Annotated in this window: 55 protein-coding genes (2 of these 55 only partly in view); 26 read left to right on the top strand and 29 right to left on the bottom strand. The window is 55.2% G+C overall.

The genetic code is table 11. The annotated features are described in order from the left end of the window. The 3 genes from H7A51_15900 to H7A51_15890 all read right to left on the bottom strand — a co-directional run. Positions 1-679, bottom strand: partial view of a tyrosine-type recombinase/integrase gene (locus H7A51_15900; protein ID MCP5537703.1) — the 5' portion only. Its footprint begins 644 nt before the window's first position; the window shows 679 of its 1,323 coding nt (coding positions 1-679); its start codon is at positions 677-679; the stop codon falls past the left edge of the window. Between the two features lie 368 nt (positions 680-1,047). Further along, a complete protein-coding gene (locus H7A51_15895; GenBank protein ID MCP5537702.1) occupies positions 1,048-1,713 on the bottom strand; it encodes a hypothetical protein in 666 nt (221 codons plus the stop codon). Positions 1,714-1,932: 219 nt separating this feature from the next. Continuing rightward, entirely contained in the window at positions 1,933-2,121 is a 189-nt protein-coding gene (locus tag H7A51_15890) for a hypothetical protein (protein ID MCP5537701.1), read from the bottom strand. A 434-nt stretch (positions 2,122-2,555) separates the two neighbouring features. Between H7A51_15890 and H7A51_15885 the strand changes: the two genes are divergently transcribed. Genes H7A51_15885 through H7A51_15875 form a run of 3 tightly spaced genes read left to right on the top strand, consistent with a single transcriptional unit; the run spans position 2,556 to position 7,264 of the window. Continuing rightward, positions 2,556-3,419: a hypothetical protein gene (locus H7A51_15885; protein ID MCP5537700.1), complete on the top strand. Its 864-nt coding sequence runs from the start codon at positions 2,556-2,558 to the stop codon at positions 3,417-3,419. Beyond that, on the top strand, positions 3,419-5,620 hold the full coding sequence (locus tag H7A51_15880) for a family 16 glycosylhydrolase (protein MCP5537699.1): 2,202 nt from the start codon (positions 3,419-3,421) through the stop codon (positions 5,618-5,620). Before H7A51_15885 ends, H7A51_15880 begins: the two co-directional genes overlap by 1 nt. A 33-nt stretch (positions 5,621-5,653) precedes the next feature. Further along, the gene (locus H7A51_15875) at positions 5,654-7,264 is read left to right on the top strand and encodes a proline dehydrogenase (protein MCP5537698.1); all 1,611 of its coding nucleotides are present in this window, start codon (positions 5,654-5,656) and stop codon (positions 7,262-7,264) included. Between the two features lie 75 nt (positions 7,265-7,339). On the opposite strand, the gene H7A51_15870 is transcribed toward H7A51_15875, so the two are convergent. The 4 genes from H7A51_15870 to H7A51_15855 all read right to left on the bottom strand — a co-directional run bounded on the left by H7A51_15870 (position 7,340) and on the right by H7A51_15855 (position 9,691). Continuing rightward, positions 7,340-7,612 (bottom strand): helix-turn-helix domain-containing protein, encoded by a 273-nt coding sequence (locus H7A51_15870; protein ID MCP5537697.1) that lies wholly within the window; start codon positions 7,610-7,612, stop codon positions 7,340-7,342. A 70-nt stretch (positions 7,613-7,682) separates the two neighbouring features. Next, positions 7,683-7,967: a hypothetical protein gene (locus tag H7A51_15865; GenBank protein ID MCP5537696.1), complete on the bottom strand. Its 285-nt coding sequence runs from the start codon at positions 7,965-7,967 to the stop codon at positions 7,683-7,685. Positions 7,968-7,971: 4 nt separating this feature from the next. Beyond that, positions 7,972-8,397, bottom strand: a complete 426-nt coding sequence (locus H7A51_15860) for an RNA polymerase sigma factor (GenBank protein ID MCP5537695.1) — start codon at positions 8,395-8,397, stop codon at positions 7,972-7,974. A 214-nt stretch (positions 8,398-8,611) separates the two neighbouring features. Next, positions 8,612-9,691 (bottom strand): hypothetical protein, encoded by a 1,080-nt coding sequence (locus H7A51_15855; protein MCP5537694.1) that lies wholly within the window; start codon positions 9,689-9,691, stop codon positions 8,612-8,614. A gap of 111 nt (positions 9,692-9,802) precedes the next feature. Between H7A51_15855 and H7A51_15850 the strand changes: the two genes are divergently transcribed. Further along, complete coding sequence (locus H7A51_15850) at positions 9,803-10,051, top strand: hypothetical protein (GenBank protein ID MCP5537693.1); 249 nt, start codon at positions 9,803-9,805, stop codon at positions 10,049-10,051. A 76-nt stretch (positions 10,052-10,127) separates the two neighbouring features. Here the strand turns inward: H7A51_15850 and H7A51_15845 are convergent, their stop codons facing one another. The 4 genes from H7A51_15845 to H7A51_15830 all read right to left on the bottom strand — a co-directional run bounded on the left by H7A51_15845 (position 10,128) and on the right by H7A51_15830 (position 14,923). Further along, entirely contained in the window at positions 10,128-11,627 is a 1,500-nt protein-coding gene (locus H7A51_15845; GenBank protein MCP5537692.1) for a 2-isopropylmalate synthase, read from the bottom strand. Positions 11,628-11,757: 130 nt separating this feature from the next. After that, the gene (gene leuD, locus H7A51_15840) at positions 11,758-12,354 is read right to left on the bottom strand and encodes a 3-isopropylmalate dehydratase small subunit (GenBank protein ID MCP5537691.1); all 597 of its coding nucleotides are present in this window, start codon (positions 12,352-12,354) and stop codon (positions 11,758-11,760) included. A 37-nt stretch (positions 12,355-12,391) separates the two neighbouring features. After that, positions 12,392-13,813, bottom strand: coding sequence for a 3-isopropylmalate dehydratase large subunit (gene leuC, locus H7A51_15835; GenBank protein ID MCP5537690.1), 1,422 nt, complete (start codon positions 13,811-13,813; stop codon positions 12,392-12,394). A gap of 132 nt (positions 13,814-13,945) precedes the next feature. Further along, complete coding sequence (locus tag H7A51_15830; GenBank protein ID MCP5537689.1) at positions 13,946-14,923, bottom strand: hypothetical protein; 978 nt, start codon at positions 14,921-14,923, stop codon at positions 13,946-13,948. Positions 14,924-15,096: 173 nt separating this feature from the next. Here H7A51_15830 and H7A51_15825 point away from each other — a divergent pair, with 173 nt between their 5' ends. Next, positions 15,097-15,822: an outer membrane lipoprotein-sorting protein gene (locus H7A51_15825; GenBank protein ID MCP5537688.1), complete on the top strand. Its 726-nt coding sequence runs from the start codon at positions 15,097-15,099 to the stop codon at positions 15,820-15,822. Between the two features lie 24 nt (positions 15,823-15,846). Then, complete coding sequence (locus H7A51_15820) at positions 15,847-16,746, top strand: endo alpha-1,4 polygalactosaminidase (GenBank protein ID MCP5537687.1); 900 nt, start codon at positions 15,847-15,849, stop codon at positions 16,744-16,746. A gap of 92 nt (positions 16,747-16,838) precedes the next feature. On the opposite strand, the gene moaA is transcribed toward H7A51_15820, so the two are convergent. Genes moaA through H7A51_15790 form a run of 6 tightly spaced genes read right to left on the bottom strand, consistent with a single transcriptional unit; the run spans position 16,839 to position 22,195 of the window. After that, a complete protein-coding gene (gene moaA, locus H7A51_15815) occupies positions 16,839-17,843 on the bottom strand; it encodes a GTP 3',8-cyclase MoaA (GenBank protein MCP5537686.1) in 1,005 nt (334 codons plus the stop codon). Between the two features lie 44 nt (positions 17,844-17,887). Continuing rightward, positions 17,888-18,220 (bottom strand): hypothetical protein, encoded by a 333-nt coding sequence (locus tag H7A51_15810; protein ID MCP5537685.1) that lies wholly within the window; start codon positions 18,218-18,220, stop codon positions 17,888-17,890. Then, positions 18,217-18,582 (bottom strand): 4Fe-4S binding protein, encoded by a 366-nt coding sequence (locus H7A51_15805; GenBank protein MCP5537684.1) that lies wholly within the window; start codon positions 18,580-18,582, stop codon positions 18,217-18,219. Before H7A51_15805 ends, H7A51_15810 begins: the two co-directional genes overlap by 4 nt. A 15-nt stretch (positions 18,583-18,597) precedes the next feature. Beyond that, positions 18,598-19,416: a hypothetical protein gene (locus H7A51_15800; protein ID MCP5537683.1), complete on the bottom strand. Its 819-nt coding sequence runs from the start codon at positions 19,414-19,416 to the stop codon at positions 18,598-18,600. A 34-nt stretch (positions 19,417-19,450) separates the two neighbouring features. Next, entirely contained in the window at positions 19,451-21,871 is a 2,421-nt protein-coding gene (locus tag H7A51_15795) for a molybdopterin-dependent oxidoreductase (GenBank protein ID MCP5537682.1), read from the bottom strand. 27 nt (positions 21,872-21,898) lie between these two features. Beyond that, positions 21,899-22,195, bottom strand: coding sequence for a hypothetical protein (locus tag H7A51_15790; protein MCP5537681.1), 297 nt, complete (start codon positions 22,193-22,195; stop codon positions 21,899-21,901). 162 nt (positions 22,196-22,357) lie between these two features. Between H7A51_15790 and H7A51_15785 the strand changes: the two genes are divergently transcribed. The 8 genes from H7A51_15785 (at position 22,358) to H7A51_15750 (ending at position 29,524) form a co-directional block, all read left to right on the top strand. Then, entirely contained in the window at positions 22,358-23,002 is a 645-nt protein-coding gene (locus H7A51_15785; protein ID MCP5537680.1) for a hypothetical protein, read from the top strand. Between the two features lie 12 nt (positions 23,003-23,014). Then, positions 23,015-23,980, top strand: coding sequence for a 4Fe-4S dicluster domain-containing protein (locus tag H7A51_15780; protein ID MCP5537679.1), 966 nt, complete (start codon positions 23,015-23,017; stop codon positions 23,978-23,980). 4 nt (positions 23,981-23,984) lie between these two features. After that, positions 23,985-25,262 carry a polysulfide reductase NrfD gene (gene nrfD / locus H7A51_15775; GenBank protein ID MCP5537678.1) on the top strand — a complete coding sequence of 426 codons (1,278 nt, stop codon included), beginning with the start codon at positions 23,985-23,987 and terminating at the stop codon, positions 25,260-25,262. A gap of 47 nt (positions 25,263-25,309) precedes the next feature. Then, positions 25,310-26,569 carry a molybdopterin molybdotransferase MoeA gene (locus H7A51_15770; protein ID MCP5537677.1) on the top strand — a complete coding sequence of 420 codons (1,260 nt, stop codon included), beginning with the start codon at positions 25,310-25,312 and terminating at the stop codon, positions 26,567-26,569. A gap of 107 nt (positions 26,570-26,676) precedes the next feature. After that, positions 26,677-27,156: a cyclic pyranopterin monophosphate synthase MoaC gene (gene moaC / locus H7A51_15765; protein MCP5537676.1), complete on the top strand. Its 480-nt coding sequence runs from the start codon at positions 26,677-26,679 to the stop codon at positions 27,154-27,156. Positions 27,157-27,170: 14 nt separating this feature from the next. Continuing rightward, positions 27,171-27,992, top strand: a complete 822-nt coding sequence (locus H7A51_15760) for an NTP transferase domain-containing protein (protein ID MCP5537675.1) — start codon at positions 27,171-27,173, stop codon at positions 27,990-27,992. A gap of 41 nt (positions 27,993-28,033) precedes the next feature. Beyond that, complete coding sequence (locus H7A51_15755) at positions 28,034-28,471, top strand: molybdenum cofactor biosynthesis protein MoaE (protein ID MCP5537674.1); 438 nt, start codon at positions 28,034-28,036, stop codon at positions 28,469-28,471. A 147-nt stretch (positions 28,472-28,618) separates the two neighbouring features. Then, on the top strand, positions 28,619-29,524 hold the full coding sequence (locus tag H7A51_15750; GenBank protein MCP5537673.1) for a hypothetical protein: 906 nt from the start codon (positions 28,619-28,621) through the stop codon (positions 29,522-29,524). 91 nt (positions 29,525-29,615) lie between these two features. Here H7A51_15750 and H7A51_15745 read toward each other — a convergent pair whose 3' ends face one another. From H7A51_15745 to H7A51_15730, 4 genes are read right to left on the bottom strand one after another with little or no spacing between them, the layout of a single operon-like run. After that, on the bottom strand, positions 29,616-30,836 hold the full coding sequence (locus H7A51_15745; GenBank protein ID MCP5537672.1) for a translation initiation inhibitor: 1,221 nt from the start codon (positions 30,834-30,836) through the stop codon (positions 29,616-29,618). A gap of 60 nt (positions 30,837-30,896) precedes the next feature. Beyond that, on the bottom strand, positions 30,897-33,134 hold the full coding sequence (locus H7A51_15740) for a pre-peptidase C-terminal domain-containing protein (protein ID MCP5537671.1): 2,238 nt from the start codon (positions 33,132-33,134) through the stop codon (positions 30,897-30,899). A gap of 13 nt (positions 33,135-33,147) precedes the next feature. Beyond that, positions 33,148-34,491 (bottom strand): DUF1501 domain-containing protein, encoded by a 1,344-nt coding sequence (locus H7A51_15735; protein MCP5537670.1) that lies wholly within the window; start codon positions 34,489-34,491, stop codon positions 33,148-33,150. A 26-nt stretch (positions 34,492-34,517) separates the two neighbouring features. Beyond that, the gene (locus H7A51_15730; protein MCP5537669.1) at positions 34,518-36,200 is read right to left on the bottom strand and encodes a DUF1553 domain-containing protein; all 1,683 of its coding nucleotides are present in this window, start codon (positions 36,198-36,200) and stop codon (positions 34,518-34,520) included. A gap of 217 nt (positions 36,201-36,417) precedes the next feature. Here H7A51_15730 and H7A51_15725 point away from each other — a divergent pair, with 217 nt between their 5' ends. From H7A51_15725 to H7A51_15710, 4 genes are all read left to right on the top strand, one after another. Further along, positions 36,418-38,994: a c-type cytochrome gene (locus H7A51_15725; GenBank protein ID MCP5537668.1), complete on the top strand. Its 2,577-nt coding sequence runs from the start codon at positions 36,418-36,420 to the stop codon at positions 38,992-38,994. Between the two features lie 226 nt (positions 38,995-39,220). Then, on the top strand, positions 39,221-39,496 hold the full coding sequence (locus H7A51_15720) for an RNA-binding protein (GenBank protein MCP5537667.1): 276 nt from the start codon (positions 39,221-39,223) through the stop codon (positions 39,494-39,496). 186 nt (positions 39,497-39,682) lie between these two features. Continuing rightward, the gene (locus tag H7A51_15715) at positions 39,683-40,117 is read left to right on the top strand and encodes a hypothetical protein (GenBank protein MCP5537666.1); all 435 of its coding nucleotides are present in this window, start codon (positions 39,683-39,685) and stop codon (positions 40,115-40,117) included. A 60-nt stretch (positions 40,118-40,177) separates the two neighbouring features. After that, positions 40,178-40,927: an acetylglucosamine-6-sulfatase gene (locus tag H7A51_15710; protein MCP5537665.1), complete on the top strand. Its 750-nt coding sequence runs from the start codon at positions 40,178-40,180 to the stop codon at positions 40,925-40,927. A gap of 105 nt (positions 40,928-41,032) precedes the next feature. Here H7A51_15710 and H7A51_15705 read toward each other — a convergent pair whose 3' ends face one another. Further along, positions 41,033-42,193, bottom strand: coding sequence for a substrate-binding domain-containing protein (locus H7A51_15705; GenBank protein MCP5537664.1), 1,161 nt, complete (start codon positions 42,191-42,193; stop codon positions 41,033-41,035). Between the two features lie 132 nt (positions 42,194-42,325). Here H7A51_15705 and H7A51_15700 point away from each other — a divergent pair, with 132 nt between their 5' ends. The 5 genes from H7A51_15700 (at position 42,326) to H7A51_15680 (ending at position 48,236) form a co-directional block, all read left to right on the top strand. Then, positions 42,326-43,270, top strand: coding sequence for a DUF1080 domain-containing protein (locus tag H7A51_15700; GenBank protein MCP5537663.1), 945 nt, complete (start codon positions 42,326-42,328; stop codon positions 43,268-43,270). A gap of 51 nt (positions 43,271-43,321) precedes the next feature. Beyond that, entirely contained in the window at positions 43,322-45,070 is a 1,749-nt protein-coding gene (locus H7A51_15695) for a divalent metal cation transporter (GenBank protein MCP5537662.1), read from the top strand. Between the two features lie 29 nt (positions 45,071-45,099). Continuing rightward, complete coding sequence (locus tag H7A51_15690) at positions 45,100-46,143, top strand: Gfo/Idh/MocA family oxidoreductase (protein MCP5537661.1); 1,044 nt, start codon at positions 45,100-45,102, stop codon at positions 46,141-46,143. A 109-nt stretch (positions 46,144-46,252) separates the two neighbouring features. Further along, on the top strand, positions 46,253-47,113 hold the full coding sequence (locus H7A51_15685; GenBank protein MCP5537660.1) for a sugar phosphate isomerase/epimerase: 861 nt from the start codon (positions 46,253-46,255) through the stop codon (positions 47,111-47,113). A 22-nt stretch (positions 47,114-47,135) separates the two neighbouring features. Then, positions 47,136-48,236, top strand: a complete 1,101-nt coding sequence (locus tag H7A51_15680; protein MCP5537659.1) for a TlpA family protein disulfide reductase — start codon at positions 47,136-47,138, stop codon at positions 48,234-48,236. 64 nt (positions 48,237-48,300) lie between these two features. On the opposite strand, the gene H7A51_15675 is transcribed toward H7A51_15680, so the two are convergent. Next, entirely contained in the window at positions 48,301-48,774 is a 474-nt protein-coding gene (locus H7A51_15675) for a Dam family site-specific DNA-(adenine-N6)-methyltransferase (protein ID MCP5537658.1), read from the bottom strand. A gap of 356 nt (positions 48,775-49,130) precedes the next feature. Here H7A51_15675 and H7A51_15670 point away from each other — a divergent pair, with 356 nt between their 5' ends. Then, positions 49,131-49,274: a hypothetical protein gene (locus tag H7A51_15670; GenBank protein ID MCP5537657.1), complete on the top strand. Its 144-nt coding sequence runs from the start codon at positions 49,131-49,133 to the stop codon at positions 49,272-49,274. Between the two features lie 6 nt (positions 49,275-49,280). Here H7A51_15670 and H7A51_15665 read toward each other — a convergent pair whose 3' ends face one another. Beyond that, complete coding sequence (locus H7A51_15665; protein MCP5537656.1) at positions 49,281-50,819, bottom strand: YifB family Mg chelatase-like AAA ATPase; 1,539 nt, start codon at positions 50,817-50,819, stop codon at positions 49,281-49,283. Positions 50,820-51,326: 507 nt separating this feature from the next. Between H7A51_15665 and H7A51_15660 the strand changes: the two genes are divergently transcribed. Beyond that, positions 51,327-52,193 carry an RNA polymerase sigma factor RpoD/SigA gene (locus H7A51_15660; GenBank protein MCP5537655.1) on the top strand — a complete coding sequence of 289 codons (867 nt, stop codon included), beginning with the start codon at positions 51,327-51,329 and terminating at the stop codon, positions 52,191-52,193. A 202-nt stretch (positions 52,194-52,395) separates the two neighbouring features. Here H7A51_15660 and H7A51_15655 read toward each other — a convergent pair whose 3' ends face one another. The 5 genes from H7A51_15655 to H7A51_15635 form a co-directional block, all read right to left on the bottom strand. Then, positions 52,396-53,352 carry a thioredoxin family protein gene (locus H7A51_15655; protein ID MCP5537654.1) on the bottom strand — a complete coding sequence of 319 codons (957 nt, stop codon included), beginning with the start codon at positions 53,350-53,352 and terminating at the stop codon, positions 52,396-52,398. 80 nt (positions 53,353-53,432) lie between these two features. Next, a complete protein-coding gene (locus tag H7A51_15650) occupies positions 53,433-54,710 on the bottom strand; it encodes a valine--pyruvate transaminase (protein ID MCP5537653.1) in 1,278 nt (425 codons plus the stop codon). A gap of 147 nt (positions 54,711-54,857) precedes the next feature. After that, positions 54,858-55,397, bottom strand: coding sequence for a hypothetical protein (locus H7A51_15645; GenBank protein ID MCP5537652.1), 540 nt, complete (start codon positions 55,395-55,397; stop codon positions 54,858-54,860). A gap of 33 nt (positions 55,398-55,430) precedes the next feature. Further along, positions 55,431-56,306 carry an NAD(P)-dependent oxidoreductase gene (locus tag H7A51_15640; GenBank protein ID MCP5537651.1) on the bottom strand — a complete coding sequence of 292 codons (876 nt, stop codon included), beginning with the start codon at positions 56,304-56,306 and terminating at the stop codon, positions 55,431-55,433. A gap of 25 nt (positions 56,307-56,331) precedes the next feature. Next, positions 56,332-56,652: a hypothetical protein gene (locus tag H7A51_15635; GenBank protein ID MCP5537650.1), complete on the bottom strand. Its 321-nt coding sequence runs from the start codon at positions 56,650-56,652 to the stop codon at positions 56,332-56,334. A 112-nt stretch (positions 56,653-56,764) separates the two neighbouring features. Here H7A51_15635 and H7A51_15630 point away from each other — a divergent pair, with 112 nt between their 5' ends. Beyond that, a protein-coding gene (locus H7A51_15630; GenBank protein MCP5537649.1) for an NTP transferase domain-containing protein crosses the window boundary here: on the top strand, positions 56,765-57,671 show its 5' portion. Its footprint extends 173 nt past the window's final position; 907 of the gene's 1,080 nt are visible here — the first part of the coding sequence; it begins with the start codon at positions 56,765-56,767; its stop codon lies off the right edge, out of view.

Here is a 57,671-nt window from a genome sequence, read left to right as displayed (position 1 = left end):
TGAGAAATGGTAATAGTTTCTTTGAAAAGAATCCCTTGGCATTCCTGATGAGGCTATTGGTTGTCACTGTTGCCTTGCGCTTTGCAGAAGCATCTTTGCCTGATTTGCTGATGTATGCTTGTCGCCATCCCTGAACTTTCAGTGGAGTTATTTCGCTCAAGGGGGTATCGTCGATAGCCTGTTTCCAGTCTTTATTGCCTGTGTAGCTACCTAACTGGTGTTTTTTATCACTTCGCACCTCCATGATGTCCGCAACGATTTTACGGAGCGCTCTGGTGTAGCCTTCAAAGGTGCGTTCTCGCACAGTGGCGTATTTCTTAGAGACTTGGATCAAGTCGCTCACAGTCGCCTCCTTAGGTTTTTGAAATGTCAGAGATGAAGGCGATTTATATTTGGTGTTCGTCTCATCCCATCCGTTCTCAGTCAGATACTTGTAAATATCAGCGGCCTTACTCGCGGCTTCATTTCTATTTGCTGTCTCCAGGGCAAATCTAACACGACGTGCTTTGTACACGATGCGAACGCTGTAGTCCGCATTCACTTTTCCATTCGCGCTCTTCGTGCGCTCCACTCTTTCACGCCAGTAAATGACACTGGTTCTGGATACGCCCTTGTAAGAATGATGGGCAGATGATGGGCAGTTTCGTGGCACCTGCGATGTCTTGGATTGTCCGTTCATGTCGGTAATAATTATACTCCGAAACGGCTGTAACCTCAGCAAAATAAGGGCTTGTGGGGCGTTTCGCTAGACGTGACGAGACAAACTGAGACATTCAATGACAGTGCATTTCACCGACTGTAAATCTGCTCTCGTATGAGTACGCTGGTTCGAATCCAGCCCTGCCCACCACTTTAACAATCAAGGAGTTACGCCAGTTCGTGACTCCTTTTTTGTTGTCTGCGAATAAGGCAAGATGACCATAAGATGACCACTTTTTTTGTCAGAATTTGTCCTGATTTGGCGCTCTGAAAGTTTTATATTTACTCAGACGGTTTTGATAAGGTGATGCTAATCAAAATACCATTTGTTACAGATTTAGCCTATAGCTAGAACGGCCAAATTCTGTTCCAAACATGTGTAACCCATTTATATTCACCCAGCTTGAGGCCAAGCGTAAAGGCTGTAAAGAGGGCGATAAGCGGCCATTTCCAGAACGAGAGAGGTGCATGTTCCCTCAGCCAATTCAGAGTGATTTTGTCAGGGTATTGTAGTTTGGGTTTTTCCTCTGGGTAGCTATTAGGTTGGGTGACAGTGTGACTCGTGTTGCTGGAGGCTTTTGGTTCCGCCCTTTCGTGAAGAAGTTGAAGATTATTGTCATGGTGTTTTGGCGGTTCAGGCTTTCGTTTAAGGTGCAGCTCCCGCTCAAATATAGCACCTATTTTTTTACACAGGTCAACATTCGGAGCCCCAATATAAAGGTTGAGTTCGTTTTCCCCTCTCCAGTTTTCAAGCTGAATGAATACGTGGTCAATTAGTTCTTTCCTGTCGTTTTTACGGACTTCATAGCGGTATAGGTTGATTGTTACTCCTTTTAGACCAGATTCGAAAGAGAGGATATTTGTCAAATTGGTGCTAGGAATAAGTGTATCAGCCGAAACTCCATCCTGATCCTCAGAACGGGTTTTGATTTTAGCTGTCCAACCTTTTCCACTTAATGATGTGCGTGTCACATCATAAGCCTTTTTAAGGCTTCCCATGGGTAGATTAGACAAAGTGAATGTTGTGTTGACAGATATATTACTCATAACGAAATCATGTGCAGGGAGTTTAATTGTTTGTAAGCTCCAAGTGCCTTCATGATACCGCTGGTGAGAGTATATGCGATTTCTAAATGTTGGGTAAGGAGAAGATTCCCAGGAACAAAGATCCAGAACAACATTGGGAGTTAATCCTTAGAAAGCTTCTAACAATAGTTATTAAGGCATTTGAAATCAAATGCCATTTGCCACGATTTGATCAATATCGTGTTCACGGAAGCGAACAGTGTCCCTCAAATACACCTTCTTCAAAATGCCTTCCTTAGTCATGCGATCCACGGTGCGAGTCGAAACGGACAAGCGCTTTGCAACCATTTGCTTGGTGATCAGTCTCTCGCCGGTTTTGATTGGAAGTTCTTGCATGATTTATAGAAGGCTTAAGTTCAAACATCGTTCACCGCGTGTGCGATTTAAGATGCTGGCAATGTGTCTGCTGAAAAGAGTCCTCCGGTTACGAATTTAAACCGTAAATCTGTGCAAAATTCTACATTACCTGATTTGGCTGTATCGAAGCTAAACATATATTGTTCGGTGAAGTTGTTTGCGCTGATTTTAAGCAATCTAACATGATGTCTATTTGTAATTCTCCATAAGCGCGTTACATGGGTTTATGTTTACATCTAGCAAAATACTGGATGGACACTGACTATGTAAAAATGTAAGAGTCGACTTGTGTCTAAATCTTTGAATTTCATATGTTCTTTGTTGCTGATAGATATATACTGGGGCAGCCTGATTAGAGGGATGGCGCGCAATGATTTTCGATTGAAGAGACTAAAAATGCAATGACCAGCCACATGAATGAACACGAATCAAGTGAAATAGATCCCTTAGGAAAGAGTGATCGTGACCGATCTAACTTTGTTCGGGCATTAGTCCATCGCCATATTGAGCCAACTTGTAAGTATGCAGGACTACTCTCTCCTCCTCCAAGGAGCATTGTGCAGTTTTGGGATGACCTTGATCGACTACCCCATGATGTTAGGGGTTGTATGGAGTCATGGAGAAAACTTGAGCAGGCTGGATTTGACCTGCAGATTTATGATGACAGCTCCGCGAGGGAATTTATTCGGATACATTTGGGTTCGAGGTATGAAAAGGCATATGACAAGTGCTATCACCCTTCGATGAAGTCAGATTATTTTCGTTACGCCTTCATCTTTGTGAAAGGGGGGTTCTATGTTGACGCAGATGATGTCTATCACGAAAAATCAATCGATCATCTCTTCACTGATGGACGATTGAAGCTCCAGCCTTTTTGCTATGACCTTGCGACAAATCAAATGGTTCCACCTTCAGCATTCGTCAAACCAGGGGCAAGCGAATTAAGTTGGATTTTTTATTTCAATACCACCCCTCTAATCGCAGCTCGCAATCATCCTATTGTAGAGCGTGTATTACAAAATGCTACGATGGCCCTTGAGCAAGAATCGAAAAGCGAGTTGCCTGAAGTCCAGGCAACTACTGGGCCCGGAATCCTAACTCAATCCATATGCGAAGTGCTCAATAATCATAGCAGTCCAGAAGATGTGTTTCTAATCCTGCATGATTGGGAGAGAATTTCCACCAGTAAGTGGCCACTCAGTTACAGGAATGATACGAGAAACTGGAGGCTATCAAATCAACAAGAGTATCGAGCCTCCAGTGGTGAGGAAGAGTAATGAACTTGGCACGTCCTCCACAAACAGTTGTCAGACTTTTGTTCCGTTTCTGGCAGTCACTTCGGAGGCTTTTGCCGAAGAGCAAATGCCTCACATTCGGTGTCCAAGATGGTGAAAAAAGTACAGGCATTGAAAAAATCTATGTCATCAACCTAGACCGAGAACCAGGTCGCTGGTCTGCGATGAAGAAGGAGCTAAAACACATATCCGATTCATCGGGAGTTGAAATCTTGAGTCTGACTGAGCGGCATGTCGCTGTTGATGCGCAGAAATTTTCGCAAACCCCACCAAAGGATGCGGACGTTGATCCATTTTATACGCTTGGAGATCAGCTATTCGTAGAACCTCAACCACTGACTCTACCTAACCGCCTCGAGCTGACTGCTCCAATTCGGATGAGTCGAGCAGAGGTTGCAATCGCACGATCACATATTGATGTTTGGAGAAAGATTGCAGCAGGCACTCATGAATTCGTACTTATTCTCGAAGATGACGTATGGTTTCGTGCCAGGTTTACAAAATGTCTGGATCAGGCGTGGACTGAACTCATGGCCGAGAGAGACAAGAGGGGTAACTTTGACGTTCTGTATGTGTCGTATCTCGAAGTGAAGCACGGTGCCCCAAAATCCTTTCTTTCAAGTAATGTATTCCGCCCGGTGCGTGGGCTCTGGCATCTTTCAGGATATGTTCTTTCCCGTGACGGTGCCAGGAAACTCCTGCGGTTGCTTCCTTGTCGTGGCCCTATAGATCTTTGGATTAATCAGCAATTTGAGGTTCTGGACGTATGTGCGCTTAAGCGGTCACTTATTAGTCAACGGCGCGATGCAAAATCTACCAACTCATATTCAATACTTCCTGCTTTAACTACAATTGGTGCGATCACGAGTGAAGGTGCATCCTTGTTCAACGCCCAACCAGTTGAGGGTCCTGTGTTTGTATTTGGAACAGAAGGCTCCGGCATATCATCGCTCGCAATGGCTCTGTCCATGTTAGGGTATAGATGCTGCAGTGATCTCCGGACAATACCAACTTCCGAGCTAGAAGGGCTTCTTGAGGGAAGGGAGGATCGGGTTTTTGATGCCTATGCAAACATAGGGTCTTTGGTCACTTGTGTCGGTGAGCTCCGAAATGTCTACCCGAAGGCAAAGTTTATTCTTACCTTAGCCAATGGAATGACTTTGGATGATATTTCTCCCAGTGTTGAACATGACCTCAGCGGTGCAGATTACGCTGTAATTCATCCTGATGAGCAGAATAGATGGCGCGTAATATGCGAACACCTCAGATGTGCGCCGCCTACCTGTTCATTTCCTGTTCTGAATGACGTTGGGCAAAGACTGATTCTCGAAGATTCGAATAAAGCGGATAAGCCCAAAAAACTCAAATGCCCTAAGCGTGATACTTCCCCATGGGTAGTAGAATCAAATGAGCGGTGGCAAGGTATAAGTGCGGTCTCGACAGATGATGAACAGTTGGACGCTAATAATTACACCAGAATCAATGATGATTTAGCATGTTTTGATGCGAAACGCTGGCACCTGAGAAATGATACATTCACAGATAATTTGGCATTGTTTCGTCCCTCAAACGTCACATTCAGGCCTGGAATTGGTGCTGCGCTTTTAGTTAAAGGTGAGCCCCTGGGCGTTCGTGATTACTCAGCCGCTTCATTATGCAGTCGTGAACGATATTTGTTTGGGAGATTTGAAGCAACCTTACAAGCATCAAATGTGCCTGGGGTTGTCACGGGGTTCTTTCTACACCGCAACTCTCCAAGACAGGAAATAGATATCGAGATCGCGGGTAATCGTCCAAATCACCTGTTAGTCAATGTATTCTACAACCCGGGGGGCGAAGGGGCAAACTATGACTACGGTTATAGAGGTGCACCAAGTTATATTGAGTTAGGGTTTGACGCATCCAGAGCAAGTCATCGTTTTGCCATTGAATGGAGTCCGAATGAGATTCGCTGGTTTGTAGACGATAAACTTGTTCATAGGCGTGTAATCTGGGACCCTACACCAATCCCTCATCTCCCAATGAAACTTCATGTTAACTGTTGGCCTTCTCGCTCCGTCAAACTTGCCGGGCGGATCAATAAACGGCGGTTTCCTGCGACTACGACAGTAGGATCGATCCGTCTTGAGGCGAACGCTGTTAATCATGAACCCAAGTTTGCTGATCGGCATCGGGTGAGTTAGGCTGGGCAATTATATTTCAAATCAGATAACAATATGAAAATTCTATCATACAACCCAGGTCACGATGGTGCGTTCGCATATCTAGAGGATGGGCATTTAGTGGCATCTATTGAGGCTGAGAAACATTCTCATTATCGCCACTCTCCTCTGTCCGTTCCTGATGTGTTCAGTGTTCTCGGTGAACTCAAAGAGGTGCCTGATGTAATTTGTAGAGGAGGTTGGTGGCCTAGCGACGCACTACTATCCGAGCAGCACTTGTTAGCTGGATACCACGGAATCCAAAAAAGCGACATTATTGTTGGCCAAAAACGCCTATTGGGGAAAAAGGTTGAATACTTCTCATCATCCCATGAGCGTTCTCACCTTCTCTGTGCTTTTGGCATGTCGAATCTTCCCAAAGGTACCCCATGTTATGTATTACTTTGGGAGGGGGTGATCGGCTCATTCTATAAAATAGATGCCGGGTTGAACGTGACTAAGGTAGCTGATGTTATGCCGGAACCAGGTCATCGATACGCACTACTGTATGGTCTGGCTGACCCAAATTTTGATACTAGCAGTGCAGAGTTTTCCCGATTCTCTGATGCAGGTAAACTGATGGCTTTGGCTTCATTTTCAAAAAGAAGTAAACCCTCTGATGAAGAGCGGAAAATAATCGAGTTTCTCATGCAGGACTGTCAGCACCTCAAGCCGCATGAGTGTGAGGTATTAAAAAATTACCGCCACTATAACGTAGGGTTGGATGACCTGGAGTTCCGAAATTTCGCAGGGATTATGAGTGATAGAATATTCGATCGTTTTTATCAATTTGCCAAGGCGAACATGGAAAGAGGGATGCCGTTGTTGATTACGGGGGGGTGCGGCTTAAATTGTGACTGGAACACGAAGTGGAGAGAGAGCAACCTTTTTTCGGAAGTGTTCGTGCCGCCTGTCGCCAATGATTCAGGTTCGGCGATAGGAACGGCAATAGATGCACAGTTTTATTTCACTGGGAACCCCAAGATAGACTGGGATGTATACTCTGGTCTTGAGTTTATAGCTGATGGCGAGTTCGATGCCTCTTTGTTTGATCAGTATGAAACGGATTATACAATGCTTGCAGATATGTTGGCCAGCAACCTGATCCTTGGGTGGGTAAATGGAAAATATGAGATCGGACCGCGCGCTCTAGGAAATCGTTCGATTCTTGCTGCGCCATTTAAGGATAATACGAGAGTAAGGTTGAATGAGATTAAGCAGCGCGAACAGTTTCGTCCGATTGCCCCCGTCTGCCTCGAAGAAGATGCTGAAAGGTGGTTTGGTTGCAATCACTCGAGCCCTTTTATGCTATATACACAGCAGGTTACCACAGATGAGCTTGCTGCGGTGACACATGTGAATGGGTCGGCGCGGATTCAAACCGTGACATCTAAGACTAACAATATATTGTATAAGTTACTTAGCTCGTTCAAGGCACGCACTGGTTACGGTGTTCTATGCAATACATCACTGAATTTCAACGGAAGAGGATTTATCAATAACATAGCTGATCTATCGACGTATACGATAGATCACAATTTAGACGGCTTTGTGGTAAGTGGGCGAAGCTATATGCTGAAGTCATCAGCAAATTACCAGACGTATTTAAATTTAAGAAAGCGTTGATCAAGAAACAGATACTAGTGCGCTAATTGTCCCATTCCTAGGCAATTTGAGCATGAAAGAAGTAGGAGTGGGTTGTTAGCCCTGAAGCTTTGTCTCCTTCAAAACCTCCATCTTATCAAATCGATACCGCCCACCGATGAGGTGGGCTGGGATACGGCGATCAGAAATCATCTGGTCAAGAGTACGGCGTCCGCAACCGAGCCAGGCAGCGGCTTCTGCAACGGTTAGGAGTCGATCACCCTTAGCAATCTCCTCTGCGAGCACCGATAGCTCGGATGCGTGCTCAGCGAACCCAGCATCTTCCAGTTTCCCGGAAAGCTTGAGCAGTTCGATGGAGATTCGATTCATAACGCAGGGAGTGCCCCTGATGAATAGAGCCCACACGCTGAAGATTTAAACCGTGAATCTACACAAATGTCTACATCCCCAGATCGAGGTCGTTCTTCTGTTCAAGACGTTGTTTCTCGGCAATTAAGCGCAGCCTTTCAGATTCCCTGATCTGTTCCTGGGCTAGTTCTTGCTCAGCGGCTGGAAGCGCAGCCTCTAGCAATTCATGCTCGGCTAGCGCTTGCTGATAGAGTTCAGCAATTTCCGGCTCGTTTTCCACACGATCCATGACCTCGTTATACTGCCCCTGATCAGCTTCACCAGTAATGGCAAGCTCGATCAGGAAACCGATTTCTAATTCTTCGGGATTGTCCATGTTGTTAGTGGGGAAAGAGTTCGTTGGCTAAGTCGGGGTCGACTTGGTAGAGGGCTTTTCTTAATTCTCCTGTAAGGGTGTTCGAGACGATTTTCTTGATGGTTTTCCAGGCATTTTGAGCTGAGCAACCTAGCTCTGATCCGATTTGCTCATACGTCCATTTCTCGACATAGTATTTTTGTAGCAAACTACGCTCTAGAGTAGATAGATTGGCATAAGCGGATTGAAAGGACTGCCTGACGAGGGGCTCTTGATAGATGTCGTCCTCATCAGGAGTCTCAGGGAGATGTTCGGGAATTTCCACCTCGTTGCGGCGGGTGCGGTCACGAAACCGCTTGTTGGCGTTGTTGCGAACAATGGTGAAGGCGTAAGCCTTGGGGGTGCGAACGGAGTCGGGATTCTTTTCGAGAGTTTGAAACAGCGCAGTCAAGCCCTCCTGCACAGCATCCTCAGCATCATGACTGGATCGTATAATCGGACAGACCTTTTATGAAGAATCCAGCGTCCTTGCTGCCTTGTCATCGGTGACGATGGCGATGAGGTTGGGCATCCGGGAGGCATGCGCCGGGAGAAGCAGGCAGACAAGGATCAGGGCGGTGGAGAAAAGTCTGGAGTTGAAAAACGGGGGCGGTGGCGGAGGGGTGTTAGTTTTTCGGGGCGATCTCCAGAAGGAAGGTGGCTGTTCCCTTTTTTCCTTTGGGTGGTGTGCCACAGGGGGCGAAGAGGTGTGTCGGGATGCCGTTCTTGCCAATAAGTAAGGCTGGACGCTGGAGTACCCAGGGACTCCAGCCCCGCGCCGGGTTGGGCCATTTGGGCATGTAGTGATCCACCGCCTCGTAGGCGCGGACGGGTTCAGTCTTGAAATTAATACCGTCGTCGGATTGGTAGATCATCCCTCCCCCGTGGCCTTTGCCATGGCAATCGGTGACAAGCAGGTTCACTTTGCCGTTCAGGTGGAAGGCGAAGCCGTCCTCGATGGTGCCGACGTTATCAGTGAGGGCTGTTTTCTCGAATTTGTAGGGCCCCTCCACCTTGTCCGCGATGGCGAGGCCCATACGGCGGAGGCCGGGCTTGTCCGCACCGATGGCCTTGTAGTAGAGGAAGAAGCGCCCGTCCGGCATGGACAGCAGTGTCGGGTTGTTGACACCGACACTGCTGTTGTGGCTCCAGACATCGGGGCTCTTCGGGGTATCGAGAACCAGGCCGTTTGGGGTGGCGGGTTTCCATGGGCCATCGAGCTTGTCAGCGAGCAGCATGCCGATTTTCTGGTTGGCGGGAAACTTGGCTCCATGCTTCTCTTTACCGGCATTGGAGATGTAAACCATGGCATAGCGGCCGTCGGGAATCCTGACCACGGTGACATTGTGGGGTCCATTCTTCTGCCAGGAACCTTCGGATTTGTCCGCCTTGAGAACGGTGTCTAGGTAGGTGTAAGGACCTTCCGCCTTGGCGGCCGTGTAGTGGGCGATTTCCCCCGCGCTATGCCACCCTCTGGAAAAGGCGATGGAGGTGGGGAAGCGGGCGACAAAAAGGTGAACCTTGCCCTGTTCATCAAGAATGGGAGCGTTGCACCAGACGTGCCATTCATCCTCCTGGAGGACAAAGCCTTTGGGCCGAAGCGATTCGCGGAAGTTTGCGACGGTGAGTTTCGATGGGGCTTCTGCAAACGAAAGTGTAGTGGTTATCAGCGAAGCGGCGGCAAGGGACAGGATGGATTTGAGCATTATGATGAGGGGGGCGGTAACTGCTTTTACCATCTCCAGCGGCGATCATCCAAAATAAAAAACATCAAGGGACTAAAGCGCACAAGGGGACCGCATCAAGGGAGTGGCATTTTGGATACGCTTTCTACCTTTTCCGACGGATCGGGAGTGCAAGGACGGTGGACGGTGGACGGTGGACGGTGGACGGTGGACGGTGGACGGTGGACGGTGGACGGTGGACGGTGGACGGTGGACGGTGGACGGTGGACGGTGGACGGTGGACGGTGGACGGTGGACGGTGGACGGTGGACGGTGGACGGTGGACGGTGGACGGTGGACGGTGGACGGTGGACGGTGGACGGTGGACGGTGGAAGCATTGACTAGGCGGTTGCAAACCGCCGTCACGGTTAGCGGGGCACTCTCACCCAAGGGTTAAGTGCCACGATGCAGCTGCCGCTAGTAGTCCTCGATGATGTTGAGCATCTTGATGGTTGCCTGGATGGCGGCCTCTGTCTGGTCGGCGTCCAGGCCGCGGGTCTTGAACTTTTTCCCCTGGTAATCCCAGACGATCGTGGCCTCGACCAAGGCATCGGTGTGTCCTCCGGGCGGGATGTGCACCGAGTAGTCTTCGAGGGTGGGATGTTTTTTATCGAGGCGGGTGTAGATCTTCCAAAGGGCCTGCACAAAGGCGTTGTACTGACCATCACCAGTGCTGGTTTCCTGGTAGAACTCACCCTTGATCCTGAGTCGGACGGTTGCCACCGGCTTCAATCCTTGTGTCAGGGAAAGTGAGTAGTTGACCACCTCGATATCGTTTGATGCCACACCACCTCCTAACACATCGGCAATGATATAGGGCAGGTCCTCCCGGGTAACACGTTCTTTTTTATCACCCAACTCGATGATCCGGTTGGTCACGCGTTTCATATCGTCGTGGTCCAGACTGATACCCAGCTCCTCGAGGTTTTTCTGGATGTTGGCTTTGCCCGAGGTTTTCCCCAGGGCGTATTCGCGGGTCCGGCCAAAGCGTTCGGGCAGGAGATCGTTGTAATACAGATTGTCCTTGGAGTCGCCGTCGGCGTGGATACCGGCGGTCTGGGTGAAGACAAACTCACCGATGATCGGTTTGTTGGCGGGCACCCTAACACCCGAATATGTCTCCACGAGGCGACTGACATTATTGACAAAGGTCTCGTCGAGGTTGGTGCTCTGTTTCAGCTGGTCATGGATCACACCGATGACGCTGGAGAGCGGCACATTTCCCGCGCGCTCCCCCATGCCGTTGACGGTGACGTGGATGCCGTGCACCTTGGCTTTGACGGCGTTGTAGACGTTGGCGGTGGCGAGATCGTAATCGTTGTGGGCGTGGAAATCGAACCACTTGTCGGGGTAGCGCGTGACCATCTGCCGGCAGTGGTCGAAGGTTTGGTCGGGATTCAGGATACCCAGGGTATCGGGCAGCATAAAGCGCTTGATCGAGGTGTCCCTGAGGCCATCGACGATAAAATAGACGTAGTCCGGCGAGTTGTTCATGCCATTGGACCAGTCCTCGAGGTAGATATTGACATCCACGTTTTGTGAATCCGCATAGGCGATCACCTCCTTGATATCCGCCAGGTGTTGCTCCGGGGTTTTGCGGAGCTGGAGCTCGACGTGGCGTTTCGACCCCTTGGCGAGCAGGTTGATCACACGGCCACCGGCGCTGGTGATCCAATCGACCGATACCTTGCCATCGACAAACCCGAGAACCTCGATCTTGTCCAGCAGATCGTTTTTTGCCGCCCAGGAGGTGATGGCTTTCACACATTGGAACTCGCCTTCTGAAACCCGGGCGGACGCCACTTCGAGACGGTCAACCTTGACATTCTTGAGCAGGATCTTGGCCAGGCTCAGTTTTTCATGCGCAGAGAACGAGACGCCGGAAGTCTGCTCGCCGTCGCGCAGGGTGGTGTCCATGATTTCAATGTGCATGATATTATTTCCGTGAGATTAGAGGAAGTGATGTGCGGTTTGCCGGGATAAAAGCCGGCGAGCCGATTGAGAGGAAAGCGGAGGCAAGCCGTCCCGTCCGCACTCCAGATGGGACTCAATAGAAGCTGGTTTTTTCCCAGGCTTCGATCTTGTCCTTGTTGCTTAACAGGTAGTCGATGTCGTCGTAGCCATTGAGCATGCAGTTTTTCTTGTAGGCATTGATCTCGAAGCCTTCGGAATCACCGGTGGCGTCGATGGTGATGGTCTGGTCCGGCAGATTGACGGTGACGGTGGTCTTGGCATCGGCCTCGATCTCCTGGAAAAGCTTCGCGAGGAAGGCGTCCGAGACCTGCACCGGGAGAACGCCGTTATTGAGGGCGTTTCCTTTGAAGATGTCGGCAAAGAAGCTGGAAACAACCACGCGCAGCCCGTAGCCGGCGATTGCCCAGGCGGCGTGCTCCCGACTGGAGCCACTGCCGAAGTTCTTTCCCCCCACAAGGATCTCGCCGCTGTAGGTGGGGTCGTTTAACACAAAATCAGCCTTCGGCTGGTCTTCTTTGTCGTAACGCCAGTCGCGGAACAGGTTGTCACCGAACCCTTCCTTGGTCGTCGCCTTGAGGAAACGGGCCGGGATGATTTGGTCGGTGTCGACATTCTCAATCGGCAGGGGAATGCAGGTGGATGTGACGGTTAGAAATTTTTCGATAGCCATGGGTGTAAGTAATCAGTTTGAGGTTTTCAGTATTCGGTTAAGTCAGTGCCGGCTCTGCTACGTCCATCATGGTGCGCGGGTCGGTCACCTCGCCGGTCACCGCTGCGGCGGCGGCGGTGAGCACGCTGGCGAGCAAGGTTCTGGCACCAGGGCCTTGACGACCTTCGAAGTTCCGGTTCGATGTGGAAACACTGTAGAGACCAGCGGGCACCTTATCGTCGTTCATCGCAAGACAGGCGGAACAACCCGGCTGGCGCATCACAAAGCCGGCGTCGGTCATGATCTTGACAAGACCTTCCTCGATGGCCTGTTTTTCGACCCGACGGCTTCCGGGGACGATCCAAGCGGTCACGTTGTCGGCTTTTTTCTTGCCCTTGATGAAGTCGCAGAAGGTTCTGAGGTCTTCGATCCGGCCGTTGGTGCATGAGCCGACGAAGACGTAGTCGATTTTCTTGCCGATCATCCGGTCGCCCGGCTCGAATCCCATGTACTTCATCGATTGTTTGAACGACGCCTGACCGGCCTGGTCAATTTCCTCGAGTGTGGGGATGGAGCCCGTGATACCGACACCCATGCCCGGGTTGGTTCCGTAGGTGATCATGGGTTCGATGTCGGCGGCGTCGAAGTTGTACGTTTTATCAAACTCGGCGCCTTCGTCCGTTTTCAAGGTGTGCCAGTAAGCCAGGGCCTTGTCCCAGTCCGCGCCCTTGGGGGCAAACTCGCGACCCTCGATATAGTCGAACGTCGTCTGGTCGGGGGCGATCAGGCCGCCGCGGGCACCCATTTCGATACTCATGTTACAGAGTGTCATACGGGCTTCCATACTCAGGGAGGTGATGGCTGTGCCGGCAAACTCGACAAAGTATCCGGTGGCGCCACCGGTCGAGAGTTTGGAGATGACGTAGAGGATGATGTCCTTGGATGCGACTCCACGGTCGAGCTCGCCATTGATGTTGATGAGCATACGTTTCGGACGCGGCTGGAGGATACACTGGCTGGCCAGAACCATTTCCACCTCGCTGGTGCCGATGCCAAAGGCAATGGTTCCAAAGGCGCCGTGGGTGGACGTATGGCTGTCACCACAGACGATGGTCATTCCGGGAAGCGTGTAGCCGTTTTCGGGGCCAACCACGTGGACGATGCCGTTTTTCTGATTGCCGAGGCCATACAGGGTGATGCCGAACTCATCGCAGTTTCTGGTCAATGTCTCGACCTGGAACTTGGAAATCGGGTCGGTGATCGGCTTGTCCTGGTCCCAGGTGGGGATGTTGTGGTCGGGGGTTGCGGTGGTTTTACCGGGGCGAAGCACCGTGAGTCCACGCTCCCTGAGGCCGTTAAATGCCTGGGGCGAGGTTACTTCGTGAGCAAACTGGCGGTCGATGTACAATTGTGTCGGGCCGTCTTCGACCTCGCTGACAACGTGTGCATCCCAAATTTTATCAAATAGAGTCTTAGCCATGTTAGGATAGTCCTGTTCCGGGGAGGGGCGCATCTAAGGTAAGATCGTCCTCATGGGCGATCATAAAATGCGGAAATCCTGCCATACCAGTGCGCCCCATGTTCCTGGCGCTGAGGGCGGCCAGGCGGGGAATCAATCCTCCGAGTAGGGGAGCATCCGGCCAACCTCGGCACTCTCGGAGAGCCAGTGGAGCAGTTTATCGACGTCGGCACTGTCGCCACGAATGCCCTCGAGCGCGGCCCAATCGATATGCGGACGGGACCTGGCGGTCGACACACGGGTGACGTCGAGCTTTTCCATCAATGCCTCGGTCTCACGCGGATGGGCGTTGATAATGTGGGCCGGGCGAGGCAGTTCATCGAGAATCTCGGCGGTCAGGCCGAAGGAGGTCACACCGATACCGAAGGTGGAGCCAAGTCGCCGGATGGCTTCCGCGAGGGCCTCATCCTCGATGGGCGCCGCATAGATGAGCTCGCCACCCTGGGCCCAGACGGAAGCGCTCAGTGTTTGGAAAAAATCCTCACGGAAACTGTGGTGCGCCGGCAGGATGCGGAGGCGGGCGGCGTGGAGCCGGAATGGTGGCAGCCCGAGCTGTGACTTCAGCTTGAGCATCGGACGGGAATTCTCCTCGCTGTCGCCGCTTTCCCAATCGACCAACAGCATTTCAGGGAATTTCCAGAGGTTGCCAATCGGGGCATCGGCGCGGAAGGGCTCGCGGAAGGCGAAGGGGAACCGACCATTCACATCGCACCACTTGTTGACGATGGCGCGGAATTTGCGGATCCGCATCAGGGCATGGTCGACCTCCTCGTGGTCGCCTTGCATGTCATCGAGCCGGCCTTGGTACTGGGAGAAAATTTCCTGGGCGGACGAAAGTGCCGGGACGGGTGCCGTGCGGCGGTAATACCCCTGGCCTTTTTCCACCTTGGCGATCGGTGAGGTGGGATCACACGACATGATCGAGAAGTGGTAGCGGAGTGAGGCGTCAGAGTAATTTCCCTCCAGCTTCATGCGGAGTAAACGGATCAGCTCGGTGCCCTTGATGGCTTTTTTGGGGTTGGCGGGAAGGTAGACCGGTAAAACGTCGGCGAGTTGCTTGCGTAGGCTCATGGATTATGTTTGGAAGGTTTGATTGCACGCTCGGGAAACAATCTGCCCTTATCCAATCCTCATGCACGCTTCTGCTCAAGCATCATTTTAAAATTTCAGGGCAAAAACATCATTTTGTGAATAACTCTTTTATCCTTGCCGTCTACCGGGCTATGAAGTGTTATTTTTCCAGCATGAAACCCATCCTGTCACAGACTCTCTTTTTTTCACTTATCGCGTTGGTGCTTTGTATTTCCAATCCCACAGTCCGGGCCGATGCGGCTGCGGAGAAACTGCTTGAGGGCGTGCGCCTCGGTGCCACTCTGCAGCATGGAAAACTGCAAGGCCACCTGAGGAAAAACGGCAAACGCACCCCCCTGACACTGACCATGAAGGGAGAGGACATTTCATTTCAGTTTTACACCAACAAAAAATGGGGTGGTTTTCATATGCAGCTGAAGGAGGGGCACGCAAAACTTTTTGAAACTGTGCAGGGCAAGGCCAAGCCGTTTCCCGCTGAAAAAATCGGGGCAGCCATCCTGGAGAGTGATGTCACCTACGAAGACCTGTCGCTGCGCTTCCTCTACTGGAAGGATGCCAAAATCGTCGGCCAGGAGAAAATCAAAACACAGGATTGCTGGCAAATCCGCCTCCGCAATCCGGGCAACGATGGGCGCTACAACACCGTCGATATCTGGGTGCACCAGAAATTCGGCGCCCTGATGCAAGTCGCGGGCTACAATAAAAGCAATCAACTCGTCAAACGCTTCCACGTCACGGACCTGATGACCGTCGGTAAGGACAAGATCAAGACACTCGAAAAGATGAATGTGGAAACCTATAAAACGGGAACCAACAAAGTCACCGGCATCACCTACCTCGAATTCAAGGAATACAAACCCGAGCGCAAAGGCCTGTGAGACGGCTGGTCTTTTCAAAACACCGTGATTAAAAACACCCTCTGGATACCCATCGCCTGTTGCGCCCTCGCATCGACCAGCGTAGCCGGTGGGGCGGAACGGAACTGGCATGACGTCAAAAGCTGGGTCTATCAACTCACGAACTACAAGGACCAGAAGCTGGACCAAATTGCAAAGGCTCAATTTGACCTGGCGGTGATAGATCTCGCGCGGGACGGTGGTGGTGATTTCTTCAAATCCAGTGAAATTGAAGCCCTCAAGAAGTCGGGTAAAATCGTGCTCGCCTACTTTGAGATTGGTGCCATCGAAGATTACCGACCCGAATGGAAAAAGGTTCCTGATGACCTCAAAGCGGGTAAAGTGGACGGGTGGCCGAAAGAGCAATACGTCAAATTCTGGGACGAACGCTGGTGGCCGGTCGTTCGAGGTCGTATCGACCAAGCGCTCAAAGCCGGGTTCGATGGTGCCTATCTCGACATGGTCACCACTTACTCGGAGATCCCTAACACAGGCATGAACGAGGAAGCGCGTGCCCACAAGATGGTGGCTCTCATTGCGCGGATCTCCAAGTATGCCAAAAGCAAGAATCCCGATTTCAAAATTGTGCCGCAAAATTGCCCTGAGCTCTACACCTGGTCATACTGGAACCCCAAGCCTAACAAACAATACATCGACGCCATTGATGGACTTGGTATGGAGTCGGTTTTTTATCTCGCCCACGACAAACCAGCCAACAAAACGTGGTGCAAAGAGAACCTAACCAATGCCATAGCCATCCAAAAAGCCGGCAAACTTGTGCTCGGCATCGACTACGCCAAAAAACCGAAATCCATCGCTGATGCTTACCAGAAACAGAGGACCATCGGTTTTGTGCCCTACGTCAGCGTCGAAGCCCTTGACAGGGTGGTATCGGAAAAAAAGTAAGGCCAGCACTCCACAGGTTCACCTCCGAACCGATCACCGATCACCGATCACCGATCACCGATCACCGATCACCGACCACCGACCACCGACCACTACCCCCCGATATACGACATCTCCGGCTTTACCTGGGTGCCGCCGATCTGGGTACGGAGTTCGGAGTAGCGGTCGTCGCGGGCGGTCCAGACAGCGCGGATGAGGTCGGTCATTTGTTCATCACTGACACCAGCGCGGAGGGCTGTTTTCAAATCGTGGCCGTGGGAGGCGAACAGGCAGGTGAAGATCTGGCCGTCGGCGGATAACCGGACGCGGTTGCAGTCGGAGCAGAACGGTCGACTAACAGAAGTGATGAATCCTATTTCCTGCTCGGGAAAATCCTTGTAGCGGAACCGGCGAGCGGTTTCGCCGGTGTAGTTAGGATCGATGGGCTCCAGCGGAAAATGCCGGTGCAGGTCTTTGATCATGTCGGTGTAGGGCACGACCTGGTCGAGTTTCCAGCCGTTGGTATTGCCGGTGTCCATGAATTCGATGAAGCGCAGGGTCACGTTGCGGTCGCGGGCGAAGTTCGCCAGTGGGAAGACCTGGTCTTCGTTGACGCCTTTCTGGATCACGCTGTTGATCTTGACACCGAGACCGTGTTCGAGTGCTGCATCGATGCCCTCGATGACCCGTTCCGGGGATGCCCCGGTGCCGTTCATCCGGCCGAATATTTCGGGATCGAGGGCATCCAACGAAATGGTGACCCGGTGCAGCCCGGCCGCTTTGAGTTTTTTGGCGTAGCGGGCGAGGGACGTGCCGTTGGTGGTCATCGCAATATCGTGCTCCCCGGGGATTGCAGAGAGCATGGCGACGAGATCGGGCAGGCCACGGCGCAGCAACGGCTCGCCACCTGTCAAGCGGAGTTTTTCGACACCCAGTTTGCAAAAGATGCGGGCAAAAGTGGCGATTTCCTCGAGGGTGAGGATTTCGGGTTTGGGCAGGTAGTGGTAGCCATCCCCAAAGACCTCCGCCGGCATGCAGTAGCGGCAGCGGAAGTTACACCGGTCCGTCACCGAGATCCTGAGATCACGAAGTGGGCGGCAGAGGGTATCGGTGAACATTTTTCTACAGGATTACTTGGTATTTAGAGTTTAAAACTTGGAGTTTAACCAAAGTTGTGCTCGATTCTGACGATGCGGTGGCCTTCGCCATGGGGTGCCGGGAGGAGGGTGTCCCACCATTGGCTTCCCTGGTAATTGTAGCGTATCTGGAGACCGCGGATGGAACCCGACAGGAGTAGGTCCTTCGCTTCGTCGAGAGTGATCCGGGTGTGTTCGGGCACGTAGCCCTCGGCGGCGGCTTTCGGGATGATTTCGGTGATTTCCGTCAGGGCACCGAGATCAATGAAGAGCTGTTCGAGCGTTGCCGGATCAAGCAGGGACTGTTGCAGGTCTGGCAGGGCTGCCGACGGGGCGGGCTCGGGGTTTTCCTCCTTCATGACGGTTCGGATGGTTCGGTGGTTTGGGTTGGCGGCTTGGCCTTGACCAGAATGGCGTTGACGGGTGCCGGGCACAGGTCGTGGCAGATCCCACATCCGGTGCAAAGGTCTGCGTGGATGGTTGGAATCCCTTGCTGGGTTGTGATCGCACCCGGCTCGGGGCAGCGCTCGGAGCAGGTGAAACACACTCCTCCCTGGTAAGCGAGGCAGAAACGTCCCTGGATGATCGCCACGCGCGGCGTATCGGCATCCGGAATTTCCTCAGGATGAGCGACCGGCCGCTCCTTGAGGTGACGGGTAAAGGGACGCACCAAGGCTCCAAAAAGCCCACGGCGTGACACTGGTTGTGAGCGATCCACCATCGTCCCGTGGATATATCACCTACCCACGGGCGGAGTCAATGGCCCAAGCCGCTCGCGGTTGTCATAACCCTCGTAGGGCGCGTGGCACTGCAGACAGTTCTGCCGCTGCGGATGGGAGGTGGTGATGGCGTCCGCCATACCGGGGCCGTGACAGGAAACGCAGTTCTGCCGCATCCAAACCGGGTGCGGCAAGGTCGGTGGGGCGCCGGGAAAAGCACGCTGGCCATTGCCGTAGCGCTTGCTGCCGCGGAACTTGTTTTCGACGACGAGTCCAGTGGTGCCGGAATGCACGGCAAAGGTCATCCCGGATGCAGGGGCGTGGCACTGGGTGCAATTAGCCATGTAGGGGTGGCTCATGGCGGGCACCCGCTTGCCGGCGATCAGGACGTTGGCGTCCTGGCTGTGGCATGCGGAACACGACTGCACGTCGCGGTAGTTGATCGAGTGCGGAATGGTAGGAGGTGCACCGTCGTAAGCACGGCGCGACTGGCGGTCGGCCAGGATGAGATCTATCGCATGCTCGTCCATGGGCTCACGGGCGCTGCGATCCATTTCCTTGGTGGGCAGGTTCGCCAGGCTGTTGACCCAGTCCTTGTTCGCTTTCCACTCGGCCGTGGGGATGTCCTTGTAGAGGGGAGCCACCGGATAAGTCGCATGCTCGTCCGCCGCAGGGGCATGGGCCGCCCGCCACAGGGACTCGTCATCGCTACTGCGCGTGCTCTGGCGCATCCCCATGAAGAAACCGGAGACAGATACAATACCTACGACGATCAATAACACCGCCAGGATGCTCCGATGCGAGGCAAAGTAGTCTTCAATATCGTGTGTATTCATCAATCTGTGGGTTGATCGTTGCTGTCCCGTTCCATTACGGAAGCGGCTGCTTCTCGGTTGGGTTGTATTTTTCCACCTTGGTGGCGCACTTTTTGTAATCGGGTTCTTTCGAAACCGGGCAGGTCACATCCAGCGTCAGCCGGTTGATCAGCAGCTTTTCGTCAAAGAAGGGCACAAAGACGGAGCCGCGCGGTGGCTGGGCCCGACCATTGATCCATGCGGGCAGCACGATTTCACCACGTGCGGTGGTCAGCTTGACGAGATCGCCATTGTTGATGCCTTTGTCCGCAGCATCCTTCGGGTTAAGCTCGACGTATGCCTTGGGCATGGCTTTACGAAGCTGGTCGACGCGCATGGTCATGCTGCCCGTGTGCCAGTGCTCGAGAACGCGGCCGGTGCAGAGCCAGAACGGATACTCCTTATTAGGCTCTTCAGGTGCCGCCTCGTAGGGGCAGAACCAGATCTGCGCCTTATCGTCATTGGTGGTGGAATGATAGAACTGGAGGCCGGTCCCTTTTTTGACAAAGGGATCGTCCGCCTCGGTAAAGCGGAAGCGGGTTTCACGCCAGTTACCGTCCTTGGTCTGAACCACAGGCCAACGCAGGCCATGTGCGTTTACCAGCACATCGTAGGGAGCGACATTCTTGTGTTTGGCGTGCGTAAGGGGGCGGTATTCCTCGTAAAGAGCCTTATCGACGTTGATGTCATTGAAGTGGGCGTAATCCCAGATCGGCACTTCATTGCCTTGTTCATCCTTATAGCTGAAAATAAACTTACCATCCTTGTCCTTCATGCCGGGATAACCCATGTCGTAGAGCTTGCGCGCGATGGCAATGGTCATCCAGACGTCTTCACGGGCACCTCCCGGAGGCTCCACCTGCTTGAACCACTGCTGGGTCCGGCGCTCGGAGTTACCGTAGACACCGCTCTTCTCCACCCAGAGGGCGGCGGGGAGAACGAGGTCGGCGATCTCGGTGGTGGCCGTGGGATAGACCTCGGAGACAATCAGGAATTTGTCTGCCAGGTCCTTCTTGGCGTCGAAAAGCTTGTAGAGGTTTGGCAATGTCTGGCCAGGGTTGGTCACCTGAACCAAGATCGTATCGATGTCCCCACCCTCGGCGGTCGGTGTGCAAAACTTCTCGAACATCAGCACCGTGTGGTAGCCGGGCTTCTCGTTGATCGTTCCGGGTGCCATGTTCCATGCCTTTTCACAGTCGGCCCGGTGTTCGGGCTTCGCCACGATACGGCCGCCGGGAAGGGCGTGGGCCAGAGTCCCCACTTCCCGGGCGGTGCCACAAGCCGACGGCTGGCCAGTCAGGCTGGTAGGAGCGGCACCCGGCTTGCCAAACTGGCCTGATAGCAGGTGGATACCGTGTAGCAGGCGGTTCATCGCGGTGCCACGGTAGTGCTGGTTGACCCCCATACACCAAAGCGAGGTGATCAGTTGCTTGGAATCCGCAAATGTCTCACACAGCATGGTGAGCTTCTCGACGGACACACCGGAGAGTTGGCTGGTGTATTCCAGCGTGTAGGTGGACATTTTCGCCTTGTATTCCTCAAAGGTGCTGGCCTTGCCGAGGAGGTCACGCGTCTTGTCGTCGACATCGATCCGGAAATTGCAGTATTTTTCTACAAATGCCTTATCGTATTTGTCGTTCTCGATCAGGTAGTTGGCAATGCAGTTCGCTATAGCGAGGTCGGTCTGGGGTCGGAACTCCAGATAGTGATCGGCAAATTCCGTGGAGCGGGTGCGGCGGGTGCCGATGTCGATGATGGTGACCTTTTCCCCGCGCGAGCGACGGTCGACAATGCGGGAAAACAGCACCGGGTGCATCTCCGCCGGGTTATTACCCCAGAAAATCACGACACTGGCGTTATCGAGATCGTCATACGTCCCGGCGGGTTCGTCGACACCGTAGGTCGATATGAAACCGGTCACCGCAGACGCCATGCAGAGGCGGGCATTGGGGTCGATGTGATTGTTAGAAAGCCCGCCCTTGATGAATTTCTGGGCGGCGTAGCCTTCGGGAATCGTCCACTGACCTGAGCCGTAAAAGGCGAATTTTTGAGGGTTCTTATAAATACGCTCGGCAATCACGGTAATCGCTTCATCCCAACTGATCGGCTCCAGTTTACCCTCTTTGCGAAGCATCGGAGTGGTCAGGCGGTCCTTGCCATAGAGGATGCCACCGACGTGATAACCCTTGACGCAGAGCAGGCCCTTGTTGACATCAGCGTCTTCGGCACCGGCGATGGCCACCACGCGGCCACCTTTGACACCGACCTTCACGTGGCACCCTGTGCCGCAGAATCGGCACGGCGCCTTGTCCCAGCGGATACCATGAGCATCCTTGTGCAAGGCTGTGCGCTCAACCCCGGCTTTGGCCTGGGCTGCTGCTGTGGCGGCTGCCATAGCCGATAATTTCAGAAAGTCGCGGCGTTCCATCGTATTCATAATATTGTTAGGTTGATTGTTGGTTGCTTACTTTAAGTGGACAGCTTTGGATGAAGGATTGCCATCTGGCCGGGCAGGCTGGGACTCTTGTGGCGGACTGACACTGGAGAAAACCACATCCACCATAAGCACTCCCGGCAAATTCTCCAGCCATTCATGCACTTCATGCGACTCGCGCGTGCCCCCGGTTTCCACGACGACCGGCTGCCAGCGGCCAGTGCGGTCGCCCAGCTCGATGTCGTCACGGCATTCAATTTCCAACAAAGAACTCTGCGCAAGCTTTTCGTCTTCCGTGAGTGTGAGCAATAATCCGTTGACAGGCATTTTTTCGGGCCGGCTGTTCCGATGAGTCCGATATAGAAACATCCGGCTCCGCATTTCAAGAATAAAAGGTCTTTTTATATTGAAAATCCCACCGGATTGGCTCATCAATCATCCAACGAAGAAATTTGTTGAGAGAATTCTCGCCCCACACATCAGGAAACCATGCAAGAGATTTCAAAAACGGGCAGAGTCGTCGTAGTCATTGCGGTGCTCATTATCCTAGGATTACTAACAGCTGTTGCGGTCAGCTATATGCAAGGTGCAGGCACAGGCGACCGCAGCAACCTCGAGACCTGGACGCCGGGTGGCACCCAGCATGAAGTCACGATCAACCGGCCCGACCTCATGCCCATGGTCGACTCCGGCAAAAAGGACCGGCAGGGAAACCCTGTCATGATCCGTTGCAACAACTGCCACGACACCAAGGAGCCAAACACACTTACGGAAAGCGCGGCCAATCTGAAGGATTTCCACCAGCACATGTCGTTCCGTCACAACTCACTCAAGTGTGCCAGCTGCCACAATCCGGAAGACTACGAGTCGCTTCGGCTCGCAGACGGCACCACGGTCTCATTTTCCAATGTCATGCAGCTCTGCGCCCAATGCCACGGCCCGCAATTCCGCGACTATAACAATGGCAGCCACGGCGGCATGACCGGCTACTGGGACCTCAGCCGCGGTCCCCGTCAACGTAACAACTGTGTCGACTGCCACGACCCCCACGCGCCGGCCTACCCGAAGGTGATGCCTGTTTTTCCGCCCAAAACACGTATCGGAACCAAGGGGGGTGAAGGAGCAAAGCACTAACCCATTTTCAGTATGAGCGACAATAAAAAGGAATCATGTGGAAGCGGCTGCGGCTGCCACAATGGGGCACCTGATGAGAGCCTGTTCAACCGGAGGAACGTCCTCAAGGCTGCGGGTGCCACTCTCGGGGTGGCCGCCTTCGCCAAGGCCATGGCACCGATCACCGAGTGGAAGGAAACGACCTCCGTCGATGAGTTTCTCCAGACCCATTATCGCGAGCTTTCCAATGACCAGTTAGACGAGGTCATCGCCCGGCTGGAGGAGGAAACCAAAAAAGATTACGGTGCCGACGTGACCATCACCGATCACCGGCCGCAGATGGGTGTCAAGTTCGGCTACGCGCTCAACCTCAGCATCTGCATCGGCTGCCGCCGCTGCGCCGAGGCCTGCCACCACGAGAACAACCACGACCGCGCCACCTCCAACTCCTACATCCGGGTGCTCGAGATGACCAAGGGCTCGATGGACATGGAAAAGGGCAACGTCCACTACGACCACCCCGTCCCTCATCCCGACAAGTTCTACATGCCGGTGCAATGCCAGCAGTGCGACAACCCGCCCTGCGTCGACGTGTGCCCGGTCGAGGCGACCTGGAAGGAAGAGGACGGCATCGTGGTGGTCGATTACAACTGGTGCATCGGTTGCCGCTACTGCGAGGCCGCCTGCCCCTACCACGCGCGGCGCTTCAACTGGAAGAAGCCGGTCGTTCCCAAGAACGAGATCAACCCGAACCAGTCTTACCTCAGCAACCGCATCCGTCCGCAGGGTGTGATGGAAAAGTGCACCTTCTGCCTGCACCGCACCCGCGAGGGCCGCATGCCAGCCTGCCTTGAGGCCTGCCCGACCGGCGCCCGCGTCTTCGGCAACCTGCTCGACCCTCATTCCGAGATCCGCAAGGTCATCGACACCAAGCGGGTCTTCGTCCTCAAGGAGGAACTCGGAACCCGCCCCAGCTTCTTTTACTTCTTCGACGAATAGGCCCATGACCCCACCCGATGCCACGACCGCGGACGCGCCCCACCACGACGCGCGCTTCCATGCGACCAGCTACCTGAAGTTCCTGCGCCTCGCCTTCCGACTGGCCACAGAGGGCAGCTGGCTGTTTTACGCATGGATGTTCGTGCTCACCTGCATCGCGCTGGTCGGCACCCACGCCTGGGCCGTGCAGGTGCGCGACGGCATGGCCGTCACTGCCATGACCGACCACGTCTCCTGGGGCCTCTACATCGCGAACTTCACTTTCATCGTCGGCCTCGCCGCCGGGGGCGTGATGATGGTCATCCCGGCCTACATCTACCATGACCGCGACATGCACGACACGGTCATCATCGGCGAGCTTCTGGCCATCGCCTCGATCGTGATGTGTCTGTTGTTCGTCGTCGTCGACCTTGGCCGGCCCGACCGCTTCTGGCACATCCTGCCCTTCGTCGGGAAATTCAACTGGCCGATCTCGATGCTCACCTGGGACGTCATCGTGCTCAACGGCTACCTGCTGCTCAACCTGCACATCTGCGGTTACCTGCTCTACAAGCGTTTCCTCGGCGAGAAGCCCGACAAGCGTTGGTACGTTCCCTTCGTGTTTCTCAGCATCGCCTGGGCGATCTCGATCCACACCGTCACCGCCTTCCTTTACTGCGGCCTCGGCGGACGCCCGTTCTGGAACACCGCGCTGCTCGCCCCGCGTTTCCTCACCTCCGCCTTCGTCGCCGGCCCGGCCTTCATCGTCGTGGTGCTTCAAATCATCCGTCGAATGACCAAGATGAAGATCGGCGAGGGCTCGATCCGCACGCTGGTCGGGATCATGCGCATCACGATTCTCATCAACCTGGTCATGCTCATCTCCGAGCTCTTTACCGAGTTCTACACCGGGGGTAGCCACGCCACCGCCGCGCATTACCTCTACTTTGGCGAACACGGACTGAATGCCCTGCAACCATGGATCTGGACCTCAACCATCGCCATCGTCGTGGCTGCGGTGCTGTTGATGCGACCCAAGATCCACTTGCACATGAAGACGCTCGACGTCGCCTGTGTTCTCGTATTTGTCGGTATCTGGATCGAAAAAGGCATGGGCCTGATCATCCCAGGGTTCATCCCATCCACCCTTCACGAGTGGGTCGAGTACATCCCGAGTGCGATTGAGTGGAAGGTCTCCGCCGGCATCTGGGCGGCGGGATTAATCGTTTATACCTTGCTACTCAAGGTCGCCATCCCCATCTTCACGGGGCAGACCGGAGCATTGCAGGGGAAAAACAAATAGCCTTTCCCGCAGGTGCCACATGGTCGGCACGACCATCGACCCATCCCATGCCAGCACTCATCACCGTAGACGAGGCGGATGCCATCATCCGCAGCCACCTTTGTAAAGCTGCCATCGAGTCGGTGCCGCTCGCGCAGGCCCAGGGTCGGTATCTACGTCAGGAAATCGTCGCCGACCGACCGCTGCCACCGTTTGACCGTGTCATGATGGATGGTATCGCGATCGATTTTGCATCCTATCAGGCAGGAAACAGAAGCTTTCCCATCGCAGCCACCCAGGCAGCCGGGGCAGCGGCAATCGGTCTGGCTGATCCCAGGACCTGCATCGAAGTCATGACGGGCTGTGTTTTACCCAATGGCTGTGATTGCGTCATCCCCGTGGAGGACATCGAACTCTCCGAGGGTAAATCCCGGATCTCCGCTGACGCACGCCCTGCCCCGGGCCAGCACATCCACAAGGAGGGAAGTGATACCGGAAGGGGGCAGGTATTGCTGGGCAGCGGCCAACTCCTCAACGCCAACGAGCTGACGATTGCCGCCTCAGTTGGTGCCACCACCCTGCAAGTTTCCAGCTTACCACGCATCCTTGTCATCACCACCGGCGATGAGGTTGTTGCTCCCGGGGACAGCCCCCTGCCCCACCAGATCAGACGCAGCCATGCCACTGCCCTGCATGCCGCCATCACCGCGAAGAAACTCGGCACCGTGGAGGATACTCACGTTGCCGATGACCCAGAGGAATTGCATGCAGCCATTGCCGACGCCCTGCAAAGCCATTACGACATCATTCTGCTGACCGGTGGTGTTTCGAGGGGGAAATACGATTACGTGGCCCCGGTTCTCCATCAACTCCTCGGGGAGCCACACTTCCATGGTATCGCCCAGCGTCCGGGGAAACCGATGGCATTCTGGACATTCACCCCCGGTCACGACAGCCCCGATGGAGCGGACGACGGTGCCGCCCCAGGCGGGAAGGTGTGCAAGCGGGCAATATTCGCCCTGCCTGGCAATCCTGTTTCCGTGATGGCATGCACAGCGCGTTACCTGCTGCCGGCACTCACCGGGATGATCAGCGGCAATCGGCCTAGTCCGCAAACACTGCCCGCAACCGGCAGCTTCAACTGCCCGCCACACTTCACTGGCCTGACAGCTTGCCGTGTCGCCGATGGTCGCATCCAACTTCTCCCACCCTCTAACTCAGGAAATTTCCTAAGCCTTGCAGGGACTGACGGCATCGCTGAAATCCCCGGCACATTGGCAAGAAAAGAACTTCTCAACGAAGCCGCCCGGTTCTACCCTTGGGTTTAAGATCTAAGTTTCAAATACCAAACTCCAAAAACCAAAGTAGGGCAAGTTTGCAACTTGCCGACAACCTAAGCAACAATTCTGTTAATTTTGTAAATTCTGTCAAAAAAATGAACAAACTCACTCACATCGATCAAAACAACCAACCTGGTATGGTTGACGTATCCGCGAAAGATACGACCCGCCGCACCGCTACCGCGCAAAGCATCATCGATGTCGGTACCGAGGTGATGGCTCATATTCAGGACGGTGATATCAAAAGCAAAAAAGGGCCCGTTTTCCACACTGCCATCATTGCGGGCACCATGGCGTGTAAAAAAACATCCGACCTCATTCCCTTCTGCCACCCCCTGCCGTTAGACAGTGCCAAGTTCACCATCGAGCCGACCTCCGACACCGAGATCACCATCACCTGCACCTGTGTCACCACGGGGAAAACGGGCATCGAAATGGAGGCCCTCGCCGGAGCGTCTGGGGCCGCACTCACCATCTACGACATGTGTAAGGCCGTGAACAAAGCCATGGTCATCCGCGAGACAAGGCTGCTGACTAAAACAGGCGGGAAGAGCGGGGACTTTCGGAATACATAACTTCAGATTGCAGAATGAATCATTGTATAAACGGTCTGCTGCTGGTCGGTGGAAAATCCACCCGCATGGGATCGGATAAATCCGAACTCGTGCTGCGTGACGGCATGAGTCAACGTGACCGGGGAGTGAAATTGTTAGGTTCGGTCTGTGACCGCGTCTTCATCTCCATGCGCGAGGACACGGGGGAGGGAAACACCATCGTCGATGCCTTCGGGCCCATTGGCCCACTCGGTGCCATTGCCTCCGCCCAACAAGCCTACCCGGACGCCACCTGGCTGGTGCTGGCTTGCGATTTACCTCTGTTAGAAGAAAAACATCTCAAGACGCTGGCTGATGGCCGGGATACCTCTTTGCAAGCCACCTACTTCACCAGCGCCACCGATGGTTTCCCCGAACCACTCTGTGCCATCTGGGAGCCTTCGTCAGCTGCCATCGTCCGAACAGCAGTCGACGATGGAAAACGCTGCCCGCGCTCGGTTCTCAAAAATCTCAACGGTAACGCCCTGCCGTCACCTGGTTTCTGGACGCTTGCCAATACCAATACCGAAGCGGATTTACTCGAGGTCCGCGCCCGGATCAACCAAGCCACCACTGTGAAAACCATCACCGTCACCTACTTCGCCCAGCTCCGCGAGCTTACCGGAACCACCAGCGAAACGCTCGAAACCGACTCCGAAACCCCCGCCGGACTCTTCGAGGAAATCCGCGCCAAACACAGTATCCCGCTCAAACGCAAAGGCATGATGGTTGCTGTGAATGGTGATTTCGCCGACTGGACCCACCCCCTAACCAACGGCGAGGAAATCGTCTTCATCCCCCCCGTCGCAGGCGGCTGAAGAATGGTGAATTTTGAATAGTGAGTGTAGAATTAGATGACATGTTTAAATTAACTGATAAGCCGATTGATCCTCGTGCGCTTTGTGACGCGGTTCGCGACCCTTCTGCAGGAGGATTCGCCAGCTTCGAGGGCTGGGTGAGAAACCACCACCAGGGCCGCGACGTCACCTCGTTGGAATACGAAGCTTTTCCTGCGCTTGCGGAGAAAGAGGGCAATCGGATTGTGGCGGAAATCTGTAAAAACCATGACGTCGTCGCCGCCCGTTGCGAACACCGCACCGGCCACCTTGAGATCGGTGAGATTGCCATCTGCATCGCCGTCTCCGCCGCCCACCGCGACGCCGCCTTCGCCGCCTGCCGCGCCATCATCGACTCGATCAAATCCACCGTCCCCATCTGGAAAAAGGAACATTACACCGATGGCACCAGCACCTGGGTCAAGTGCCACTCATGCGCGGAGCACGGGCATTCAACGTAGGACAGCTTTGCAAGCTGTCGGCAACCTAGGCACATATCCTGCCGACAGCTTGCAAAGCTGTCCTACTCTGAGTGTGCGATTACAAAACAGGGGGGATATTATCATCTACAAAAGCGTACTGATAGCGTATCGTTCAGCCAGTACGTTATGAAACTTCATATTCTACTTTGCGCTCTGGGATTTTGCCTCATCGGGTCGACAAACGTCTCGGCAGCCCTGCCGGTTTTCCCAAACAGCATCTGGTGTGAGGAACACGAAATGCGTAAGGCAATTGATGAGTCATACCCTGGGCTAGTTTCTCGTTGTTACCATTTCAACCGTCATGCATGGATCGGCATCCTCGCTGACGAGGAAAACAAGCGTGTCCTATTTCTCCTCTATCCCACCCTATCTGGCACCCTTGAGATTTTCCACAACGACAAGGTGCTTGCATCTGCGGATTTAAGCCCGGCTTTGATCAAGACTGTCGCAGAGCATGGTGTAATAGAATACCTAGACATCGGCAGATGGATCCCGATGTCAAAAAAAGACACCCTGAGCATCAAAGGAGAAATTGAGTATTCAGCCAAATTCACCTTTTCCATCAAATACGATCCCGACCGAGACTGGCGCAGCACCATCAGTGAGATCAAAGTTGATGAAGCTGAACTCAAGAAGGCTGATGCATACCATTTCACCGAAGACTCCTTACTTGCCGACGTGCGAGCTGTTCTGAAGAAAAAGCCTACATGCCGGGTTAAGCTGAAACACAATCAGATTCTAACGGTAAAGCCATGGAAAAGGGATAAAGATCGCCTTCTCATGCCAATGACCGTGCAAGTGGGGAGCAAAATCTCCATCAATGAGGAAGAAGCCGAAGAATTCATGTCCAACAAGTATGAACTTAAAAACCGCCTGGAAGGTTATGTCGCTGTCGCTCGTGCTGGTGCCGCAGTGCCAGAAGTCAAGCTTAGGGTGACACCCAATGCCAACGACCTGGATTTCAGAGCGGTTCTGAACACCTTGAGTGACTTACAGATAAACACAGTGCATCTTGAAGAAGTGGAGAGGTAGACGGTTGACACCTTGGGAGAGTAGGACAGCTTTGCAAGCTGTCGGCAGGATGTGTACTTGGGTTGCCGACAGCTTGCAAAGCTGTCCTACCTTAAAAGGCCGGTAGTTCCGGGGCATCATTCGCGACCACGGCGAGGCCTTCGATTTCTATCAGCCAGCCGGGGCGGCAGACGGGGGCGGTGACGACTTCAAAGGGCGTGTCAGGAAAGCGTTTGTTGAGTTCGACCAGGATGGGTGCGTGGTCGTTGGGGTCGCGGAGGTAGACGAGCATCACCTGCATGTCGGCCATGGTGGCACCGGCCTCGTTGAGCAATGCCTCGATGTTGATCAGGGTGCGGTCGAGCTGATGGAAAACATCACCCGGATAGAGGATCTCGCCATGGGAATCGATGCTGGCGGTTCCTGAGATAAAGATATGTTTGCGGTCGCGGTAGGCGATGCTGGTGCCGCGCTCGAAAGCCACCCCGTAGATATGGGTGGGGCTCAGGTAATCCTGTGCGTGCAGGTGGGTAATCTGCTCTGGTTTCACACCCCGGATGGCGTAGGCGTCCATCATGGTACGCGCGGACACCTCGGAAGAGCCGCCCTCGATACCGGTGCTGGCAATGTAGTGGGTCTTTGGTGTCAGCCCACACTCATTAAAAACCTCGTTCCGGGCCTCGACGAGTCCCGCGTAATTGGCATCGACGTTTTGGGCAAAAAACCAGGTGCGCACGACATTATCCGCCAGAGTCAGATGGTGGGCACTGAGCACCTCGTCGTACTGCCCGAAAATCCCCAGGGTCTGGTCATAGGCGCCCTCGACATCGGGTGTGGTGACACCCGTAGTCCAATAGTGGGTCAGCTCGCCACGGTTCAGGCTGAGCGTTTTTCCGCTCTTGGTTTTTTGGAGTGACCCGGACGGATCAAAGACATGCTGTGCCCACAGGGTCACCTTGGATGGCGCGACAGGGGGCTGGCAGACCCAGGAAACAGCGCACTTGTTAGGCTGGTCATCCGGCACGGCAAATGGCTGGCTTTGCAGAATCCCGGTCTGGTTCAGCAGGTCACTGCAGAGGAATCTGCGCCAGACGGCGGTGTTCATAGTCATACCTGCGTCTTCAACCGCTTTTTCATAGGCGAGCCGGACCCACTCAAGCTGGGTTTCAAAGGAGGCGTAGCGTGTGGGCCGGATCATCCATTGCAGCTCCTCCACACCATCGGCCCCGGGGAAACGGGAGCAGCTCACGGCAACCGGCAGATCCTGAGGCTGGCTGGTTTTTGCAGGCACCACATCTGTCGCGGGCATGGAATGATCGATTTCTTGTAACACAGGATGATGGATGGGTATGAACAGGATACGCGCCGGGAAGAGAAAAATTTCAGTCGAAGGTCACTCGATGATAAACGGGAATGCAGGCATGACACCGATCGATTGCAGGCGTGTGTTTTTCCCCTTCTTGTTAAATTCCCTGAACACCTCGATCATCAGGTTTCCCGCGGTTCCGGGTTTCATTTTCTCGCTGGCTTTCAGGGATACGCTGAGTGCGTTTTTACCCGACCTGTTTTGTTCGAGCGTGATTCCATCGGGCGCCTGATAGAGTTTCATCACCAGACTGCCGTCGGATTTGGTTTTTTTAATACGCAGCTTTGTCGAGCCACCCGGCCGGATACTCACCTTGGCATTTTTCGATAGAATCACCTCTGGCGCCTCGCCCCATCCTGAGACGAAGACCGTGGTTTGCTCCGAGGGCATGATGTGCTCGGTGATAAAGGCCTGGGTCATACCCTCGCATGGCACAACCGACCGGGTTACCGTCTGGCGCCCCACTTTGGCCCGGGCCTGAAGCCGCACATGGAAAAGGGTGTTCTTCACTCCCGTGGGGGCGGTGAGGGTCATCGTCATCTGGTCACAGCCCGATGGGATGGTTGCGCCCGCCAGCCTGAACCCCTTGGGGGCATCCTTGAGAATGATGTCGATATCTCCATCAAACCCGTCTTTTCGAACCACATGCACGTTGATAGGAACGGTGCAAGCCTGCCTAACAGTGATGCTCGACGGCGTGGCGCTGACTGAAAAATCGGGTCGCGGCCTGCTGACGCGCAACCGGTATCCGTATTCCTGCCCGCCCTGGTTCTGGGTATCGGAAACGTGGATGTAGTAGTTTCCTTCCTTGGGCAAGTGGGCACTCAGTTTTGAATCGGCGTGGTGGGTCAGCATACCCACGTTAAGCTGCCCGGCGTCATCATTCCACGCGATGACCTTGCCCTTGGCATCGGTGAGGCGAAGCATGGAGTCCATGGGGGAGTGGAGTCGGCGTGCATGGATCTCAACGATAACCTGGTCGCCGGCCCGGCCTTTGAACCGATACACATCCTTATCACCCGGACTCTCAATCCTGCCGTTGACAATGGTGTGCGCGGAAATGGATTGCGCCGTGGAAACCGAGTCGTTGCCAGGTGTTTCAAACTCCTCGGGAAGATCACCCACGGCGTAGGGGATCTGGTTGGAGTGTGCGAGGGAGAATTGCTGAATGGTCCCGGGGTCCTGAGCGACATCGAGCTCGGCTTGTCGGGTGGGAAGGTTCCATCCCGACAGGGTGACCCTGGTTCTATGCCCATGGCTGCCACCTAAAGGGAAAATGCTGGTGATAAACGGATCCTCGCCGACAGCGATACGATAGACAAAGTCCTCACGCCCACGGTAGATGGAATCGCGTATTTCGACGGTGTAACATGCGTCCTTGGGGATTTTATAAAACAGCACGGGGTCCGGGCTAAAACGGTAGTCGTCTGCATAGGCCACTTCTTTTCCCGACTCGTCATAGAGGGTAAGCGTCGCCTGAAACCAGCCGGGAACGGCGTCTGCGATGTAGGGGATAATGGCACGCGCGTGCCCCTGGATGAGCAGTTGTTGACCGGCTTTGGCGTTGAACTTAAACCGGTCGATATCACCAGCCGTGATCTGCCCGTTGATGACGAAGGGTGGAGCCAGTGTTTGGTTGATAGCTGCCGTATCGTTAGGCTCGACTTCCAAGGCTTCGGGTTTTTCCCCGATATAAAAGCGCATCGGGTTGCTGATGCCGTTTCCTGTTAGGAGCCTCATTTCCCGCATCCCCGGCGCGGCGTCCGGGGACACAGTCACCCGGATCAGACAGAGTTCCTCGAGCTCGCGGTTCTGTTGCTGGCTTTCCTTGTAGTGCCTTCGGAGAAGAGCGCCGAGCTGCTCGAAAGTGCATTTTTTCAGATCACGGAAAATGGGGTGATCCGGCGGGACAACCACCTCCGGACCCTGGTTTTTCTTCTTTTTTTGATCCGGTTTTTTATTGCCCTTTCGACGAGCCGTTCCCTCCTTCCGCCTGATGTCCCGCTGCAGTTGTTTCAAGTAATCGGCGTAGGTTTTTTTATAGTTGGAAAAACTGAGCACGTAGGTCGCCTTCACCCCGTCCCCGGTGACAAACACCTCCTTGACGCCCCTGAGGCCACGACCCGCTGCGGTGACCTCGATGGTAGCTCCCTGCTGGGCACCTGCGGGGTAGACATAGGCAACGTGGGACGCGGATTGCCCGGGCTCCGCGTTAGCTGTTAGGCAAACCGCCAGAAGAAGTGCTGTGATCGGGAAAACCCTCATGATCTGTGGATGGTTACATGATTTCCTTCAGGCGACCTTTCCCTTGGGTGGGGATCGTGATCGGGACGTGCTCTCCACGACCATTGGGCAGAGTGCCCTCGGGGTTGATACCGAGTTTTTCGTAAATACTTCCGAGGAAATCCTGGGGGTAGACAGGACGGTCCGCCACCTCCATCCCTTTTTCATCCGAGGCCCCGACAACGTGACCGCCGACAAAGCCACCCCCGCCGACCAGCGAGGAGAAACAGGCGCCGAAGTGACCACGGCCACCTTTCCAGGGCTCGTTCCAGAGGACTTTGGGTGTCCGGCCAAACTCGCCCGAGCACCAGACGATGGTGCTATCGAGCAATCCACGCCCGGCGAGGTCTTCAAAGAGCGTCGCAATCGCCTGGTCCATCTGGGGCAGCTTCTGGTTCATCAGGTTGAAATGCATCTTGTGGGTGTCCCAGCCTTTGTAGTTGAGGGTGATGTATTTGACACCATTCTCTACCAACTTGCGGGCCATCAGGCAGGACTGACCGAAGCTATTCCGACCGTATTTATCGCGCAGCGCGGCTGGCTCGCTGGATAGATCAAACACCTTGCGTGCATCTCCGAGGATCATCGAGTAGGCTTTTTCCTCGCACTCGTCGAGCTTCTTGAAATCCCTGGTGTTAGTATTGGCTTTACCGAGGGTGTCGAGCGAGTGCAGCAGGTCGCGGCGACTTTGCTGTCGGGCATCCGTAATCCCCTGGGCAATGACCCCCTGCACGGTAAAGGGGTTCCTGCTCGGGTCCCCGCCCGTTGCAAAGGGTTTGTATTTCGGCCCTAGAAACCCTTCCTCTGAAAAACGTCCATGCGGTTGGGTAAGCACGATGTAGGGTGGCAACAGGCCTTTGTATCCCGCGTCATATCCTTTGAACTTGGACACCACCGAGCCGATACATGGATAGACCTGCCCGTCACCCGGCGAGCGCCCTGTTTGCATCAGATAGGAGGCTGTCTCGTGCGCATTCACACCGTGCGTCATACTGCGGATCAGCGAGAACTTGTCAGCCTGTTTGGCCATGAGGGGCAGTTTGGAGTTGATCACCATTCCGTCCGCCACGGTCTTAACCACCTCGTTATAGGGGCCGCAGTAGTCCGGCCCGGCGCCGGGCTTGGGGTCAAAGGTATCGAGGTGGGACGGGCCACCCCACATCCAGATTTCGATCACCGCTTTCGCCTGGCCGGGAGTGAATGTGTTAGACCTGGATTCATCCCCGGCTGCATGGCTGAAATTGACCGAATTCAGGAATGGTATTCCCAGCGCAGCCGCCGCACCGGTTTTCAAGACATGGCGCCGTGATAGGTTTACAGGATGGTCGGGGTCATTCATGGCGGTGCTGTTTCTGTTGTTAGGGTTTAGTGTTTGTAGAGAAACTCCTTGGTATTCAGGAGTGCCCATGCGAGGTCATACACCGCCCCCGTCGAGCCGGATTTTTTTCCCGGCCCGTTGAAATACTTGAGAGCAACGGCAGCCTCCTGTGGGGTGGGTCTCCGGGATAGGATACTGAGATAAACCATGCGGACGGTTGCCGGTTTGTCATTTCTTGTTTGCGCCAGGATTTGCTTGAGCACCGGGCTTTTGTAGATCCTTGCGTGGATCTCGGTGGAGTTCAGCATGTAGAGGCGTTGGAATTCCGTGGGATTGGTCTCGCGCTCGGATTCATAGCCTTTGTCCCTGCTGGGCCGACCAAACATCTCCAAAAACTGGCTGGTGATACTACCGTCGGAAAGGGTGATGGTCCGCTTGTCTTCCGGGATGAAGGTAAACGGCTCAGGTATGGGGCTCCAGTATTTCTCTGTGGTGTTACCAAAACCGTTGAGCGCATCCACCAGGACTTCGGCATCGAGACGACGCATATGGTAATGGCCAAAATAGGCCGCCGCGTATGGGTGCTTGCTTCGTGGGATGCACGACTGCTGGTAGGTTTGCGAGTTGAGGATCAGTCGGAACAGATGCTTCAAGTCATAATTGGACTTCACTAACTCGCCTTGCAAATACGTGAGCAACCCGGGATTGGATACAGGATTGTTAGGTCGGACATCATCCGGCTCATGGATGATGCCGCGCCCCATCAGCCAGTACCAGACACGGTTGGAGATACTCTGGGTGAACCAGGGGTTCTCCGGGGTGATCAACCAGTCGGCAAACGCCACCCGGGGGTCATCACCAGCGGGGATGGTGATTTTTTTCCGGTCCGGGAAGACAGCGTTCAAAGGCGTGTTGGCTTCGGGGTCGAGGTAAACGATCTCCTCTTTCCACTCGACCGTTTTTTTATAGGCCACCCGTGAGAAAAAGGTGCCGAACTCCTTGCGGGTGTTTTCCGACCAGTGCTCGGTTCTCACGCCCATGAAGGTAAGGGCGACCATCTCGCCAATGGCCTCGGGATCGGTTCCCTGCACCGCCCGGTAGAAATTGACCGCTGGCTCGCGGAAGTTGCTGCCACTTGATGTGAGGAGTTGTCGGGCAAAAACATCATACGGCCGGTTCTCCTTCACCGCATCCCGAATCCAGCGATGGTATGCTTGCACACCGTTGGGCCACAGGTTCACGGGAAACTCGGATTTCACCCGCAGCAAGTCACACCACTTCAACGTCCAGTAATCGGTGAACTCGTCGCGGGCCATCAACACATCGATGAGTTTTGCACGTTTGCCGGGGTCATTGCTATTGATGAAATAGACCACCTCCCTTTGCTTCGGCAGTGTGCCGATGACATCCAGGAAAACGCGGCGGATAAACACCTCGTCGGAACATGTCCGGGCCGGGGTGATCCCCTGTTTTTTAAGAACGGATTGAACGAGTTGGTCGATGCGGGTGGCAGGAACAGGCGCCTGATCACTTTCGTATGGGACGACCAACGGAGCCGCAGGCGGGACTTGCGGCTTTGCCACCACCGCTTTGGCCTGGCCGTCGTTTTTTTCTGTCTTTTTTTCTATTGTTTCCGCACCCAGGCTACCCAAGGCAAGTGTCAGGATAACAGTCACCACGGGCAGTCCGGTGGACTGTCGGCAAAACCCCAGACTATCCGAGATGATCATTACCCCGTGGAAGCATTTCCTCCGTAGTTGTAAACGCAAATGCGGCCGGAAAGTTTCAAATAAATAAAAAAAATTCATGATATAGCCCACTGACCACACGGAACTGAAAGAATGAAAGAATGAGTCGCCTTGACCTGTATGCATTCTTTTTTCATCCTGCCCTGAGAGATCATCGTATCAGACCAGGCCTGGGATCAGCTCTGGAAACCATCCACCCATGAAATCATCACACATACTACGGCGCCTCGGCATGCTCGGTTTATTCACGGTCGCTACTGGCGTGGCGGCTGCCAAGGCACCCATGGAACTCAGCTCAACCCGTTTTTCGGGAAATGACCTTACCCCTTGTCCTGCCTGTCTCTGCGCTGCGCCGAATGGCGACGTCTTTGTAGGTGTCGACCTGCTGGGTTCACTGGGTAAAGGCCCTGGAAAAGGAAGGATCATCCGGCTCAGGGATACCGATCATGATGGGGTCGCCGACCAGCACACGGTCTTTGCGGAAATCGACAACCCGCGTGGACTCATCAGCGTCGGTGACCAGCTCTACGTTCTGCACACAGAGATCCCCAGGGACAAGGGGGTCATGACCGGTATGTATCTCAGTTTGCTGACAGACACCGACCAGGATGGCAAGGCGGACGGACCACCCCGGCATCTGATCAAAAACGTATCAACACTGTTACACAACCAGCAGCGCGGGGCGGACCACACCACAAACGGCATCAGGATGGGAATTGATGGCTGGATCTACATCGCCGTGGGTGACTTTGGGTTCGTGGATGCCGAGGGCACGGACGGAACCCGGCTCACCATGCTGGGTGGCGGTATTCTCCGGGTACGCCCCGACGGCACGGAGATGGAGGTCTACACCCACGGGCTGCGCAATATCTACGATGTGGCGATTGACCCGTTTATGAATATCTTCACCCGTGGCAACACCAACGACGGCGGCGGCTGGAATGTGCGTTTCATCCACCAAATCCAATCGGGCGAATACGGCTACCCTGTCCTATTTAAAAACTTCACCGATGAAATCATCCCGGCACTCGTCGATGTCGGCGGCGGCTCCGGGACGGGCTCCCTGTTTTTCCAAGAACCCGGCTGGCCGGAACAATACAACAACGTGCCACTCATGGGCGACTGGGGGCGTAACCAGCTGTTCATCCATCGCCTCACCCCGGACGGACCATCCTTTACGCAACAACAGGAAAACTACATCTCGGTTTCCCAGTTCACCGATGTCGATGTCGATGGCTCGGGCCGCATGTACCTCTCGGCCTGGGAGGGTGCCGGCTACAGCGGCAACCCCGGCAAAGGCTACATTGAGCGCGTGGTGCCCAAGGACTGGAAATACCTCCCTTTTCCCAAGCTCCGGGAGCTGTCGGACGAGGCCCTGGTCAAGGGCCTGACGTCAAAAAGCGCCACCGCACGGCTCCACGTCCAGCAGGAGTTGCTCCATCGCAAGGACAGCAGTGGCCGCAACCAAGCGGCTGTTCTCGCCGTTGCCAAAGACCGCTCCCAATCGAAGGAGTCACGTGTCGCAGCCCTCTTTACCTACGCCCAGCTGCTCGGCGGGCAGGCCAGCGGCGGACTCAACGAACTCACCCGGGACAAGGACATGCGTGAGTTTGCGCTGCGCGCGCTGGCCGACAGAATACCCATCGCAGTCCAAACCCCCGTGGAGCCGTTCCTGGCAGGCCTGAAGGACGCAGACCCGCGTGTGCAGGTCGCTGCTGCCGTTGGTCTGGGCCGTATCGGTAAAGTGGAAACGGCCCCCGCCTTGCTCGCCGTGGCCATCCCGCCGGCACCGATGAAGGCATCCACGCAGAAAGGGCATCAAGGCGGACCCCATGCAACCCCACACTCGGACGTCGTGCTGCCGCATGTGGCTGTTAGATCGCTCATCAAGCTCAACGCCACGGACGCTTGCCTGGCCGCCATTGACGGCCCCAGCCAGGATGGTGCTCTCTGGGCCCTGCGCTGGATGCACAACCCCAGGGCGGTTGACGGGCTCATTGCCAAACTCAGCAGCACCCAAAGCCCCGCGCTGAAGAAGAAAATCTTCACCGCGCTCGCCCGACTCTATCAGCAAGAGGCTGATTATGACGGCTCATGGTGGTGGAGCACCCGACCCGACACGCGCGGCCCGTTCTACGTGCTGGCCAGGTGGTCCGAGTCGGATAAGATTGAAAAAGTCTTCCGCTCTGAGTTTGAGAATGCGAATGCCCCAGGCAAGGAGTTCCTAGCCTCGGTGGCTAACAAACATCGTATGAACATCGAGGGCATTGGTACCATTCAGGATTCCAATACGGCGGGCGCTAATAAGAACAAAGGGCAGATTGAAAAGACCTCGATCGAGGACGTCATGCTTTCACTCGAAAAAATCAAGGGTAACCCCAAGGCGGGGAAAAAAGTGCTGAAGGGACTCGCCTGTGCCGCCTGCCACAATATCAATCCAGGGGACCCGGTCAAAGGTCCCGACTTCAACCACATGGGGTCCCGTTTGAGCAAGGAACAGATCGCAGAGGCCATCTTGAAGCCAGATGCCACCATCTCCGATTCGTGGGTCACCGTGACCCTCAACGATGGCACCACCCACCAGGGCACACTTGTTTCCAAGGACAGCACAAAGGTCGTGGTCAACAACATCGCGGGGATCTCCACCACGCTGAAAACCCCGGACGTCAAGAGCATCACCAAACAAACATCCACCCTCATGGGCCCGGGCCTCGCCAACGAGTTGTCGCTCAAACAATTTGCCGATCTGGTGACCTACCTCCACTCCCTCAAGTAAATCCGCCTATCCAGCCCGTTTTGAAGCGTACAACAATTTGAATTCAGCCATTGAGATTTTGCTTGCAAGAAAATGAAAATAGGTTATTGGGTGTCCCGATCAGTGGAGTAACGATGAAGTTACCGAAGTGGTCATCCTTGCCAACAATGGCAAGAACCTATCGATTTGTTCGTGCGCATGGCCAGTCTTTAGTTTCAGTAGAACATCGCACTTACAAGAAAAGCAAATGAACATATACGTAGGAAACCTGTCTTATAATCTCAGCGATAACGATCTTCAGCAAGTATTTGCTGAATACGGTGCTGTCTCCAGTGCCAAGATCATTCAAGACAGAGACACCGGTCGCTCCAAAGGATTCGGATTCGTGGAAATGGCCAATGACGCCGATGGCGCAAAAGCCATCGAAGGCCTTAACGGCACTGAACTCGATGGAAGAAACCTCACCGTGAACGAAGCCCGTCCACGCGAAGAGCGCCCAAGACGTGATAATAACAAGTGGTAATTTCTCTCAATCGATAAATACCTTTCACGAAGCCCCCTCCTGCTGACGGCAATACGCCCAAGCGGAGGGGGCTTTTTTATCGGGGCAAGGAGTACCTGTCCACTGGTGGTCGGACCGATGAAGAGCATCGATTTTCAACCACCCCCGCGACTTGACAGTCGCTGTGGTAAATCTCAAACTGAATCCATGCAGCCGACTCAGTTTATGGATGCCGTCCAGGCCGTCATCACGCGTGATCCGCGGTTTGATGTGGGGGCGTATTATTTTCTCAAGGATGCCCTGGATTTCACCGTCAAGCGGGTGATGGAAAGCAATGACGGCGAACACCGCCACGTAGCCGCCAGCGAGCTGCTCATCGGCTTCCGCGATCTCGCGATCCAGGAATTCGGCCCAATGGCGAGTACCATGATGTCTGAGTGGGGCATCAACTCGTGCACCGACATAGGAACAATCGTTTTCCAGCTGATCGATGAAGGGGTGTTCGGCAAACAGGACTCCGACACACTTGAGGACTTCGCCGAGTTATTTCCGCTGATGGAAACACTCGATGCGCCATTCCGGCCCAAACAGCCGCCTGTTTCCATCACCCGGGACGGGCAACTTCCCGGCTTGACCGCATAGGCTGGCCGCCGCTGGCAATTTAGCGCTGGCAATTCCAGGAAAATCGTTTGTCATATTCCCATGTTCAAAACCACGATCCTATCCGCCCTGCTGGTCACTCCGATCTTCGCGCAATCGCCTGCTGCACCTGCCATCCCCGACGAGGCGCCAGCCAAGGCCCGCCACACCGCAAACACCCCGACGCACAAATTGAATGCCGCCTGGTGGAAACAACGGCACACCCAAAAAGTCGCCGCCGCCAAGGGCGCCAAGTGCGACCTGCTATTCATCGGCGACTCCATCACCCACGGCTGGGAGAGCCATGGAAAAAAAGTGTGGGAGGAATACTACGCCAAACGCAATGCATTCAACATCGGCTTCTCAGGCGACCGCACCCAGCACGTGCTCTGGCGCTTCGACAACGGCGAGCTTGCCCATTTCAAACCCAAGGTCGCCGTCATCATGATCGGCACAAACAACACAGGCCAAGCCATGCAGAAGGCCGAGGAAACGGCTGATGGCATCAAGGCGATCATTACCAAGCTCCACCAACACAGCCCGGAGACCAAGGTTCTCCTGCTCGCCATTTTTCCGCGTGGTGAAAAACCGGATCACAAGATGCGCGTGCTCAACACCCGGATCAATGACATCATCAAAACATACGCCGACGGCAAGCTGGTCCACTACCTCGACCTGGCTCCGGCCTTCCTCACCAAAGACGGCATCCTCACCCAGGAAATCATGCCTGACCGCCTTCACCCGCGCGAGCACGGATACCGGATCTGGGCAAAAACCATGGAGCCCAAACTCAAGGAACTCCTCGGCGAATAAGCCCACACTCCGCCATCTTGCCCCTTGACCCGGCTCCTTGCCCCTCGCTCCTTCCTATTTGGGGCGGACACCCGGATGGATACCGACATCAGCCAAGGCGCTCGGTCACTTCTGTTTTTTCAGTTGCCGAAACATCCCGGGGGCCTGGCCGGTCATCCGTTTGATGAAATTCGATAGCCCGGCCGCGTCCGAGAAGCCCGCCTGTTCGGCCAGATTCGTTAGATTCAATGTCTGGTTCTTCAGCAGTCTGATGATACTCTCCAAGCGTTGCTCCCTGATGACCTCGGCGGGGCTGCGTCCCGAGTGTTTTTCAAATGCCCGCTCCAGACCGCGCCGTGAGACCCCACAGCTATCGGCCACCTTGGTCACCGAAGGCCCCGCCAAGGCCTGGGAGCCAATGTAATCAAGGGCCTTTTGGTAAACCAGCAGGTAGCGGTCGATCTCGTGGCTCGACTCACGCACCACCATCGACGACTGCCCCAGATGTGCTTTGTTTTCCAAATCACAATCCACATCCAACATATTTAATAATCTTCCAGCAGCAGCCTTCCCTACATCGGCGGCATGCAGGTCGATACTGCTCAGTGTGGGAACGGTCGATTCACAGAGCAAGCGGTCGTTGTCGACACCGATCACCGCCACCTCATCAGGCACGCTGAGGCCCGCCAGTTTACATGCATGTAATACATCCACACCCGCCTCGTCATTACACGCAAGCACCCCGCACGGCTTGGGTATTTTCTCTAACCACAACTGAATCTTCAACACGCTGTCCCACGAATACCGTTCATCTTCCGTCAGTGAGACGATCGACAGACGTGCCCCCCTGTAATTGGAATAGGCCTGGAATGAATTTTTACGCGCCTCCGACCACGCGACACCCTGCCAATGCACAAACCCCCAGTAATCGAGGTTTAGTCGTTCAAACTCGACCCCGGCCTTGCCTCCAATCGCTTCGTCATCAACGTGAAGGTCGATTTCCTCATCACCGCTCCTGCTCTTGTGTCCGCGGATCGAAACCACGGGAATTCCCTGGTCGCGCAACACATTGATCAGGCTACCATCCAACCCACGCGTGATAGCCCCCTGCACGTTCCTGCTCCGCAAACAGGCTTCCAAATGTCGTTTTTCGTGAATCACAGGAACCACCCACACCTCATAACCATCCCCTGCCTGCATCATCGATAGCACACCCCGAAGAACCTCACGGGAAAAGAAGCCTTGGCGGATTGCGATGAATAGTATCGTTTTCTCAGATCGTTCCATAGCTAAGCGTGGACACCATAACAGACAGCCCCCGACTGTCGCAATTTATAAATTCATTATCCGCACATCAAAATTGGCCTTTTCCCTGTATTTCTCCATAATCCGGGCACAATATCCATCCATCCAATTTCGATGAAACCATCCCACCTCGTTCTCTTCTCATTGTTGATGGCTTGCACATGCCAGGCCCAAAAAGCAGATTCCAAAAAGGCAGTTACCCCGACGTGGACATCTGCAGAAGCAGCGTCCAAGGAAAATGCCCGGTTCAAATGGATTGGCGAGTATCGGTCTGCCACCGGCAAACACTTCCACCAAGTCACCTTGCTCAAAAACGGGAGCTACCTCATCACCACCTATCAGGGCGGGCTTCCGGGTCGTGGCTGGGATCAATCCAAGGCCACCTCCAAAGTCCTCGGCCAGAAAGATCTCGAGGCCGTCTTGCTCAAGGCTGAAAAAGTTGTGTACCAAAGCCCCACCATGGGCAAGAAAGCCCCGGCGGATGCGACAATTGTCATGCCCTCAGGATTTACCAACGTCAAAGATGGTATACTCCACGCAGGCGGAACCACCAAAAAAGACGTGGGCTCGTTTAAAATGCATCTCGAATTCAAGCTCCCGTTCAAACCCCAACGGAACCCGGGTAACCAGGACAAAGGCAACAGCGGGATCTACATTTTCAACAACTATGAGATCCAGGTGCTCGACACCTTTGCCCTTGATTACGCCTCTACCGAACACCCCATCAAGTTGGAATCCCACATGAACCAATGGTGCGGCTGCCTCTACAAAACCAAAATGGCCGACGTCAATATGTGCCTGCCGCCACTCGTCTGGCAAACCTACGACATCGAATTCACCGCGCCTGTGTTCAAAGACGGCAAAAAGGTTGAAAACGCCATCCTGACCGTCTTTCACAACGGTGTTAAGATCCACAACAAGGTGGAATTGAAGTCTGGCACAGGTGCCGGCGCCAAACGCAAACAAGTGGCCCGCGGCCCCATTTTGTTCCAAGAACACGGCAATCCCACCGTCTACAGAAATGTATGGATTGTGGAAACAGATGCTGTAAACAAGTAGCCGACCACCAGATACCAACCTCGATTTTCCAAACGTAAACCAATCACATCCATGAGCGACCCACAACCTCAAGAGAATCCCGACAATGCCGACATGTCGGTCAACCCTAAAATCGAAGCCCACCGCCAGATCATTCTCGATGGTGAAGCCAAGGGGGGCGCCAGCAAGTTCCTCGCCTACGCCAGGCTCTCCGGCCCCGGCTGGCTGCAGAGCGCCATCACCCTCGGCGGCGGCTCGCTCGCCAACGCGCTCTACCTCGGCGTGCTCGGCGGCTTCGCGCTGATGTGGCTCCAGCCGATGGCGATGATCTTCGGCATCGTCATGATGAGCGCCATTTCCTACATCACCCTCTCCACCAACAACCGCCCGCTCCGCCAGATCAACTCCCACATCAGCCCGATCCTCGGCTGGGGCTGGCTTACGGCCTCGATGATGGCCAACCTCGTCTGGTCGCTTCCGCAGTATGCCCTCGCCGTCGCCGCCCTGCGCCAGAACCTGCTGCCCGGCCTGCTCGGACCGGATGCCATGCCGGATTTCGCGGGTAAGCTCATCGCCGCGGGCATCGTTCTCACGCTCGTCATCACCAATGTGATGATCTATATTTCCGGAGGAAAGGGCACCAAGGTGTTTGAGACCATCATGAAACTCATGGTCGGCTCCATCGTCATCTGTTTCTTCGGTGTCGTCATCCGCCTCAGCGTCGCCGGGGAAATCAACTGGGGAGCCATTTTCGCCGGCTTCGTCCCCAGCCTGGACAACCTCTTCTCCCCCGCGGAGACCTTCTCCCCCTTCCTCAACCAACTGACCGACAGCGGCCGCGATTTCTGGTCGAACATGATCGTCGGCCAGCAGCGCGACGTCATGATCGGTGCCGCTGCCACCGCCGTGGGGATCAACATGACCTTCCTCCTGCCCTACTCGATGCTGCGCAAGGGCTGGAACCGCGACTTCCGCGGCCTCGCCATCTTCGACCTCTCCACCGGCCTGCTCATCCCCTTCATGCTGGCCACGGCCTGCGTGGTGATCTCCGCCGCATCCCAGTTCCACGCCAAACCCGCCCCCGGTTTCCTCGGTGAAAAAGACGCCAGCGGCGCCCTGGTCCAACCCGCCAAGAACATGGTCGGCCCCTACGAAGGTCTGCTGAAACAACGCCTGGCAGCCGATATCGGCGCGGAGGCGTTCGCCGCCCTCACGCCCGAGCAAATCAAGGCACAGACCGCCGCCCTGCCGGTTGAGGAGCGCACCATGGCCGCCATGCTCGTCAAGCGCGACGCCTTCAACCTCGCCGCCACCCTCGAGCCCCTCGTCGGCCGCTCGGTCGCCAACTACGTCTTTGGATTCGGGGTGCTCGCCATGGCACTCAACGCGGCAACGATGCTGATGCTCATCAACGGCCTCTGTTTCTGCGAACTGCGCAACAAACCCGCGAAGGGAAAAACCCAGCGGATCGGCTCGCTCATGGTCTGCGTCGGGGTCCTCGGGCCGTTCTTCTGGACCGGCAGCGCCCAGATGTGGCTCGCCGTTCCCACCTCGGTCTTCGCCATGGTGCTTCTGCCCATCGCCTACGTCGTCTTCGCGCTGATGATGAACAACAAAACCATCCTCGGCAAAGACATGCCGACCGGTAAACGCCGCATTGTCTGGAACGTCCTGATGGCGGGCTCCTGCCTCTTCGCCACCATCGGCAGCCTCTGGTCACTGTGGTCGAAACTCGGGTGGCTCGGCCTCGCCCTCTTCGCCATCTTCATCGCGGTCGTTCTCGTGACCCGGGGGAAAATGACCCGTAAACCCGCCGCATAGCCTCTAACCAACCCTCAATCCACTTGCATATGAAATTCGGAATCATCGGCGCCGGCATGATCGGCCGCTTCCACGCCCAGGCAATCACAGACATGGCGGGCGGCAGCCTGCACTCGGTCTTCGACCTCAACCAGGAGCGAGCCGAGGCACTGGCTAACGAATTTGGTGCCAAGGCATACTCAGACGTGGCTGAGTTCCTGGCCGACACTGATCTCGAGATCGTCACCGTCGGCACCCCCAGCGGCGCCCACCTCGACCCCACGTTGGCAGCATTGAACGCCGGCAAACACGCGATTGTGGAAAAACCGTTGGAGGTGACAACCGAGCGGATCGATCAACTCATGGATGCCGCGGCAAAGAGCGGAAAAACCCTCGCCGCTGTTCTTAACCGTCGCTTCCACCCCGGTATGGACGCGTTTAAAAAAGCGGCTGACGAAGGCAGGTTCGGCGTGCTCGCCTCTGCCTCGGCTTACATCAAGTGGTTCCGCGACCAGGCATACTACGACTCCGCCGGCTGGCGCGGCACCTGGGCACTCGACGGCGGTGGCGCCCTGATGAACCAGTCGATCCACACCGTCGACGCCCTGCTTTATCTGGCGGGTCCTGCCAAACGGGTGACAGCCACCACAGCCTGTCTCGCACACGAGCGCATCGAGGTGGAGGACCACTGTGTGGCCATCATTGAATTTGAAAATGGCGCACGTGGCGTCATCGAGGCCTCGACCTGCACCTGGTCAAAGGACGGCCACCCCGCCCGCGTCCAGCTTTCCGGAACCGACGGCTCTGTCTTTCTGGCCGACGAAGCATTTGAGGCCTGGGACTTCCGTGAGGAGAAACCAGAAGACGCCGAAATTCGCGCCACCCTGATGAAAGGCCAGGAAGCCGGACTGGGCGCCAACGACCCCACAGCGATCAACACCTACCAGCACCAGCGCAACTTCGAGGAAGTGGTGCAGGCCATCCAGGAAGGCCGCGAACCATCGACATCGGCGGCAGAATCCCGCAAGGCCGTGGAACTCATCGAAGCCATCTACCAATCCGCCAAAAACAACGGCGAATGGGTCTCTTTGTAACCGGCTAAATACGCGAACTACGCTAAAAAGCCAGCAATTGCCTCGTTCAATCTAACAACAAAAAACTTTCGCGTAATTAGCGTATTTCGCGGTCAAAAAATAAACCTCCATGAAACTCACCGGATTTGCCGACGAAGCAGCCCCCGACCTCGCCACCCAGATCAAGGCCACCCAGGAACTTGGCTGGAAATATATTTCCGCCCGTGGAATCGACGGAAAAAACATCCACGACCTAACGGAAACGGAATTTGACCGGGCATACGGGCAGTTGCAGGAAGCTGGAATAGAAATCGCCGAGTTCGGCTCCCTGATCGGCAGTTGGTCGAAAAAAATCGACAGCGATTTCACACTCACGATGGACGAGGTGGAGCGCTGCATCCCGCGGATGCAGAGGCTCGGCACCAACATTGTGCGGGTCATGTCCTACGCCCAGGAGCCCTGGGGCGGGGATCAGCACGAGCAAGAGCGTTTCCGCAGGCTGCGTGCGATCACCTCCCGCTTCTCGGAGGCTGGCATCACCGTGGCGCACGAGAACTGCATGAACTACGGCGGTTTCTCCAGCGGCCACACCCTCAGGCTCATCGAGGAGGTGCCTGGCCTGAAACTGATCTTCGACACCGGCAACCCCGTTTTCCAACGCGACCGCTCACAGGACGATCCCCAGCCTTGGCAAGATGCCTGGCAGTTCTATCAGGATGTCATCGACCACGTCATCCATATCCACGTCAAGGACTGCCGCAACCCGAAAGCCGACGGCGAGGAACCCGAATACGTCTTCCCCGGCGAGGGCCAGGCATATGTCCCGGCCATCATCGACGACCTCAAGAAACGCGACTACCAGGGCTTCATCGCCATCGAACCCCACGTCGCCACCGTTTTCCACATCACCGACGGTAGTGAACCCGACTGGCAACAGTGCTACGACAGCTACGTGCAGTATGGACGGGCTCTTGAAAAGCTCCTCCAGTGACCTAATCATCACAACCAAAACCATGAAACCGCCTTTTCACCTCCCTCTGATTATCCTAACATTGTTAGGCAGCCTTGGCTGGTCGGCTGATGCCGAGGTCATCGACCTGCCACAGCCCCCGATCACGCAACTCTACCAAGACGCCAAGAGCCAGCCTAACGACAAGGAAACGCGGTTGACGAAAAACACCGACATCCTCGTTGCAGCGCGCAAGATACTCGCCGATCACCCCGAGGTGCCACCCACCGCGCCGCTGCGGGAAATCCTTGTGCGCCGCATCATGCTCCCCGCTGCCGAACGTATTTTCGCCGATGCCCCCACACCGGAAAACCGCACGCAGCTGCGCAACATCGCTACGGATGTCGTCAACGTCCCCGTCTATGAAGGCCACCTCATTGTGCCTGAAAAAGTGCGTGCCGCCTACATCCTGGCAAACATGGATATTTTCCCCACCCCGACCTCTGCCCCGGTGGATGCCGGGAAGCACATCCGCGCGCTGGTGGCACTCTTCCCACCGCGAGCAGCCATCAAGGAGCCCACGGCCTTTACCGGCCAGGCCACGGTCTATGCCGCCAAGCTCGCCATCGCAGCTGGAGAGAAGGCTCTGGCCGACGAGTATTGCGCCACCATCAGCAAGCACTACCTCGCCACTGAAAACGCACTGACAACCTTGATCCAGGCCGGCCACGCCCCGGTGTTTGAAATGGAAATGACCACCCTCGACGGGAAAAAACTGTCGTTTCCAGCCGACACCAAAGGCAAGGTGGTTGTGCTCGATTTCTGGGCCACCTGGTGCGGTCCCTGCATCGCATCCATGCCACATATCCAGAAGCTTCAAGAAAAATTCAAGGACCAGGACGTCCTCATCGTCGGTGTCTCCTGTGACCGACCCTCCTCCAAGGAAACACCTGAGCAAAACAAGACCAAGGTCGCCGATTTCATCTCGAATAAAGGCTACAATTGGATTCAGACCTACAGCGGTGAATGGCCCAGGTCGGCCGTGAAATACGGTGTCTCCCGCATCCCCACCGTGTTTGTCATCGGCAAGGACGGCCGCCTCATCTCCGTCACAGCCCGGGGCCGGGAGGAGGCACTCATCAACAAGGCCCTCTCCTTACCCTGACAACCACCACGGCAAGCCCTCGGCATATCCCCACCAGGCAGCCAGCCTACCAGCGGCCCCCACATCATCCCAAGATGTCGACTTCACTGAGCAATCCACCAACCCGTTCAAGGTTGCCGGGGTCGTAATAACGACGATTGTATTCGCCATATGGCACATTGAAATAGCCCTTTTTGTTGACCCGGAAAAGCCCACGAAAACAGGTTTTATTGAGATAGATAAATGCCGCAGCTCTTTCAAAATGATCCTGATAATCCGATGGATGCTTAGTGCGCAGCTCAAGAAAGAACGGCTTTTCATTGGGCATCTTATCGAGAAGGCTCGCCACTCTGCTCCAGTCATCACGTATCGCTTTGTAAGAGTCTACCAACCAACCATTCACATCGGAAATTACGGCATTATTCCATTCTGTGGCCATAAACACACTGCCACCTCCTACAAATGGTTCATAAAAACAGTCGAAATCATCGGGAAAACAAGCTAACAACTGGTCAGCAATACTCTGCTTCCCTCCAGCCCACTTTATAAAAGGGCCCATATTGTTCTTAAACCTCACCATGCGTCATTGAACCACGGAACCACCCCGGGGATCAAGTTAAAATGTGTTCATTCGTACACCTGTGCGGTTTATCTGTATCCTCCATCGTAAATCCACCCCATACAAAACGGATTCACATATCATGCCGGCAAGTTGCAAACTTACCCTACCTCAAACTACCTAACCCAATTGCATCATTAATCAGGGGGTAACTGAAAGTTGTGGGCAAATTGTGGTTTGGTTTCCCTGTTACGTGCATAGCTCTGGAGTGCGCAGACCCCGACGTCAGGAGGGCTCTGCGCTTTAGATTCCGGTTCGGTGCTACTACGCCATACTCCTCCCAACCGCCAATACACATGTATGAGAAAGAAAAAAGTGCAGTTTTTACAGTGCACAAAGCTGAGGCTGCGCGTCAACAAGGATTAATCGATCATCTGATTGTTGGCCGGGAAGTTGAAAGTGAATGGCCCCTTCTTGTAGAGGGAATCACATTACGTTAGCCAGCCTCACATCATCAGCTTCCGGTCCAGGGTGCGGTATTGGATGGCTTCGAGGATGTGTTCGGGCTGGATGTGTTCACAAGCTGCCAGATCCGCCAGGGTGCGGGCAACTTTGAGAATCCGGTCGTGGGCGCGCGCGGAGAAATTGAGCTCGGTCATCGCGTGTTCGAGGTAGCCGGAGGCGGTGGCATCGATCCTGCAGTGCTCACGCATCACCTTGCTTGGCATGGACGCGTTACAGGTGATCTTTGGGTTGGCCGAAAATCGCTCCAGCTGCCTTGTCCGTGCGGCTTCGACCCGTTCACGGACCACGGCGGAGGTTTCCCCCGTCTCATCGGATGCCAGTTCACGATACTCGACCAGGGGGACTTCGACGTGGAGGTCGATCCTGTCTAACAAAGGACCGGATATGCGTTGTCGGTATTTTTCTATCTGCGGCGGCGAACACCGGCATTCGCGTTTGGGATCTCCGTAATAGCCGCAGGGACAGGGATTCATGGCGGCGACCATCATGAACCGACTAGGAAAGGTCAGCGTTCCTGCGGCTCTGGAAATGGTGACACTGCCGTCCTCCAAAGGTTGCCGCATGACTTCGAGAGTCTGCCTTCGAAACTCGGGTAGTTCATCGAGAAAAAGCACCCCGTTGTGGGCGAGCGAAACCTCACCCGGGCCGGGGTTGGTGCCACCACCTAACAAACCCACATCGGAGATGGTATGGTGGGGTGCACGAAACGGGCGGGTGACCAGCAGGGCGTTTTCCTTTCCTAACAAACCGGCAATCGAATGCACTTTGGTGGAGTCGATCGCCTCGGCCTCGGTCAGATCGGGGAGGATGGTGGGCAGGCGTTTGGCGATCATGGACTTACCGGTTCCGGGTGGGCCTACCATCAACAGATTGTGGCCACCGGCGGCAGCCACTTCGAGGGCGCGCTTGACCTGGTGCTGTCCTTTGACGTCCTCCAAACCCACTTCGTAGTGGCGGCGGGTGTCGAAGAGTTGTTTCCGGTCGAGTTCAAACGGGGCGAGTATCCGCTGGCCCGTGATAAAGTCCCAGGCTTGGCGAAGGTTTTCGACACCGTAGACCTTGATGCCATCCACGATGGCGGCCTCGGCGGCATTTGCCGCAGGAACAATGAGACGTGTCCGGCCTTGCCGTTTTGCCGCCAGTGCCATCGGCAGCACACCCCGTATCGGGCGGACCATGCCGTCGAGCGCCAATTCCCCGGCGATCGAGTAGCGTTCGGGCTCCTGAATGCGGTCGTCTCCCGCGGTTTCTGCCAACGCCAGGGCAATGGGCAGGTCGAATCGGGGGCCCTCTTTTTTTAAATCCGCCGGTGCCAGATTGATGGTTTTCACCCCCTTCGCCCAGCTCAGGGCCGATGTGCTGAGGGCGGAGGTGACACGCTGCGAACTCTCGCGGACGGCCGCGTCGGGCAGGCCGACCACATTGATCGCTGGTTTCTCGGCATTAAAGGCACTGACCTCCACCTCCACTTCAATGCCCTCCACCCCGAGCAAGGCGGACGAATACACACGGACAATCATGTGTTCATGCTAACACTGGTCAAGCCACCGTAAAGCTCTAAATACACCGCCAGGCGCATGCACGGGCGTTTCAAACGTCGAATTCCAAATTCAGGCCACCATTGTAATAGCTCGCCAGCATTTTGAGGGCATCATGGAAACCATCCCGGAAGGGACCGTCGGAGATTTCCACCCCGAACATCCCGAAGCAAACACCGCAGAAAAAAAATTCGCGTCACAAATTCTGTCAGCCACAACAAATCATGGAATAGATCCGTTATCACCGTTCTCTCATTATCACTAAATTAGAATCATTCTAAAATAAAGTGAACAAAATCCCGGTCAAGTACATCCAACCCAGTAGAAAGATAACTTTACAAGGTGAATACATTTTTATGCAACAAATAGCCCCCGTGTGGCGTTTAACCTAATGAAGGCCATACCATAGCAGAAACTTAGCCAAACCATCCATCCAAGCCCCCTCATTCATATCGCCCTGGAATACATAACCATAACCCCAATACTACCATGTCTAAATTTGAATCTGATACCAGCCTGCGGCTCTACCTGCGGGAAATCTCAAAAACCGCCTTGCTCACACCTGACGAGGAGGTCGAACTGGCCGCCCGCATCAAAAAAGGCGACAAGGAAGCGCGCGCTCACATGATCCGCGCCAACCTCCGACTGGTCGTCAAAATCGCCCAGGACTATTCCGGCTACGGCCTGCCGCTCGCCGACCTTATCTCCGAAGGCAACATCGGCCTGATGAAAGCCGTGGAACGTTTCGACCCCAACAAGGGAGGCAAGCTCAGCACCTACGGCTCCTGGTGGATCAAGCAGTCGATCAAACGCGCCCTGGCCAACCAGAGCAAGACGATCCGGCTACCAGTCCACATGGTCGACAAAATCGCCCGCATGCGCCGTATTTCAGCGATTCTGACCGAGGCCCTTGGTCGCGAACCAACCCAGGCCGAGATCGCCGAGGAGCTTGGAATCCCGCGCAGAAAGCTCGCTCTTCTTGAGCGTGCCGCCAAGCGCCCGACGTCGCTCAATGCGCCTGTCCACGATGACGACAGCGCCGAGTTCAGCGATATCATCGGTGATGAAATGGCGGTCAATCCGTTTGAAGCGCTCGACAGCAAAAACATGCACGGCGAGCTCGACGAGCTGCTCGATGTGCTGGATGAGCGTGAGCACCGCATCATCGATGCCCGCTTCGGCCTGGACGGCAAAACCCCCATGACTCTCGAGGAAGTTGGCGTCGAATTCGGCGTCACCCGCGAAAGAATCCGACAATTGCAAAATATTGCGCTTGAAAAGATGCGTAAAGCGTTGCATAGGAAGGAGACGCCAATGCCCGAACCCCTCGCAGGGAGCGTGGCTGAGGCCTCATAAAATAAAACACAATCCTAGGTATTATCATATAAATATACGACGATACCTTAGATTGGGATCGTAGGTGTGAAGAGCGGTGGGGTCAAACCTGCCGCTCTTTTCCTTTGGGCGGCACTTGCTTCATGCCCTTGGGGGGCTGCCTTCAGTCCTTGGGCGGCTCCTGCTTGAGCGCCCGGCGGTTTACGGATCATCCGGGGGGGATTTATTCCCCCTTTTCCGCCTCCCCCTGCTTCTCCTGCTCCTGCTCCAGCATGCGCTCGAGTCGTTTTTTGATCATACTTGAGAAGCGGGCGGGTTTGTTGGTGTCGTTGATCGCGATGATCTCATCGGCCAGCTTGAGGGCGGCATCGTATTTTTTCTCCATGTAGAGAGCCTGGAGCTTATAGAGCATCGCGGTTTGCAGTGCCTCTCCAGTGGGTTGGCTCTCTTTGATAAACTCGTCGACCTTGACGGAGACCGCCGCGAAATCGCGCTCCTTGAACAAGGGGTGCATCAAGGTTTGTAATGCCTTGGTTGCGACTTCGGCCTTGTATCTGGCGGTAAACCCGCTGGCGTCATCAGGATCGGCGAGCGCGATCTGGTTGAGTTCCTCCTGGTAGATGCCCAGGCACTTGGGAGGCACTACCGAGAGCGCGAGTTCCAGCGCCCTGGCCCTGGCCGGACCTTCGAGTTTCCCTGCGGCGGCAAAGTTGTCGTCGCGCTGTTTTTTTTGTTTCCGGAGCTCATCCAGGTGGGTGACATAGGCTTCCGCACCGCCACGTTGGTAACCGGTCTTGGCGTATGGGCGCCCATCCGCGTCGCAGAGCATCACTGTGGGGAAGCCCGAAATAGAAAAAGCATCCCGCAAGGCCTTGTTTTGATTTTTCAGGGCCTCGGGAATCTCCTTTTTACTCGGAAAATCGAGTTCGACGAGGATGAAGTCCTTGGGCACAGCCTCTTTGAATGCATCCTGTTGAAAAACCTCCTTATCAAGCTTGATACACCAGCCGCACCAGTCGGACCCGGTAAAATCGACCAGCAGGTCCTTGCCTTCTTTTTTTGCCTTTGCCTTGGCGGCATCAAAGTCGGTCATCCAGCCATCGCCCCCAGCCGAAACAACCGGGACAGCCAATGAAGCGGTGGCTAATGCTATTACGAGTCGCTTGCGTGTGTGTGTCATGGTTTTAAAAAGCAGTGACTGCTCTCTCTGCACACTGTAGCGGTCACAGAGCCGCATTTTGTCTCGCTCTTATCGACCTTCTAGGCATTTTCGGCATACGCCTTGGCGACCTCCCCGGCGATGATTTTGATCCCCTCGTGCACGGTGCGCTCGTCCATGGTGTAGGTCATGCGGATACACTCGTTCCGGTGTGGCCATGGCTCGGCCGCATCGTCACCAAAGAAGAAGTAGTGCCCGGAAACGATGAGCACCCCACGTGCCTTGAGCCGCTCGTAAAGCTCGCGTGAAGTAATCGGCAGCCCCTCAAACCAGAGCCAGAGGAACAGGGCACCCTCACTGAGGTGCACGCGATATGGCAGGGTGGCATCAAATTCCTGCTCAACCCACTCGCGGGCCTGGCGTGATTTTTCGATGTAATAGGGTCTGACCACCTCGTTGCTCAGCGCAAGGATCTCACCGCTGCGGACCAGCGGCTCCATCAGGGCCTGGCCGACGTTGCCGTTGGCGAGTCCTACGATGGCACTCATCGACGAGATGGCGGCGGCAATTTTTTCGTTGGCAATGACAATACCGGTCCGGGTGCCGGGCAGCCCGATTTTTGACAAACTCAGCGTGAGCACGATGTTCTCGTTCCACACGGGGGTGGCGCCGGTGAAGATGATGTTAGGAAAGGGAGCCCCGTAGGCATTGTCGATGATCAGCGGGATACCATGTTGATCAGCCAGTGCCGAAAGCCGGGAAATCTCCTGGTCGGTGAGCACGTTTCCCGTTGGGTTGGTGGGGCGGGAAACACAGATCGCCGCGATGTCGTCATCGACTTTCAGATTTTCAAAATCAACCCGGTATTTGAAGTCGTGGTCACCTATTTTCTCAATCAACGGCTTGACCGCACGGAAAATATCCTCGCCAACGGACTGGTTCGAGTAACCGATGTACTCAGGCACCAGCGGCAGCAGGATTTTCTTACGTGAGCCGTCTTTGAATTTTCCCGCCAGGGCGTTAAAGAGGAAGAAGAAGGCCGTTTGACCGCCGGCCGTGATGGCGACGTTTTTGGCTGTGATCTCCCAGCCGAAACTTCGTTTAAAAAGCCCGGCAATGGCATCGACAAACATCGGGTTGCCGCGCGGTGGATCGTAGTTCCCCAACATCTTTTCCAAGCCGCCGGGTGTTGCCATGATTTCCTCAATCCGACGCCGCCAGAGGGCGTTGACTTCAGGGATATGGGCTGGCTGGCCGCCACCGAGCATACGGGTATCGGGACCGCCCAGCGCCAGGGCATTCCCCAGGTCGTCCATCAGCTCTTCAATGCCGCTGCCCATGCAGAGGCGATCACCAAAATCTGAAAATGGTTCGCTCATTTTTTTGTCCAGGCGTGTCGCGCTTGGTGAGGCTAGACCTATCACCAAAACACCCGCTTAACCACCCTGATTTGTAATAAATCAAACGGCCTCCAACACAAGGGAAGGAGGCCGTGGTATGATTGTTGACTGGGGACGATTCTACGCTTACTCAGCCGGTTGACTGGGGTCGACGGCTTGTGGCGGCTCAAGCCCTGGATCTTCCGGCTCGGGTGCCACCTCGGGCACATCCGACGGCGCTTCCGGCTCGGGTGCCATACCCGGGGTGACCGGTACTTCACCGGGGTCCGGAGTCACCGGCACTTCGTTGGGTGAGCGTTTTTCGCCGAGCATCACAGAGGGCACAAAACCGACCTCGCCGGTATCGACGACTTCGATTTTGACGTAGGACCCCTTGGTGGAGATCACTTTCACATCCGTGTAGTCCGGAAGTGTTTTGACCGGTTGATCGGTTTCCTTGGGGAACTTGGTAAAGAAGGCCGTGTTAGGAGAAACGGTCTGCAGGAAAGTGCCGGGTGTAAACGCTGGCCCATAAGGATCTTGCTGGGCGGAAGCACCGGCACCGGGGGCGTCAAGCGGGTTATAGGCATCGCTACCACCAAGTGGTTTGTTGATTGAATCACAGCTCACCAGGGCAACCGAAACGGATGCGAGGGCTGTCAGATTGAGGAGGTTGGCATATTTCATACGCCGTGATCATGCACCTGAGAACACGCCGGGTCAACGGCTTTTCAAATATTCCTCGGCGGCATCCAGCCAGGGACGGGGGCTGACGATCCCTTCATGTTCCAGCCTCGCAGGCAGCATCGCCGTGTGAACCGGTCGTTTTTCCCTGAAAAAACGGGCATCGTTGAGGGATGTCGACACCAGCTTTGAGCTGTCGACTTCCAATCCATGCCGCCGGGCGAGTCGACAGATTTTTACGGCGTAGCTATGCCAGCTTTCCGGGCCACCTGAATTACAGAGGTGATAGATACCCGATTTCTCGCGCTCGAGCAAGAGACCCACCCAGCGCACGATGTCATGGGTGAATGTGGGGACGGAAAATTTATCGTCGACCAGGTGTTGTTCCTCCCCGGCCAGGGCACGACGGAGGACGTTGTCAAAATGGGACGGACGGTCTGGTGGTGCCGGACCAAACAGCCAGGAGACACGGCAAACGAGGGATTGATCATCCGCTGCGAGCACCGCTTGCTCACCCGCGCATTTCGATGCGCCGTAGACATTGACCGCACCTGTGGCATCGGTTTCCGTTTTGCTACCCGCATCCTCACCACTGAACACGTAGTCGGTGCTGAAATGGACCAGTCGGGCACCCTTTTCCCGACATATCGCGGCCATCACCCGGGGCGATTCCGCGTTGACCGCATGGGCGAGCCCAGGGGCGTCGAGGCATTCCTCCAATCCGGAAACCGCGGCGGTGTTCACCAACACATCGAATGCTGTTGCACGGAGCAAGGCATCGACTTGTCCCGGCTGCGAGAGGTCCGCGTCCTCCCTGGTGAGTCCCCTGACATCATACCCGTCGCAGTTGTTCCACAGCGATAAAAAAGCTCCACCGAGTCGACCGGTGGAGCCTGTGATCAATACGCGCATTGGCCGCAAAAATGGTCCCATGCAATCACCCGATAAACATTTGCTCGCCTATTTCATCCTCGAGATCGGCAAACTCGTCCGCAGTCATCCCGGCGTCACGGATATTGCGCAGCGTCCGCCGACTGCCGCGTCGACTGTTCGGCCCGTTCACCTTATCGAGAACGGCTTCGACCAGGGCGGGAGCCAGGGCGACGACCCCGAGGGCGGCCAGGGTAAAGGCTACCGGACGGCGGGCATCGCGATGCATGAGGTCACCCAGGAAAACACCCGCAGCAGCTCCCAACACGGCGGGCGCAAATGACGCGCTGGTTTCTATCCAGTTTTTGTCTGAGAAATCTTGTGACATGGTTATATTCTAGCCTCGTAATTTCAGGATAAAAGCGCAAATGCTCGGAAATGACGGAGAATTTCGGCGTTTCTCTCTTTTACATCCCAAAAATCCCTCTCATGCTATCGCCATGAGCGCCCCCAACCAGTATGCCCTTATCCTCGCCGGCGGCAGCGGCACCCGCTTCTGGCCACTTTCCAGAAACGCAAAACCGAAACAACTCCTCAACCTCTTTGGTGAGGCCACCTTGTTGAACCAAACCATTTCCCGGCTCGAGGGTTTGATCCCAAAGGAAAACATCCTGATCCTGACCAACGAACTACAGGTCGAGGCAGTTAGAGCCGTCGCCTCGGAGCTTCCTCCGGAGAATATTTTCGCCGAACCCGCCAAACGCGACACCGCCCCGGCCGTCGCACTCGGTATCGGCCTGGTGGCGGCGCGCAATCCGGATGCCACCATGATGGTGCTGCCGTCGGACCAGCTGATCAACGACACCGCAGCCTACCAGTCGGTCATGCGCGACGCCATGACGGCGGCAGCGCACAATGCCGCCCTGGTTACCGTCGGCATCAAACCCACCTGGGCATGTCCCGCCTTTGGCTACATCGAGCGCGGCGCATCCGCCCTGCTCGATGGCCCGTCACTCGATCATACACCCTGCGAAGTCACCCGCTTCCGGGAAAAACCCAACCCCGAGCTGGCGGAGTCGTTTCTTGCCCAGGGGAACTTTGCCTGGAACGCCGGCATGTTTATCTGGTCGGTGAAAACCGTGGTGGATGAACTGACCCGGCACGCCCCCGAACTGGCTGGGTTTATTGAGGAAATTGGCAAGTCGGATGATGTGCTGCAAACCGTCGCCGACCAGTTCCCCACCCTGACACCGATTTCCATCGACTATGCCCTGATGGAAAACGCCTCCCGCGTGCTCAACATCGAGGCGACCTTCGACTGGGATGACGTCGGCTCATGGATCTCGGTGGCGAAGTACCTCGGCATCCAGGGCAACAACAACCAGACCAATACCGAGCTCGCCGAGA

This window comes from Akkermansiaceae bacterium (genome assembly GCA_024233115.1).
In the GTDB taxonomy this organism is placed as follows: domain Bacteria; phylum Verrucomicrobiota; class Verrucomicrobiia; order Verrucomicrobiales; family Akkermansiaceae; genus Oceaniferula.
This window is presented reverse-complemented; position numbering and strand designations above follow the sequence as displayed.

Excerpts from the sequence above, each read along its gene's own strand:
- H7A51_15890 (MCP5537701.1), bottom strand. The coding sequence starts at position 2,121 with ATGCAAGAACTTCCAATCAAAACCGGCGAGAGACTGATCACCAAGCAA.
- H7A51_15885 (MCP5537700.1), top strand. The coding sequence starts at position 2,556 with ATGAATGAACACGAATCAAGTGAAATAGATCCCTTAGGAAAGAGTGAT.
- H7A51_15880 (MCP5537699.1), top strand. The coding sequence starts at position 3,419 with ATGAACTTGGCACGTCCTCCACAAACAGTTGTCAGACTTTTGTTCCGT.
- H7A51_15875 (MCP5537698.1), top strand. The coding sequence starts at position 5,654 with ATGAAAATTCTATCATACAACCCAGGTCACGATGGTGCGTTCGCATAT.
- H7A51_15870 (MCP5537697.1), bottom strand. The coding sequence starts at position 7,612 with ATGAATCGAATCTCCATCGAACTGCTCAAGCTTTCCGGGAAACTGGAA.
- H7A51_15865 (MCP5537696.1), bottom strand. The coding sequence starts at position 7,967 with ATGGACAATCCCGAAGAATTAGAAATCGGTTTCCTGATCGAGCTTGCC.
- H7A51_15855 (MCP5537694.1), bottom strand. The coding sequence starts at position 9,691 with ATGCTCAAATCCATCCTGTCCCTTGCCGCCGCTTCGCTGATAACCACT.
- H7A51_15845 (MCP5537692.1), bottom strand. The coding sequence starts at position 11,627 with ATGGACACCACCCTGCGCGACGGCGAGCAGACTTCCGGCGTCTCGTTC.
- leuD (MCP5537691.1), bottom strand. The coding sequence starts at position 12,354 with ATGGCTATCGAAAAATTTCTAACCGTCACATCCACCTGCATTCCCCTG.
- leuC (MCP5537690.1), bottom strand. The coding sequence starts at position 13,813 with ATGGCTAAGACTCTATTTGATAAAATTTGGGATGCACACGTTGTCAGC.
- H7A51_15830 (MCP5537689.1), bottom strand. The coding sequence starts at position 14,923 with ATGAGCCTACGCAAGCAACTCGCCGACGTTTTACCGGTCTACCTTCCC.
- H7A51_15825 (MCP5537688.1), top strand. The coding sequence starts at position 15,097 with ATGAAACCCATCCTGTCACAGACTCTCTTTTTTTCACTTATCGCGTTG.
- moaA (MCP5537686.1), bottom strand. The coding sequence starts at position 17,843 with ATGTTCACCGATACCCTCTGCCGCCCACTTCGTGATCTCAGGATCTCG.
- H7A51_15810 (MCP5537685.1), bottom strand. The coding sequence starts at position 18,220 with ATGAAGGAGGAAAACCCCGAGCCCGCCCCGTCGGCAGCCCTGCCAGAC.
- H7A51_15805 (MCP5537684.1), bottom strand. The coding sequence starts at position 18,582 with ATGGTGGATCGCTCACAACCAGTGTCACGCCGTGGGCTTTTTGGAGCC.
- H7A51_15800 (MCP5537683.1), bottom strand. The coding sequence starts at position 19,416 with ATGAATACACACGATATTGAAGACTACTTTGCCTCGCATCGGAGCATC.
- H7A51_15795 (MCP5537682.1), bottom strand. The coding sequence starts at position 21,871 with ATGAATACGATGGAACGCCGCGACTTTCTGAAATTATCGGCTATGGCA.
- H7A51_15790 (MCP5537681.1), bottom strand. The coding sequence starts at position 22,195 with ATGCCTGTCAACGGATTATTGCTCACACTCACGGAAGACGAAAAGCTT.
- H7A51_15785 (MCP5537680.1), top strand. The coding sequence starts at position 22,358 with ATGCAAGAGATTTCAAAAACGGGCAGAGTCGTCGTAGTCATTGCGGTG.
- H7A51_15780 (MCP5537679.1), top strand. The coding sequence starts at position 23,015 with ATGAGCGACAATAAAAAGGAATCATGTGGAAGCGGCTGCGGCTGCCAC.
- nrfD (MCP5537678.1), top strand. The coding sequence starts at position 23,985 with ATGACCCCACCCGATGCCACGACCGCGGACGCGCCCCACCACGACGCG.
- H7A51_15770 (MCP5537677.1), top strand. The coding sequence starts at position 25,310 with ATGCCAGCACTCATCACCGTAGACGAGGCGGATGCCATCATCCGCAGC.
- moaC (MCP5537676.1), top strand. The coding sequence starts at position 26,677 with ATGAACAAACTCACTCACATCGATCAAAACAACCAACCTGGTATGGTT.
- H7A51_15760 (MCP5537675.1), top strand. The coding sequence starts at position 27,171 with ATGAATCATTGTATAAACGGTCTGCTGCTGGTCGGTGGAAAATCCACC.
- H7A51_15755 (MCP5537674.1), top strand. The coding sequence starts at position 28,034 with ATGTTTAAATTAACTGATAAGCCGATTGATCCTCGTGCGCTTTGTGAC.
- H7A51_15750 (MCP5537673.1), top strand. The coding sequence starts at position 28,619 with ATGAAACTTCATATTCTACTTTGCGCTCTGGGATTTTGCCTCATCGGG.
- H7A51_15740 (MCP5537671.1), bottom strand. The coding sequence starts at position 33,134 with ATGAGGGTTTTCCCGATCACAGCACTTCTTCTGGCGGTTTGCCTAACA.
- H7A51_15735 (MCP5537670.1), bottom strand. The coding sequence starts at position 34,491 with ATGAATGACCCCGACCATCCTGTAAACCTATCACGGCGCCATGTCTTG.
- H7A51_15730 (MCP5537669.1), bottom strand. The coding sequence starts at position 36,200 with ATGATCATCTCGGATAGTCTGGGGTTTTGCCGACAGTCCACCGGACTG.
- H7A51_15725 (MCP5537668.1), top strand. The coding sequence starts at position 36,418 with ATGAAATCATCACACATACTACGGCGCCTCGGCATGCTCGGTTTATTC.
- H7A51_15720 (MCP5537667.1), top strand. The coding sequence starts at position 39,221 with ATGAACATATACGTAGGAAACCTGTCTTATAATCTCAGCGATAACGAT.
- H7A51_15715 (MCP5537666.1), top strand. The coding sequence starts at position 39,683 with ATGCAGCCGACTCAGTTTATGGATGCCGTCCAGGCCGTCATCACGCGT.
- H7A51_15710 (MCP5537665.1), top strand. The coding sequence starts at position 40,178 with ATGTTCAAAACCACGATCCTATCCGCCCTGCTGGTCACTCCGATCTTC.
- H7A51_15705 (MCP5537664.1), bottom strand. The coding sequence starts at position 42,193 with ATGGAACGATCTGAGAAAACGATACTATTCATCGCAATCCGCCAAGGC.
- H7A51_15700 (MCP5537663.1), top strand. The coding sequence starts at position 42,326 with ATGAAACCATCCCACCTCGTTCTCTTCTCATTGTTGATGGCTTGCACA.
- H7A51_15695 (MCP5537662.1), top strand. The coding sequence starts at position 43,322 with ATGAGCGACCCACAACCTCAAGAGAATCCCGACAATGCCGACATGTCG.
- H7A51_15690 (MCP5537661.1), top strand. The coding sequence starts at position 45,100 with ATGAAATTCGGAATCATCGGCGCCGGCATGATCGGCCGCTTCCACGCC.
- H7A51_15685 (MCP5537660.1), top strand. The coding sequence starts at position 46,253 with ATGAAACTCACCGGATTTGCCGACGAAGCAGCCCCCGACCTCGCCACC.
- H7A51_15680 (MCP5537659.1), top strand. The coding sequence starts at position 47,136 with ATGAAACCGCCTTTTCACCTCCCTCTGATTATCCTAACATTGTTAGGC.
- H7A51_15675 (MCP5537658.1), bottom strand. The coding sequence starts at position 48,774 with ATGGGCCCTTTTATAAAGTGGGCTGGAGGGAAGCAGAGTATTGCTGAC.
- H7A51_15670 (MCP5537657.1), top strand. The coding sequence starts at position 49,131 with ATGTATGAGAAAGAAAAAAGTGCAGTTTTTACAGTGCACAAAGCTGAG.
- H7A51_15665 (MCP5537656.1), bottom strand. The coding sequence starts at position 50,819 with ATGATTGTCCGTGTGTATTCGTCCGCCTTGCTCGGGGTGGAGGGCATT.
- H7A51_15660 (MCP5537655.1), top strand. The coding sequence starts at position 51,327 with ATGTCTAAATTTGAATCTGATACCAGCCTGCGGCTCTACCTGCGGGAA.
- H7A51_15655 (MCP5537654.1), bottom strand. The coding sequence starts at position 53,352 with ATGACACACACACGCAAGCGACTCGTAATAGCATTAGCCACCGCTTCA.
- H7A51_15650 (MCP5537653.1), bottom strand. The coding sequence starts at position 54,710 with ATGAGCGAACCATTTTCAGATTTTGGTGATCGCCTCTGCATGGGCAGC.
- H7A51_15645 (MCP5537652.1), bottom strand. The coding sequence starts at position 55,397 with ATGAAATATGCCAACCTCCTCAATCTGACAGCCCTCGCATCCGTTTCG.
- H7A51_15640 (MCP5537651.1), bottom strand. The coding sequence starts at position 56,306 with ATGCGCGTATTGATCACAGGCTCCACCGGTCGACTCGGTGGAGCTTTT.
- H7A51_15635 (MCP5537650.1), bottom strand. The coding sequence starts at position 56,652 with ATGTCACAAGATTTCTCAGACAAAAACTGGATAGAAACCAGCGCGTCA.